This window comes from Francisella frigiditurris, assembly GCF_001880225.1.
GTDB lineage: Bacteria > Pseudomonadota > Gammaproteobacteria > Francisellales > Francisellaceae > Francisella > Francisella frigiditurris.
The window spans coordinates 1,787,133-1,844,803 of sequence record NZ_CP009654.1 but is presented as its reverse complement, the minus strand read 5'-3'; the positions used below and the strand labels follow the sequence as shown (position 1 = coordinate 1,844,803).

Genomic DNA, 57,671 nt, shown 5'->3' with positions numbered 1-57,671 from the left:
GCTTACTTGGAGCAATGAAAGGTGATAAAAAACCTGTTCCATTCATGGAAGACACTGCAGTACCTCCAGAAAAACTAGCAGATTACATAAAGGAACTAACTGTTCTTTTAGATTCATATGGACTAAAGTACGGGATGTTTGGACATGTGGATGTTGGTTGTTTACACGTTCGTCCAGCATTAGATATGAATACTGAAGAAGACATGCAAAAAATAACTAAATTAACTAAAGAGGTTAATGAACTAGTTAAGAAGTATGGTGGCTTATATTGGTCAGAGCATGGAAAAGGCTTTAGAAGTGAGTATGTAAAAGACTATTTTGGTGAAGAGTTATATAAATCATTAGAACATATCAAAAAAACATTTGATCCATATAATCAATTAAATCCAGGCAAAATAGCCGTTCCTTATGGTAGTTCAGATAAACTAGTTAAAGTAGATGGTCCATTTAGGGGATATGGAGATTCTCAAGTTCCTGAAAAAATGAGAGAACAGTTTTCAGGAGCATTTAATTGTAATGGTAATTCTCAGTGTTTAAATTATGATTTAAATACGGTTATATGCCCTTCAGCGAAGGCTAGCCGAAATTGGGTATACTCTCCAAAAGGACGTTCAGCTATATTAAGGGAATGGTTGAAGCAATTATCTGCTGAAGGATATTCGACAGTTGGTAAACTTGATAGTATAGGTGTTGAAACAGCTAAAAATGTATCGAATGATTTTTCTCATCAGGTTTATGATTCTTTAGATGAGTGTTTGGGTTGTAAAGCCTGTGCGACCGCATGTCCAATTAAGGTTGATATTCCGCATATGAAATCAACATTTTTGGCAAATTATCATTCTAAATATCGTCGGCCAAAACTTGACTACGTTGTTAAGTATAGTGAGGCTATGCTAAAAATTAACATGCGCATGCCTAGAATCTTTAATGATTTATTTAATACACAATTATTAAAAAATAGCATACCAAAACTAATAGGAATGGTTGATACACCATCTATCAGTATGCTAAATCTAAGAGCAGAGCTCGAGAAAAGGAAAGCCCCTATTTTTGATTTAAAAACTTTAAAAGCTTTATCTAAAGAGGAAAAGAATAAAACTGTTTGTGTGATTCAGGATGTATTTACAACGGTTTATGATACAGACATAGCTTTGAGCTTGTATGATTTTCTAACATCACTAGGTTATACAGTATACTTTGCTCCATTTAAGATAAATGGTAAGCCAGCACATGTTAAAGGTTTCTTAAAATACTTTAAGAAAAAGGCATTAAAAGCTACTTCTCTGTATAGCCAAATAGCAGAGGCTGGGATAGAGATGATTGGTATAGATCCGGCGATGACATTGGTTTATAGAGATGAATATGTGAAGTTGTTAGGTGATGAAGTTAAATTTAGGGTTAAGATGATTCAGGAGTGGCTACTTTCAAAACTTCCAGAGATTACAATGGCTGAAGAAAATATTGGTGAAGAGTTTACCTTATTTGCACACTGTACTGAAAGATCTTTATCTAGTGTTTCATTAATTCAATGGCAAAAAATATTTAGACACTTTGGCTATAAAATGAAGATGGCAAAAGTTGGGTGTTGTGGAATGTCAGGTAGCTTTGGTCATGAAGCTAAACATTTAGAAACATCTAAGAATATTTATAATTTGAGCTGGAAAGAAGAGATGAGTAAAGTAGGGCTAGCTTCTGCTATGGTAACAGGATTCTCTTGTCGTTCTCAGGTTAAAAGGATAGAGGGGCACAGAGTTAGGCATCCAATAGAAATTCTATATAGAAACAATAAAATGTCACAAAAGTTATTGACTTAAAAGATCACATTAGTATAATAAACAGCATTGAGTTTGGGTTGTTAGCTCAGTCGGTAGAGCAGTTGGCTTTTAACCAATTGGTCACAGGTTCGAATCCTGTACAACCCACCACTTCTTTCAAATAAATTTTTATCTATTAATTGGGTTGTTAGCTCAGTCGGTAGAGCAGCTGGCTTTTAACCAGTTGGTCACAGGTTCGAATCCTGTACAACCCACCATTTACTTTATATTATCTTAATTTATAAATCTGAAGGTAATTCGTATATATAAGGTAGTAATTCTCTTATATTCGTTTCTACAATATCTGATTTTGTTATATTTGTAAGAATTATTGGGCAATCTAATGTAAGGTGTTCAGACATTATTTGTCTACATGCTCCACAAGGAGAAACAGCTTTCTCAGTGTCAGCAAGAACAGCGATTTTAACAATATCATTTTTTCTATATCCCTGAGAGAATGCATAAAAAATAGCTGTTCTTTCAGCACAGTTCGTAAGACCAAATGTACAGTTTTCAACGTTAGCACCATTTATAATATTTCCATCTTTCATTAGAAGAGCTGCTCCAACTTTGAATTTAGAATAAGGAGCATGAGCATTTAGGAAAGCTTCATATGCTTTATCAATTAAAATATTATCTTCATTCGTTATAGTCATTTACGTATTCTCCTAATCTAGATAGAAATTATTTTGGATGCTGTCTTTTATCATAAGCATTATAGTTTTCATAGAATCATTATATTTACTTTTATCAACTTTTTCTGAATTAGTTCTTTTTGCCATTACGCTACATAGGCATGTCGCTTCTAATCCAAATGTAGCACAAATTGTAAGTATAGCTGATGATTCCATTTCTAAGTTTAGCACATTAAGCTTTCGCCATTCGCTAACAGTATTTTTAAATTGATTTCTAACATATCCACTATAGTTATCCTGTCTTTCTTGTCCTGGGTAAAAAGTATCTGAAGAAGCAGTTATCCCAAAGAAAACATTGTGATTAGCTTTTGTAGCAGATCTTTGTAAGGAACTATTTAGTTCAAAACTTGCTACAGCAGGATATTCTATAGGAGCGTAATGATATGAAGTACCATCTAGTCTAACTGAAGCGGTTGTAATAATAATATCACCAATATTAATATGCTCTTGTATAGTCCCACAAGTTCCAACACGTATAAATTTCTTAACACCTATCATAGCTAGTTCTTCTATACATATTCCAGAAGATGGGCCTCCCATGCCTGTAGAAATAACAAGAATATCTTTATTAGCAACTTTGGCAAGGTAAGAAGTATATTCTCTATTATTAGCTAGAAAAACAGCATTCTCATCTAACATTTTGGCTATAAATTCAACTCTTCCAGGATCACCAGGAAGAATAGCAATCTCTGCATTTTTTATAAGCTTTGTGCTTAAAGAAATATGATATAGAACATCATCTTTATTGACACGACGATTATTTATATTTGGATTGGTCATATTTGTCTTTTAACTTTATAACTTATATACATAAATTATATATTATAAAATTGGCATGGTTAAAAGAAGATTCTTTTTATACTTTATTTATAAATCTTTTTTAATATACTAGATAACTAAATTTTAAATAATTTAAGTTTGTAAATGGAATATAAATATGCAAATTTTGAAACTGTAGAAGATTTTCTTCTTTGTGAGACTCCAACTAGTTGGATTAAAAAGGCTCTAGAAAATATAGATCTAATGCTTTTAGATCATGCATATTGTGAAAAGAAAGCAGCTTCTGCAGCTATAAGCTATTTATATAGACATCCAGATAAACCAGATTTAATAATGAGAATGTCAAAGATAGCTAGAGAAGAATTGGTTCATTATGAACAAGTTCAGAGGATTTTGAAAAAAAGAGGTATTAGTTATAAAAATATAAGTGCATCTAGATATGCTGAGGGTTTACAGAAAGTTGTTCGAACTGATAAAGAGGGGCGATTTATAGATGCTTTAATTGTTGGAGCATATATAGAGGCGCGCTCTTGTGAAAGGTTTGCAAAAATAGCTCCGTATTTGGATGATGAGTTAAAAAAGTTTTATAATGGTCTATTAGAATCTGAAAAAAGGCATTTTACAGTTTATTTACACTTTGCAGAGAAATATTCTGATAAAGATATAAGTGAACATATTCAAAGAATTGGAGAGGTTGAAAAAGAATTGATTTTATCCAAAGATAAAGAGTTTCGTTTTCACAGTGGGGCTTAAATTTTAGGAAGTTTCCATTTGTATTGAGTAAGCGATGAATAAAACACATTTAGTATTTATGAATTTTTTTACGTTTAAAATGTATATATATATGTCGACAGCTATTACACCTAAGATGCTTATATCCTGATCCAGTTTTAAAAATATGTTTAAGATCATAAGATCCACACTTTGGGCAGAGATTTCTTTTTATAATAGGAATATCTTTTTTTTCCTTCGCTTTATCTCTTAATATATTAAAAGTATTAGAGAGTTGATGTCTTTCATATAAATTTAATTGGACTTTGTTTTCATTTGGATTATTTCTAGCATAATAAAGAGACTTTGTTCTGTTATTCTTAATATAAAAATAAAGTCCTAAACCACGTAATAAATTATTTTGATTAAAATGGTTTAACTCTGATTCTAGTTTATCGTCATCGTTCAGAAAAGAGTATTTTTCTTTATTTGAGAAGTATTTTTCATCTGGAATAATAATACCTTTTGAAGATTCTATAATACATAGAGATGATTGATTACTTATTTTCTTGAACTGTGAATAATACTGTTGCTTAGACTCATCAATAAAATGGATGTCTTTTTTTTTATTTTTCCCCAAAATAGTTGTTGCTGTTAATAAAATAGCACCTATACAATTAAACGTTTGTACAAGTGAGGCATGAGGTTTATCTTCTTTATAAGAGCTTATAGATGCTAAACTACTCATATAAATCATTTCATTATAGTCAGTTAATTGCACGAATCCACAGATAATAGTTTTAGAAAAATTTAAAGTAGCATAAATTAAATAGCAAACATCCTGATTCTCTTCTTCCATCAGCTTGACACTATCTTGTGAAGAAAGGTCTTTCTCAATTTGTTGAATTGAACAAATTAACTCATCTATCAACAAAATATCACCATCTTTAAAGGATGAAAAATATGTATGTGATAAAAGGTCTTCTTTAAAAGGGATATTAGTAATATATAAAGATATTCCTTTTTGTGCTAATAATTTTAAAAACCATTGATATTCATATTTAAAACTTTCATCTTTATATGTGTCAGCAATATAATCAGTAAACAAATCATTAAAATACAGCATGTTTAATATTAGAGCTAAGAAGTTATATAGTGAATCAGATATTTATTTGTGTTCAGGCAATAGCCTTCCACAGTCATGCAATAAGGTAAAAACTTCATAATATCAACATAATATTGATGTTCTAATCCATTAGCTATAGCTGTCTGTATAATATTAAGATTTATACACAATGCTCTAGTTCCTCTAACTGTATCACAAAATATAAAGTTCTTCCGGTACAAACAATCTCCTAATATCCCTTTCTCTATGGTTATTCTCTTATACTTAATCTACCATCATATAAATATCTTATCAAGCCATCCCAGCTTAAGTGTATAAGCAACTGCTGTAGCTCACATAATGGAGATTTAACAAATAGGTTTGTCATCAATCTTTAGCAGGCATCAAATTAGAAGTTTTCTCATAATGTCTACCTAACTAATCTAGAAGTGTCTGTGTATTGAGATTATTTTTAGCACAATATTCAGCTCTGCTTATACCTGAAGCTAGAAAGTCTTTGATACGCTCATTCCATTCTGTTTCATTTTGCTCTTTGCTTGTATAATAGCTCATGTTTCAAAATTAGAAAGAGTATAAAATGTAAAAACAGCTTTCTTAGATGTTCTAAATTAATCGCTTACAATAAAGAATTTCGTTTTCATAGTGGGGCTTAAATTTTAGGAAGTTTCCATTTATATTGAATGGTCATAACTCTTAATAACATTCCAACACTAATTATAATTGCACTACCAACATAAATATTTACACCATAATGCATAAATATAATATTTGTTAGACCTATTATTCCTGCAACTGAAGCATAAAGCTCATCTTTAAAAGCTACAGGTATATCATTACAAATCATATCTCGCATAATACCACCAGAAATTCCATTAACTATAGCTATTACTGTTCCAACAATTAAAACGTTAATGAAAGGCATATTAAATACATTAGTACATATATGGTAAGCTATGTTACTACCGATATAAGCGAATGCTATTAAGCCTATAGAGTCTAATATAAGAAATACTTTATAAAGGCGAGTTATATATTTTTGTGTGAATAATGCGATAATTGCACCAATTAAACAAATAAGAATATATTCTGAATGTAGGATTATTGTTACAGGTAAGTTTCCAAGTAAAATGTCTCTAACAATCCCGCCTCCTAGTGCTGTCGTAATAGCAATGGCAATTACACCAAAGGCATCCATATTTCTCCGACTAGATGATATTACTCCAGTCATACTTTCAGCAGTTATACCTATTATAAACATAATGCTAAAAATATAAGGTCCACTAATACCGACATGTTCAAAGGTAGTCATATTATGTATTTTTTTGAAGACTTGATTTCAATGAGAGTATTGTAACTATAATTATAATTAATAGTAAATGATTATTTTTTAGTTAAGAGATATGATGTTACATTTCCTGACTTTTTAAATTTGATTATATTAAAAGAATCCTCTAGATTAAGGTGTGCTTCTTTTTCTATCTCAAGGTATATAAGAGTACTATTTGATATTTGCTCATTTATGGTGATAGCGTTTAAAGCTTTCTCAGATAATCCTTTATTAAAAGGAGGATCAAGGAATATTATGTAATTGTTGTTATTAGTATTTAATTCTAAGATTGCTTTAAGAAAATCTATTTTATGAATATCAGCATTTAAAATGTTTAGAGTTTGAAGATTCTCTTTTATTTGATTTAATGCTTTAAAGTTTATTTCATAAAAGATAGCCTTCTTTGCTCCTCGGGATATAGCTTCTATGCCAAGAGAGCCACTGCCGGCAAAAGCATCGATACAAATAGAATCATATATGTATGGTTGTAACCAGTTGAAAATAGTTTCCTTCATTTGGTCAGAAGTAGGGCGTAATCCTTGTGTATCAGGAAACTTAAGTTTTCTTCCTTTAAACTTTCCCGATATGACTCTAACAGTGTTAGTCTTCACTAAAGTCTCCGACCATGACAGTAATCATTTCATTTTCTTGTACTTGTTTAAAAGCATTATAAATATCTTTACTGTTAACGAGATTAACTTTATTAACATATGTTTCGAAAAAGTCTAAAGCTAATTCTTTATTGGCAATAGTTGATAACATATTTAATTTAGAACTATTTTTAACTGATCCAATTAAATGAGTTCCTTCAATATGGTTCTTGGTGTTTTGTAAAGTTTCTTTATCTATTTCATTATTAATAAAGTCTAAATAAACATCATTTATGGTATCTAAAGCTAACTTATAGTTACTAGTTTGTGCAGAAATAATGAAGCTACCATAGTCCGGACTAATATTTAAGCTGCTTCCAACATGATAGACTAGACCGAGCTCTTCTCTTACTTTATTAAAAAGTTTGGAGTTTAGACCACCACCGCCAAGTATTTCATTTCCAACCTTCAATGGAAAATATAAGGAGCTATCAATAGGGATTAGAAGCTGATGACCCATAAGTATAGTAGTCTGTTTACTTTGGAATTGTTTTTTTAAAAGTTCTTTTTTCGCAGGGTTTTGTATAAAAGATTGTGTATTTTTTTGACCCTCAGGCAAAGCAGAAATAATTTCTTCACTAAGTTTATTTGCTTCAGCATCATTTATATTTCCAACTATACAGATATTCATGTTTGATGCACATATATATTTATCAAAAAAGTTTTTTATATCTTTAATAGCTATATTTTCTACAGTTTCTTTATACCCAAGTGTTGGTTGTGCGTAAGGATTATCTTTAAATAATAATTTAGAAAACTCTAAAGATGCTAGATAGTTAGATTGTTGTTGTACATAATTTATGTGTGTAATAGTTTGAGCTTTTTCTCTTTCTAAAATCTTAGTGCTAAATTTAGGTTCTGAAAATATTTCTTTTAGAATATCTATTGTCTTTTGGATGATTTCGGGGTCACTTAGCAATCTAATCTTTATCGAAAAGAATTCTTTGTTAGCATGAGCATCTATGCATATTCCAATGTCTGTAGTTTTATTAATTAATTCTTCTTCAGATGAAATATCAGTCTCTGTTGCAAATAGTCCAACAGCTAAATCAGCTAACCCCATTTTTTCATTATCATAGATAGATCCAGCTTTGAAATTTATTTGGATATCTATTATAGGTAGGCTAGAAGTTTGCTCAAAATAAACAGGAGTTTTATTAATTATCCATTTTTGTAACATAAAAATCTCTTTTAATCTTTTTTAAGGTATAGGCTTGTTAAGTTTTCTTTATTAAAGAATTTATTTAATACACGATTTACGTCAGATATGGTTACATCATAAAGTTTATCTATATATTTGTAGTAATCAACATCTAGCCCAACACAAGCGAGACTACCTATTAGGTTCGCCTGAGTTTCTAGAGAGTCCATAGAAAAAACTTTATCGGATTTAATGGTAACTTTTGCTCTATTTAATTGCTCTAGAGTTATACCTTCTTTTTTTAGTCTATCTAAAATCTCTTCAATTTTGTTTTGAATTAGTTTTAATGAAAAAGTTTCATTAGCTATTGCAGTAATAATAAATATATCTTCACCTCTTATAAAAGGTGAATACTCAGTATCAACATGGCAACAGTAGTTTGTATCTCTAACCATTTCTTTTTGAAGGATAGAGGCATCAGCATCACCTAATATATTGTTTAATATCATTAAGGCAAAAGGATCATTTTCTTCATATTCTGTAGTTAATGATGGTGTAATGTATCCTAATATTAAGTTATCTATATCATTTGGACTTCTTTTAATACTTTTATGTCTATAGCCAATATTTAAAATGCTTTTCTCTTTTTTAGGCTCACTAACTATAGACTCTTTGATATTCTCAAAATTTGCTTTAACTTTTTCATAAGCTTCGTCAGGATCTATGTCTCCAACTAAAACAATAGCTGCGTTATTTGGAGCATAGTTAGCCTGATACCAGTTTTTTAAGTCATTTAGCTTATAATTTTTAATATCATCCATCCAGCCAATTATGGGAATGTGTCTTGAGTTATCTTGATAAGCCAATTTCATAAATTGTTCAAAAGCGTAATTAAAAGGTTTGTCTTCAATACGTAAGCATCTTTCCTCTATAACTACTTTGTTTTCAGGAAAAAATTCATTTTCATCAAATTTAAGATTCGACATTCTAGAAGATTCTATTGATAAACTTAGATCTAGATTTTTTTTATGCCAAAATTGATAATAAGCAGTGAAGTCAAAGCTTGTGAAAGCATTTTGTATACCGCCGTTATTTTCAACAAGACTATTCATATCTTCTTTTGAATATTTATCTGTACCTTTGAACATCATGTGTTCAAGCATATGTGATATTCCTGTTAGGCCTTTAGGTTCATATGTGGAACCAACTTTATACCAAATTTGAGAAAGAACTACGGGAGCGCGATTATCTTGTTTTATATAAATTTCGAGGCCATTTTTTAACTTGTATTTGTGGATTAGCATATCTAATGTTTATTCTTTTGCTTTTATAAATAAAATGATTAAGAGTATTCCGGCTATTATTGTGGGGGCCATGGCTCCAATAATCGGAGGGAGTCTTAACATAAGAGCCATTGGACCAAATATTTGATTAACTATAAAAAACATAAATCCAATAAATGCACCGAATAATAATTTTAATATCATTGATGAAGAGCGAGTAGAGCCTAAGCTTAGAGGAACAGATATTAACATCAATAAAATTAAAGATATCGGCTGAAAAACCTCCTGCCAAAATTTTAAACTTATAGAACCATCATCAGAATTTACTTTTGGTGCGAAAGTATATCTAAATAACTGATTCAGGTTTAAGTATGAATTTTTATCTACAGTAACAATCTTAGCTATAGATAAAGCTAAAGCATCAGACCAGTAATCTTCTTTTATTTGTTTGGTGACTGTAGGGTCCTGTTGCTCCTTATTTGGGAATTGTATTTTGCTTATGTTATAGACAGTGGCCGCTTTATCTGAGCTATAGACTGCTTTCGTAGCAAACCTAACCTCTTCAAGTTTTCCATTTTCAACTAAGAATTTTCTTATTCCTTGAGCTTCACCTTTTTGAGTATCTATATCTGCAATATTAACGAAACCGTTGGGAGTTTTTAACCAAATATTTTTATTATATGAATGCCCTGAACCAATACTCCTTTCTAATGCTGGAGATAAATATCCTCCAAGAGCTATAGTTATAACAGTTGCTAATAGGCCTACTCCAATTACTCCACGAGCAATTTGAAAAGTAGATAATCCTGATGCTCTTAATATAATGATCTCAGAGTTATTAGCTAACATACTTAATCCCATTAGAGCGCCAACCATAGCACAAGCAGGCATAAGAATATATAAAATACCTGGTAGCTGAAATAAAGTATCAAGCAATACATCTAGACTGCTTCCATTACTATTGCTGACTCCAGCTAGATATGTAAATATAAAAAATAGGGCACTAAAGATTGTTACTACTACGAGATAAGAGGTTAGTACAGTTTTAAAAATATAATTATCTATTTTGCTAGTCACAAAATTATTTCCTTTTTATTTTTTTATTTTTCTCTGATCCATTCTGCTTACGAAGGTTATAAATAGCGATGGATCCAAAAATTACGTGACATATCCATGCACCTATCCACACAGGTAGGGTATCTGACTCCATAATAGTGTTTATAAACATTGATAATGATAAATATATTGCTAATACAGCAGCGGAGGGTAGTAGTTTAGCATATTTATTTTGCCTAGGACGTAATCTGCACATTGATAATGCTAATAATCCTGATACTAGCACGGTAAAAAAAGATCCAATTCTTGTGCATAAAGCGACAAGAGCCCCATGGTTACCGTTTATGATTTTGGATATTAATTCATTAGGATAAAGAGTATTGTTTTTATTGGGTGTATAGCCCGAGGAGCTTCTGTGCATTATATCTTCAGCTGTTACTGCAGTGCCATAAGATGATTCTTTAGTTATTGGATTTACTGAATAGAAGCTAGCATTTTTTAAAATAATAGAAGAACTATTTGACTCTGTTGCAATATGTCCAGTTGGAGCGGTTATTACTGTGTATTTTGGTGTGCCTGTTTGGTATAGAAAAACATCTGAGAGGAAGTCTCCATTTTTCTTGCCAATATAAGCTGTGGTTCCATTTGGTATTTTGATAATCTTCTGGTCGGAAACTGATTGTATGACTGTTTGAGCTTGCATGACAGAGTTAAGCATTTCTATTGTTCGAACAGTAAAAGGAGTTACATACATTGATATTATTAGCGCCATGAAAGATATGAAAATTATAGGCTTTAAGACATTTCTTGTTACTTGAGCCCAAGTTACTCCACCAGCTAAAGTTACAAACATTTCATTATTTGAGAAATATTTACCGAAGCATAAAGTAATAGCTAGTGAAGTTGTTACAGGTAAAAGAGTCAAAAAGTTTTCTGGGATTAATAATACGATATATTTAAATACGATATCTACACCAAAACCATTAGAATAGGCATCATTGAAAAATCTAATAAGAAGATTACTTAATATAATTGCTAATATAAAAAGTGTTAAGTTTATAAAAGTATGAACTACGTCACGATTGTAATATCTTTCTAAAATCAATGTTTAAAACTAATGTCATTTAAGGAAATGCTACCTTCGATTCTATATTTTTTCTAATGAAAAGTCAGTAGTTAATGCACTAAATTTAATGTTGCAGAAATGTTTTTTTGCTATTATATATCTTAGATGTTTTTAAAAAACTCAATTTAATATATTCAGAGAGGTTCTATGAAATTGATGATTAATGATCAGAGCACATTAGCGACTGAGATAGTATTAATATTTAATGACGATATAAAAAAGCTAACTGACAATATGAAGTGTCCAACTTCTAAAGCATTGTTAGATCAAAAAGTTTTTAAAGCTAAATTTGGAGAGGTGTTGCCTCTTCTTCATCCAGAAAAAAAAGGCTTATTAGTTGGTTTGGGAGAGAGTAAAAACTTTTTATTCCCAGAGTTTCATAAAGTAGTAGCTAATGTATGTAAACAATTAAGACAATTGGATATTCAAGAGATATCAATCAATATTAATTATTTGGTACCTAGATTTAGTGATGTGAAACAGTTAGCATCAGAAGTTGTAAGAAATTTTGTTTCTGAGAGTTATGGTTTTGATGCTCTTAAATCTGAAAAAGATACGTATTCATTAGAAAGTATTGAAGTTGTTTATGAGGGGTCTGAAGATTTAGAAGAAGCTACTAAAGTTGGATCTGCAATAGCTTTTGGCCAAAATTATGCAAAAGATTTACAAAATTTACCTGCTAATGTTTGTACTACTGACTATTTGTTAAATGAAGCAAGAGAGCTTACATCTAAATATGATAAGTTTAATCTTTCTTACTTAGATCAAAATGCTATGGCTGAGCTAGGTATGGATTGTGCTTTGGCTGTAGGGCGTGGCTCTGATATGTCTAACTATACAGTTTGTATGGAATATAATGGCGGTGGCAAAGAAGATGCTCCAATAGTTTTAGTTGGTAAAGGGTTAGTGTTCGATAATGGTGGTGTTTGTATAAAACCAGCAGTAGGCATGGATTCTATGAAAATGGATATGGGCGGTGCTGCGACTGTTATAGGGACAATGAAAACTTTAGCTATGCTTGATCTACCTATAAATGTGGTGGGAGTTATGGCTTTAGCTGAAAATGCTGTTGATGCTCGTTCTTACCGCCCAGGAGATGTGCTTAAAACAATGAAAGGCATAACAGTTGAAGTTAGTAATACTGATGCAGAAGGTAGATTGGTTTTATGTGACACATTAACTTATGTTGAGAAATATAAGCCTAAAGTTGTTATTAATACGGCTACTCTTACTGGAGCAATGATTATATCTTTAGGAGATGCTTATTCTGGTATGTTTGCTAATAGTGATAATTTAGCGAATAGTTTACAAAATGCTGCACAGATATCTAATGATTTGGTATGGAGACTGCCTTTACATAAGCCTTATTTAGATAAAGTAAAAAGTGATGTTGCAGATATTAATAACTGTGGTAAAGATAGATCAGCTGGCTCTATAGTTGCAGCATTATTTTTATCTAAGTTTACAGAAAACTATGAATGGGCCCATCTTGATATAGCAGGCTCAGCTATGGGAGATTTTTCAAATTGTAAAGCTAGCGGTAGACCAGTGCCATTATTAACACATTATCTTTTGTCACAAGTATCTAAATAATTAATTTTTATATAAATCTCTAGTATATTTCTTCTTATTTGTTAAAATATTGTCGTAATTAAATTCATAATCCTTAATTTAATTACGGAGTCTTTTTATGTTAAGAATCACAGAACAGGCAACTACATTTGATGATGTTTTGCTTTCACCAAGATATTCAAACGTTTTACCTCATGAGGTAGATTTGCAAACTAATATCACTAAAGATATTAAGCTTAATATTCCATTAGTTTCAGCTGCAATGGATACTGTTACAGAGTCTAGATTGGCAATAGCAATTGCTCAAGAAGGTGGTATAGGTATTATTCATAAAAATATGACTATAGCAGCTCAGGCACAAGAGGTTAAAAAAGTTAAACGATTTGAAAATGGAATGGTTATTGATCCAATCACAGTTAAGCCATATAACTCTATCAAGGAGATTATGGCGTTATCACAGGAGCATAATTTTTCAGGCTTTCCTGTCGTGGATGAGGATAACCATTTAGTTGGTATTATTACGAGAAGAGATTTTAGATTTGCTAAAGATTTAGAAGAGCCAATAAGCTCTATTATGACAACCAAAGATAAATTGGTTACAGTTCCAGAAAATGCTTCTCAAGGTTCGATTAAGAAAAAACTTCATGAGAATAAAATTGAAAAAGTTTTAGTAGTTAATGATGATTTTGAGCTTATTGGGCTTATTACTACTAAAGATATAGAGAAATCTCAAAATAAGCCTATGGCATGTAAAGACCATTTGGGTCGTTTAAGAGTAGGCGCTGCTGTTGGAACTGCTTCAGATACAAAGAAAAGAGTTGCAGCTTTAGCAAGAGAAGATGTTGATATAATCGTTGTTGATACTGCGCATGGACATTCTCAAGGTGTACTGGATATGGTTAAGTGGGTTAAGAAGAATTATCCGCATATCCAAGTAATAGGTGGTAATATCGCTACAGCAGAAGCAGCTGAAGATCTAGTAAAAGCTGGAGCAGATGCTGTTAAGGTTGGTATTGGTCCTGGATCTATTTGTACAACAAGAGTTGTCGCAGGTGTTGGTGTTCCTCAACTTACAGCTATTTCAAATGTTGTTAAAGCTCTAGAAGGTACAGGGGTGCCAGTTATAGCTGACGGAGGTATTAGATATTCTGGTGATATTGCAAAAGCTATTGTTGCTGGAGCATCTGTTGTTATGATAGGTGGACTTTTTGCAGGGACAGAAGAATCACCTGGAGAAGTTGAGTTATTTCAGGGGCGTTCATATAAGTCTTATCGTGGTATGGGCTCTCTTGGTGCAATGGAGAAAGGTTCTTCAGATAGATATTTTCAAAGTAATACTGAAGCAAGAAAACTTGTCCCAGAAGGAGTCGAGGGAAGGGTGCCTTATAAGGGACTACTTAACGCTGTAATACATCAATTAATTGGTGGCTTAAGATCAAGTATGGGATATACAGGTTCAAAAGATATACAAACAATGAGGACAGAGCCGACTTTTGTACAAATTACATCGGCTGGATTTAATGAGTCTCATGTTCATAACGTAACAATTACAAAAGAACCGCCAAATTATCAGCTTTAGTATTTCTTATTTTATTTAACTTATCAATAAAGCTTTTTATGGGATATTTAGGTATCCCAAGTTTGCTGTATTCATTGCTAGCTTTTTTATTATATTCATTTTGAATTGTATTAATAATGTTATTTGTACTAAAGGCTCTTTTTGCAACAGCTTTCTGTATAGCAATGTTTTCATAACTACTGTCCGCTATATATATTACATTTTTATCATTACTAAGAGCTTGTATGCCCATTGATGATTTATGGACTATGAAAACTTTACTAAGATTAGTTAAGCAAATTGTAGCAATATCGCTAGGGCTGGCTATAATCATATTATTTATTTGATATTTTTCTTTAATATTTCTTTCTATTTCACCATTTGTTTTGGGATGGGGACTAACTATTGCTTCATAGTTGGGCATTTCTTTTAAAGCTTTAGCAAAATGCTCAACCGCAATAGCATAATCAGGAGTCATATCACCTGCAAATACTACAATCTTTTTATTTTTTGGAATATTTAATTTGGCTTTAATTTCTTCTCTTGTAGAGCATTTTATTAGGTCAGTTTCCCAGCTTATAATGCTTGGGTTTCCTACTGCTAGGAAATTTTCTTTAGTATCTTTTACAAATTTTTTATTATTAAAATTTTTAATGAAAGAAGATTTTATTGTTTCTGATGTAATAAATACACTATCTAACGAATAGTTATTTAGCCGCGTTACAAAGCTATTGGTATAGTAGGTTTTACTATTTTCTGGGTAAGGATCAAAGTTATCATAGTAAGCTATTTTTGCTTGGGAAGAATATGAATTAAGTATGTCTGCCAAAGCTGCACTAGACATACCACTTACTATAATATCTGGTTTGTTAATTAACGTGTTTTTGAGACACTCTATATTTGACTTAGTAATAGTGTTATTTCTATCTTTTATTAAAAAATCATTATCAAAATTACTTAAGCAATTTACTTCATTTACTAAATTATTCTGAAATAGATCCTTAGATTTGCCAAGAGCTATAACTTCATAGTCGAAATTATTTTTTTTAAGGCTTGGAAGAATAGCTTTAAAGGCATTGGTATCACCATAATCATAAGTTAAAAATAGCAAATTTGTAGAATAAGTTTTACTAAAGATAAATAGAGTTAAAACTATTAATATATTTAAGAAAACTAGTTTTTTATACATAGGAAAATAAGAAATATTTTTTGATGATTTTAAATGAAAGAAAAGGTATAGAAAAGAAGATTAAATAGTAGTTGGGTTTTGTTGATAGTTATTTACTTTAGTTTTTAACCAGCCGCCATCATTATTAGGGAAAGTACCAACGCTTAGTTGTATTTCCTTCACTCCATAAGATATGATTATCTTTAGTAAAATTCATATAGTCATTATGCCAATCATTATTACCCATTTTTAGATATGGATTCATATCATATCCTGGATTAAAGCAGTTATATGAATCTGTAGGTATATGGTTTTAGATTTGTTAACTCAACTGCAAGATCATTGTTTCCATACTTATTCTTTTTTGTTTACAAACTATGTATTTGAAATTAAATATTAATGTTATAATTTGGTCTTTATTTTCTCTTTATGGGAGTTTGGTTTATGAAAAGTGTTGTTTTTATTTATCCTGATAATTTAAAACCATATAAAGAAGAATTTTTAAGTAAAATTCAATCAGATTTAGAAGCAAAAAAATATTTGACGCTTGTTATAGATAATATGCAGGAAGTTGTAGAAATTTTGGAAGAAAACTCTAGGGTCTGTTGCATAGTCTTAGATAGATCTACATTCAATTTAGAGGCTTTTCATAATATAGCGCATATAAACTCAAAACTTCCTATATTTGCGGTATCAGATTATGGTCAAAGCATTAAGCTGAATTTAAAAGATTTTAATTTGAATATTAACTTTATACAGTATGATGCTTTAGCTAGTGAAGATTCTGAATTTATACATAAAACTATAGCTACTTATTTTAATGATATATTGCCGCCATTTACTCATAGGCTTATGCAATATTCAAAAGAATTTAATTCTGTTTTTTGTACGCCTGGACATCAGGGGGGGTATGGCTTTCAGCGTTCTCCAGTTGGGACTTTATTTTATGATTTTTTTGGTGAAAATATATTTAAGACTGATGTTTCTATATCAATGCAGGAACTAGGTAGCTTGTTAGATCATAGTGGTGTTCATGAGGATGCTGAGGAATATGTTTCTAAAATTTTTAAATCAGATAGATCTTTAATTGTTACTAATGGGACATCTACAGCAAATAAAATAGTTGGAATGTATAGTGTAGCTGATGGCGATACAGTTTTACTTGATAGGAACTGTCATAAGTCACTTACTCATTTAATGATGATGGTGGATGTAAACCCTGTTTATTTTAGACCTACTAGGAATGCTTATGGAATCATAGGTGGTATTCCTAAAAGTGAATTCAGAAGAGATGTTATAGAGAAAAAAATAGCTGATAGTAATATTGCTACAGAATGGCCTAGTTATGCCGTTGTAACTAACTCAACTTATGATGGTCTTTTATATAATACAGATACTATTCATAGAGATTTAGATGTTAAAAAGTTACATTTTGATAGTGCATGGATTCCTTATGCTATTTTTCATCCAGTTTATAAGCATAAGTCAGGGATGACAATAAAGCCTAAAGAGGGACATACTGTTTTTGAAACGCAATCTACACATAAGCTTCTTTCAGCTTTTAGTCAAGCATCAATGATACATATTAAAGGTGACTATAATGAAGAAGTACTAAATGAATCTTTTATGATGCATACATCGACTTCTCCATTTTATCCATTAGTTGCGAGTACTGAAACAGCAGCAGCAATGATGGAAGGGGAGCAAGGTTTTAATCTTATAGATAAAACTATAAATTTAGCTATAGATTTTAGAAGAGAGCTGTTGAAGCTTAAGAGAGAGTCGGAAACATGGTTTTTCGATGTATGGCAGCCTGAAAATATTGCAAATAAAGAAACATGGGCTTTAAGAAATGCAGATGATTGGCATGGGTTTGAAGAAGTCGATGGTGACTTTTTATTTTTGGATCCAGTGAAAGTAACTATTCTAACGCCAGGTATTGAAGATAATAATATTCAGAAAAATGGTATTCCTGCGGATGTGGTAGCTAAGTTTTTAGAGGAACATGATATCGTGGTTGAAAAGTCAGGACCATATTCTTTGCTATTTATATTTAGTATAGGTACTACAAAAGCTAAGTCTATGAGGCTTTTATCTGTATTAAATAAATTTAAACAAATGTATGATGAAAATGCTTTAGTAGAGAAAATGCTGCCGTCTTTATATGCAATAGATCCTAGGTTTTATGAAAAAATGAGAATAAAAGATATTAGTGATACATTGCATAGTTTTATGTATGAGTCAAAGTTACCAAACCTTATGTATCATGCTTTTGATGTATTGCCAGAACAAGAGATGAATCCGCATAGAGCCTTTCAAAAGCTTTTAAAAGGCAAGGTAAAGAAGGTTCCATTAACAGAGTTGTATGGAAATACTTCAGCTGTCATGATCCTACCATATCCACCAGGTATTCCATTAGTTTTGCCGGGTGAAAAAATAACAGAAGATTCTAAAATAATACTAGAATTCTTATTAATGCTAGAAAAGATTGGGTCTAGATTGCCAGGATTTGGTACTGATATTCATGGCCCTGAAAGAGCTAGAGATGGGACTCTATATATTAAGGTAATAGATCCTGATATTGAATAATTATTATTTTTCTATTTTTTATAAATAGGTTATGATTGCATCTGTTATTTTGTGAATTGGTTGTTTAGCATTGTATAAAACGCTCTTATTTTTGAATGGTAATATAAATCTAGATTTTTGTCGTGATTATTTAAAGAAGTTTAGTGACTTCAATATTGTATGTACTGATGGCGCATATGAAAAAATACGTAATTGTAATTTCTTATATTCTAAAATAGATAAAGTTATAGGTGATTTTGATTCAGCTACTTATATTGAATCCCCTATTTTTTTAAGAGATGAAGATCAATATAAAACAGATTTTGAAAAAGCTTTAGATTTTTTGATAAAGAGAGAAGTTTTAGATGTTATGGCTTTTGGAGGAAGTGGTGGAGAGATGGACCATTTTCTTTCAAATATGTCGATAGCTAAAAAATATAAAGAAAAACTAAATTTGAGGTTTGTAGATGAATTCTCGGAGTATTATTTTATTCCAAATGAATTTAAAATAAGTAATGTTAATAATAAAATGTTTTCTATAGTTCCGTTTCCTTTTGCTAATAAAATATATTACAAAGGATTAAAATATGGCTTATCGGGGGAAAACTTGACTCTAGGTGAGAGTACTGGTGTTAGGAATCATGCGATAGAGAATTTTGTAGAAATTAACTATAGTGAAGGTGATATTCTATTATTTATATCACATGGTTTTTACAGACAAGCAAGAAAGTAAGAGAGATTCAGATATGAAAGAGCTGGCGTGTCAAAAATTAGAACATTTAGTAAAAGAAAAGTATAAAGATTTAAAAATATCTGAAGAGTTTAAAGATGATTCTAGTAGGGTAGAAAAATATTCATTAGAGCATGAGGGGATTTATTTTGATTTTTCAAAAAACCTTGTGAATGATGAGATTATGCAAGGATTGTATCAGTTAGCTAAGCAAGTAAATATTGATGCAAAAATTAAAAGTATGTTTAATGGAGAGAAGATAAATATTACAGAAGATAGAGCTGTTTTACATACTGCATTAAGAGATTTTTCTAATGAGCCATTAGTTATAGATGGGCAAGACATTCGTAAAGAAGTATCTGAAGAAAAACAAAGAGTTAGAAGTTTAGTAGAAAGTGTTTCTTCAGGAGAATGGAAAGGCTTCTCTGGTAAAAAAATCACAGATGTTGTAAATATTGGTATTGGAGGTTCTGACCTTGGACCAAGAATGATTGTTGAGGCTTTGAGACCTTATCATTGTACTGGGCTGAAGGTTCATTTTGTATCTAACGTAGATGCAGATTCTTTGTTAAAAGCATTAAGCGTAGTTAATCCTGAGACAACTTTATTTATTGTGGCCTCTAAATCTTTTTCAACAGAAGAAACTTTACTTAATTCTATATCAGCAAGAAACTGGTTGGTTGACTTTTATGGTGATGAGAGTTCAGTATCAAATCATTTTGTAGCAATTTCTAGTAAGCTAGATAAAGTAAAAGAGTTTGGAATAGACCTAAAACATTGCTATAAAATGTGGGATTGGGTTGGGGGTAGATATTCATTATGGTCATCTATAGGAATGAGCATAGCTTTCGCAATTGGGTATGATAATTTTGAAAAACTTTTACAAGGTGCATATTCTATGGATAAACACTTTAAAGAGACTCAAATAGAAAAAAATATACCAATAGTAGCAGCTCTTTTAGGCACACTTTATACAAATTATCACAATGCCCAGACTCAAGCACTATTACCATATGATAATAGACTTTGTTATTTAGTTGACTATTTACAGCAAGCAGATATGGAAAGTAATGGTAAATCGGTTAATTTAGAAGGTCAGCATATAAATAATTATCAAACTGGAGCAGTTTTATGGGGTGGTGTTGGTACGAATGGTCAACATGCTTTTCATCAATTGTTGCATCAAGGTGAGGTTTTTATACCAGTTGATTTTGTAGCTGTAGCTAAGAGCTATCATAATTATGGAAATCATCAACAAGCTTTATTGGCGAATTGTTTTGCACAATCTCAAGCTCTCATGGATGGATTATCTTATGATAAAATAGTAGAAGAACTTGAACAAGTAGGTTTATCTAATGGTCAAGTAGATTTTCTGGCACCTCACAAAGTTATTAAAGGAAATAAGCCAAGTAATATATTCTTACTTAAGGAACTAACCCCTTATAATCTAGGAATGTTAATAGCGCTATATGAGCATAAAATTTTTGTACAAGGAGTTTTATGGAACATTAATAGTTATGATCAATGGGGTGTTGAGCTTGGCAAGAAGTTAGGCAAAAATATTATAAAAGCTATAGAGAATAGAGATTCAAAAGAGTATTCTTCTTTAGATGCTTCTACAAAGGCTTTGTTAAATAGGATTTAAATATAGAATGTTTTGTGTAAAAAGGAATAAGGGTTTTTCACTTGTTGAAGTAATGGTTGTAATAACTATTATGACTATTTTGATGATGGGTGCTATAAGCTCTTTTTCTTTTTATCAAAGAAACTTTGCTGAAACTAGATTAACAAGTTTGCAGAATATTATAGGATATGCGCAGGTTGTAGCGAGATCTCAAAGAACAAGCGTTGTTATTTGTCCAGTAACTCCAGATAGTTATATAGGAACAACAGATGAGCTAAATGAAGATAGTTTAAGATGTTCGGGATCATCTAATTGGGGAAATGCTGAAATAGTGGCATTTACTAATCAGAGTGCTAATGGCGTTTTTGATAGAAATAATGATGAAATAATATCTACACTTCCTACTGGCAGGGGAAATATTTCGACAACTTTTAATACGGATTTTATTTTAATATCTCCAGTTGGCTTTTTAAATACTACAAATGCTAGTATAATTTACTGTCTTAACGGAGACTATCTTGCGGCTTTGCAAGTTAATATGGTTGGCAGAGTAGTTTATACTACGGAAAATAATAATTTTAATTGTAACTAATATTGGTTCGTAATAAGGGAGACCATAATGAGTGAAAGAGTGCCTATGACACCTGCGGGTGAATTAGCTTTAAGAGAAGAGTTAGATAATTTAAAAAAGGTTCAAAGACCTCAAATTATTGAAGCTATTGCAGAAGCCCGCGAACATGGTGATTTAAAAGAAAATGCTGAGTATCATGCAGCTAGAGAAAAGCAAGGATTTATCGAAGGAAGAATTAAAGACATAGAGTCAAAACTTTCGAATGCTCAAGTAATTGATGTCACAACTATTCCAAATAATGGAATGGTTATATTTGGCGCTACTGTAACTCTTTTGAATACTGATACTGATGAAGAGGTTGTTTATAGAATAGTTGGTGAAGATGAAGCTGATATAGACGATCACAAAATATCTGTTTCAGCACCTTTAGCTAGAGCTCTTATCAAAAAAGAAGAAGGAGATGAGTTTAGTTTAAACACTCCTAAAGGCAAAGCAAATTATGAAATCTTAGAGGTTAAGTATATCTAACCCTCAAATATATGGATAAAATTATAATAAGAGGGGCAAAAACCCATAATCTAAAAAATATCAACGTAGAAATTCCTAGAGACAAGTTAACAGTCATTACAGGTTTAAGTGGCTCTGGAAAATCTTCGTTAGCATTTGATACTTTATATGCTGAAGGTCAAAGAAGGTATGTTGAGTCTTTGTCTTCATATGCAAGACAATTTTTATCCTTAATGGATAAGCCTGATGTTGAGCATATTGAAGGACTTTCGCCTGCTATATCAATTGATCAAAAAACAACTTCTCATAATCCTCGCTCTACAGTTGGTACAGTTACAGAAATTTATGATTATTTAAGAGTTTTTTTTGCTAGGGTAGGACAGCCGAAATGTCCAACACACAATATTGAATTAAAAGCCCAGACTGTTAGCCAAATGGTAGATCGTATTTTAGAGTTTGATGAAGAAGCTCGACTTATGATTTTAGCTCCTATAGTGTCTGAGAAAAAGGGAACGCATCATACGCTTTTAGATAAAATTTTATCTTTAGGATATATTAGAGTTAGAATAAATGGAGAGTTCTTTAATTTAGATGAAGACTATCCTGAGTTAGACAGATATAAAAAGCATAATATAGAAGTAGTTGTTGATAGATTTAAACCAAAAAAAGAAAATTCTCAAAGAATAGCCGAATCTTTAGAAATAGCCTTAGACTTAGGTAATGGTATTATAAGATTGGCTAATACATCTGAAGAAATGGAAGATATTTTATTCTCCTCAAAACACGCTTGTCCACTATGTAATTTTGCTCTAAAAGAGTTGTCACCAAGAATTTTTTCCTTCAATAGTCCTTTAGGAGCTTGTCCTAGTTGTGATGGTTTAGGCGTAAAAGAGTTTTTTGATGAGAACAAAATTATTATAGATGGATCTCTTTCGTTAAAGGCAGGAGCTTTAGCTAAGTGGAATAAAGCAAATCAATATTACTACAGTCAATTGGAATCTTTATCTAAACATTATAAATTTTCCTTAGATACTCCTTTTAATAAGATACCTCAAGAAATCCAGCAAATTATTTTGTATGGATCTGGAGATGAGTTAATAAAAATGACTATTGACTCTATTCGTGGCGGTAAGCAAACACGCGAAAAAACTTTTGAAGGTATAATTCCTCATTTCGAAAGAAGATACTATGAATCAGATTCTGAAATGGTGAAAAAAGATCTTTATGAACTGATGAGTAACCTTACGTGTAAGACTTGTAATGGGGCAAGAGTTGGAGAATACGCACGAAATATTTTCATAGATGATAAAAATATTGCCAATGTTTGCGCATTGTCAATAGAAGATTTGCTTATATGGCTAGATGAACTTACCTTTGATGGTCAAAGGAAATTTATAGCTGAAAATTTGCTTAGAGAAATAAAATTAAGGGTAAAATTTTTAGAGAATGTAGGTTTAGAATATTTAAGTTTATCAAGACAAGCAGATACTTTATCAGGTGGTGAATCTCAAAGAATAAGACTAGCTAGCCAAATAGGCGCTGGACTTGTTGGAGTTATGTATATATTAGATGAACCTTCAATTGGTTTACATCAGCGAGATAATCAGAGACTCCTAGATGCACTGCATAACTTAAAGAATCTTGGTAATACAGTTATAGTCGTAGAGCATGATGAGGATGCAATTCGCCAAGCTGATTATATTATTGACATGGGTCCAAAGGCTGGAGTTCATGGAGGTGAGGTTATAGCTGTTGGTGATTATGACTTGATTATTAATAATGAAAAATCATTAACTGCAGATTATTTAAGTGGTAGGAAAAAAATTGAAACTCCTAAAAATCGATTAAAAGCCTCTAAAAATAGATATATAGAAATTCTAGGTGCGGCAGGAAATAACTTAAAAAATGAACATTTAAAAATTCCTTTTGGTGCTTTGACGTGTGTTACGGGAGTTTCTGGCTCAGGTAAGTCGACTCTTATTAATAGAACCTTGTATCCACTTGCTTCTAGGCTTTTAAATAGAAGTACATTGGTTCCAATGGAATATAAATCACATAAAGGATTTAATCACTTAGATAAAGTTATAGATATAGATCAGTCACCAATAGGTAGAACTCCAAGGTCAAATCCAGCTACTTATACAGGAGTTTTTACTCCTATTAGGGAAATCTTTGCTGCAACAGCAGAATCGAGATCTAGAGGTTATTCGGCGGGTAGATTTAGCTTTAATGTCCGAGGTGGGCGTTGTGAAGCATGCCAAGGCGATGGAGTAATTAAGGTTGAAATGCATTTTCTTGCAGATGTTTATGTTGCGTGTGATGTTTGTGAGGGTAAAAGATATAACAGAGAAACCTTGTCTGTACAGTATAAAGGTAAAAACATCTACGAAGTTTTAGAAATGACTGTAGAAGAGGCTATAGAGTTTTATGATGCTGTGCCAAGCATTAAATCAAAATTAGAAGCTTTAATGAATGTTGGGTTGTCTTATATTAGACTTGGTCAGAGTGCTACTACACTTTCGGGCGGTGAAGCTCAACGAGTTAAGCTTGCAAAAGAGCTTTCTAAGCGCTCTACGGGCAAAACTTTATACATATTAGATGAGCCAACGACGGGTTTACATTTTTATGATATTCATCAGCTTTTGAAAGTAATAATGGATTTAAGAGATAAAGGAAATACAGTTGTTATTATTGAGCATAATCTAGATGTTATAAAAATGGCTGATTGGATTATTGACTTAGGTCCAGAAGGTGGTGCAAAGGGTGGGGAAATAATTTTCGAAGGAACTCCTGAGGAAATAGTTAAGTTTAAAAAGTCTTATACTGGCAAATTTTTAAAAAGTGTTCTCTAGTTTTCTGGCAAATAACTAGAGAATATGGTTTATTTTTACTATAGTATATAGATATTTATTCTTGAGTATTATTTTAGAAAAATTGTAAGGTAATAAAAATTATATGGATCAAAAGAATAACAATAAGAATAATATAATGAAAAGTATTATTTTTTGGGTTCTAATTATTGGTGGAATGCTGCTTCTATTTAATGGTATTAATGAAAACAGTGATTCCTCTAAAAAAATGGATTATTCAACATTTGTATCTCAGTTGAATGATGGTCAAATTTCTTCTGTAAATGTTGATGGTAGGACTATTTCTGGTAAGACTGATTCTGGCCAGAGTTTTGTAACATATGCTCCTTTATTAGATTCTGACTTAGTTAATAAAATGGAAGGCAGTAAAGCTAGTATAACTGCTAAAGCTCCAGAAAAACCAAATTTATTAGTAGCATTTTTATTGAACTGGTTGCCAATGTTGCTTATTTTTGGTTTCTTCATTTATATGATGGTTAAAGCTGGTGGTGGCGGAAAAGGTGGTCCTTTTTCTTATGGTAGAAGCAGAGCTAAGCTACTTGGTGAAGATCAGATAAAAGTTACTCTAGATGACGTTGCTGGCGTTGAAGAAGCTAAAGAAGAAGTTGGAGAAATTGTAGATTTCTTACGTGAGCCTAAAAAATATGAAAAAATTGGTGGGAAGATACCAAAAGGCGTATTAATGGTTGGTCCTCCAGGTACTGGTAAGACGCTATTGGCAAGAGCTATTGCTGGTGAGGCTAAAGTGCCATTTTTCTCAATATCAGGATCTGATTTTGTGGAGATGTTTGTCGGTGTTGGTGCTTCTCGTGTGCGTGACATGTTTGAGCAAGCTAAGAAAAAAGCTCCATGTTTAGTATTTATTGATGAGATAGATGCTGTTGGTCGTCATCGTGGTGCTGGAATGGGCGGTGGTAATGATGAGAGGGAACAAACTCTTAACCAACTTCTAGTTGAGATGGACGGTTTTGCCGATAATGAAGGTGTAATAGTTATTGCTGCAACGAATAGGCCTGATGTTCTTGATAAAGCTTTATTAAGACCAGGTAGATTTGATAGACAAGTTACTGTTAGTTTGCCAACAGTAAAAGGACGTGAAGCGATACTTAAAGTACATATGAAGAAAATTGCTTTAGGCGATGATATTCATCCTGATTGGATTGCTCGAGGCACACCTGGATTTTCTGGTGCAGAGCTTGCTAACTTAGTAAATGAAGCAGCACTTTTTGCGGCAAGAGAGTCTAAAGATAAAGTTTCAATGGGGGACTTTGAAAAAGCTAAAGATAAGATTCTTATGGGATCTGAAAGAAGATCTATGGCGATGACAGAAAAAGAAAAAAGCCTTACTGCCTATCATGAAGCAGGACATGCAATCATTGGTCGCCTAATGCCTGAACATGATCCAGTATATAAAGTTAGTATTATTCCTAGAGGTCGTGCTTTAGGTGTTACTATGTATATGCCAGATGGCGATAAGGTGAGTCAAAGTAGATTAGTTCTACAAGGTCGTCTATGTAGTATTTTTGGTGGTAGATTAGCTGAAGAATTAATATTTGGATATGAGCATGTTACAACTGGTGCTTCTAATGATATTCAGGTAGCTACTGATATAGCTCGAAATATGGTTGCTCGCTGGGGTCTATCTGATGCTATGGGAACAGTGTTGTATGATGTTGAAGATGAGGGACCTTTTGGTGGCTCTGGTGGACGCACATCTAAACTTTCAGATAGTACTATTAGAGAGATTGATGCAGAAGTGCGTAAGCTTATTGATTCTAGTTATGCTAAGGCCAAAAAATTACTAGAAGATAATGTAGATATTCTACACGCTATGGCAGATGCTCTTATCAAGTATGAAACTATTGATGCAATGCAAGTTGATGATTTAATGGCTAGAAGAGCAGTTCGTGAGCCAGGTGATTATGGTGATAGCTATAAGCCAAAAGAAGATGAGCATGGCAAAATAATTGCTCCTGAATACGATGGAGATACTCAATCTCAAGATTTAGAAGATAGAACTTAATATTAATCTTTCCATTTTTCTTTTAAAAAGTGAGCTACTAATTTAGGTTGGCGCTCTCTAGTGAAAACTCCCTTCTTATTTCCATTACAACGAATGTGATTTTGTGACGTTCTAAAGTCTGCAAAATTCCATATGTGCTCACCAAGAACATATGGTTTACTATGCATAACTTCTATCAATTCTAAGATTAAATCTTTTTGATATTCTTCACTCCACATTTCAGCTAGTAGAGAGTGTACACCAGCATATGTATCTGCTCCAAACTCTGTAATTATTATAGGTAAGTTATATTTTTGCCTTTCCAATCATCACTGACTCGGAACTTTCGACTATAAAGTACCTTACCTGAATGGGTTCTAATCTCATCATCTGTATATAAATCATTAAAACTAGCGGGCACAGCCACTTTTTTATTAATTGATTTATCATTTTTTATTAATAATTCTAGATCCCATACACCATTTAGAGATGTTAAATTTCTTTTGCTGTTTTGTTGAGATCTAAGCATTTTTTAAATCTTCCATTGTTGTTGAAAATTATTCAGGTCTTTTTGCTATAAGATCAGTTATCATTTGTTTACGCTTTGCAGAAGTTTGATTATAAACAAAAATAAAAATTAAGAATGCTATAAGCATTCCTATAGCTGGACACTATTTGTTAGAAATTTTATGCCAAACATAGTAGCAACAGAAGCAAATGCTACACCAAGAAAAGGCCTGTTGTGAATTATCGACTTGATAACTATTTTAGCATCTATTTTCTTATCTTCAGATTTGTCATGTTTTATTTGCTCCGTTGTATTTTTATAACAGAATACATAACACATGTATGAAATTACAGCCATAAGAGTAGTTACAGTTATCCAGCCGTATTTTTCATTAGCAAATAGTGAGAGGATTGGTAAAACTAATATCTGAGGAATTATGGCGCCAGTTTTACTACCAATGCTTCTTGTTATTGAAAGAGATGCCCTATCTCTTAGATCATTTGTCATAGCAGCAGCTAAAGATCCATATGGATGTTTACAAAGGTATAAGCCATTCCCCATTCTAGATAAGTAATATAAGCCCATACAATTTTACCAGTATCACCAAAGTTAGGTGCTGTAAAAACTAAAACTGCCATAAAAAGTATTGGCCAGCATCCTTTGAGAATAAAAGGCCTAAATTTTCCGGCAGAATTTTTTTGTTTTCTTTTATCAATGTATATTCCCATGAGAACATCAGCAACTGCGTCATATATTCTAGCAACAAGGAAAAGTATTCCTGCTTGATAAGCGGGTATTTGTAAAACATCAGTGTAGAAAACTAGAAGGAACATCGCAGTTGTCGTATAAGTTATGCTGTTAGCGATATCTCCAGCACCGTACTCTATTTTTTCCCAAGTGGTTAACTTTCTCATCAAAAACTTTTTAAGTCCACATTAGATAAATGTATAACAATTAAATTACTCTTAATCATATAACTGTTTTAGGGATATCTAAAAAATAAGATTTTTATTTTCAAAACAGAAATATATGCTAATATAAATCAAGTTTATAATTTAATAAATTAACCTTGGAGGAAACTTACATGATACCTACTCCTCATATAGAAGCAGAAAGTAAAGAGAAATTTGCTAAAACAGTAATAATGCCAGGTGATCCATTAAGAGCTAGATTTATAGCTGAGAACTATCTGGAAGATAAGATGAGAGTAAATACAGTAAGAGGAATGTTAGCTTATACTGGTACTTATAGAGGCCATAAAGTCTCTGTGATGGGATCGGGCATGGGTGTTCCTAGTATGGGTATTTATTCATATGAGCTATTTAAGTATTATGATGTTGATCGTATCATAAGAGTTGGTTCAGCTGGTTCTTATACAGAAGACTTGAAAGTATATGATGTTGTATTGGTTGAAGAAACATATGCAGAGACTCAATTTGTAGAAATAGTTACTGGTGAAAAAACTCATATAACTGAGCCTTCTAAAGAGTTAAATGAAGAAATTGAAAAATCAGCAAAAAGACAAGAGATAGAACTTAAAAAAGTTAAAGCACATTGTACTGATGTATTTTACAGAAAAAACTTTGATGATTATAAAGCTATTAGAAAGAAATTTGGTTGTGACTGTGTTGAAATGGAAACTGCAGCACTTTTTGCTAATGCTAAGGTAACAGGCAAGCAGGCAGCGTCAGTTTTAACAATATCTGATTGTTTTGTAACTGGGAAATCTACTACATCAAGAGAAAGACAAGCGTCTTTTACAAAGATGATGGAAGTAGCACTAGGGATACTAGAGAATAAATAGTTTATTTAAATTCTTCCTTTAATTTCTCAATAATATCTTTTGCCTTTTTATTTATTATCTTTTTATTATCTTTTTGAGTTTGGTATTTTATATCTAATTCAAGCTCTTCAAGCTTTGAAAAAAAAGTTCTCTTTTTTAGAATCTCAAGATATTGATCATGAAGTTCCTTAACCTTGGTTTTTATGAATGAGTTATTACCTTGAATAACTAACTTAGTAGGTGAATAAAATACAACATTTGTATTTTCTAAGTATGGTAGTTTAATTTTCTTAAATTCTTTATTGGCGACCTCTACACTAGATAATATATGAGATGCTTGTTTGATTAATTTTTTGCTATCTAAAGTATGATCTTTCAGTTTTGCTCTAGTTTTATGTTTCTTAATGTTAGAAACCTTTTCTGGAAATATTCTTATGCTCATATAACTCCATTATTTACTAGATTTATATAAAATTGTTCTTTTAGGATCTCTATGGTTTCTTGTCTGCCATTATTAGAACTTGCTTCTAAATTAAAAAATTTTGTTGTTATGTTATTAGTATAGTTTTCTTGAGTAATAACTTCTATTTCAGAACTTATATAATATTCATCTTTATCTGAAGTGGTTAGAAATTTTTTATTTTTACATATAAAAATAATATTAGCATCTTCTATGTTGGGAACAATATTATAACCCTTACTCAATAGATATTTTCTTAGAGGAGCATAAAAATATCCGGAATTTTTGTTTATGTATAATTTTAAATTTGGTTTTATATCATAAAATTTGTTTGTGTAGTTCGCTAGATCCCTTAAAAAAGGTTGAATATTAATAGAGGGATCTAATAAAAGCAATGTAATAGAGGCATTCTTTATATAAGATATATTTTTAGATATATTTTCGGTAGCTTTAAATTTTATAAGAGAGTCTTTATTTGCACTAATTTTATAATTATGTTCAATCTCAAAGCCTTTATTCTTTATATTTTGTTTAATTTCGTTTATAGCAGAAAGCTTATTAACTTTTAATTGAACATAAAATCTATCATTTATTTGTTGTTGGTTTTGTATTTGATAATTCTGAATTATCACACTTGAGGTTTGAGTCTTTGTCTTAAGTGATAGTTGTTGCGATATGGAATTATTATTTGATGAAGTTTCAAGAGAGGAGTTTGTTGATACAGAAACCTGTAATCTTTCTATCATATTTGCAAGGGCGTTATTAGTGGCTTCTGCTAGGCTTTTGCCTTCTCCAATACCATATATATATTCATCATTATTGTTTATTTCATTTATGTACCATTCTGGTATATAAATGGGATGATTTTCTTTAATAGGATTATTTATTTTGATGCTCTCAAAAGCTGTATTATCTATGTTAGCAGTATTAGTAGTACAACCAAAGCAAAAAAAGCATAACAATATTATCAGTTGGTTTTTTAGCTCTTTCATAATAAATATAGGCAATTGAGGATTATTTTTAGAGGTTTACGAATATAAACTAAACATATCATAATTTAATTTTTTTCTAAACTCTATATAATTAACATAGGTTTATATTACTTATTAAAATTTGATTTATAAAATGTTTGGTCCAATAGTAAGAAAGATTCTAGGAAGTCGTAACGATAGACTTATAAAAAAGATTAGCAAAACAGTTGAAAAAATAAATGAATTAGAACAATCATTTGAGGCTTTGTCTGATGAAGAATTAAGAAATAAAACTTTAGAGTTTAAAAAAAGGTTATCAGAAGGTGAAACTCTAGATCAAATTCTACCTGAAGCTTTTGCTATAGTTAGAGAGGCATCTAAAAGAACTAAAGGCATGAGGCATTATGATGTTCAAATGATCGGTGGTATTGTTCTTCATATGGGCAAGGTTGCTGAAATGAGAACAGGTGAAGGTAAAACTTTAGTAGCGACATTACCAGTCTATTTAAATGCGTTAACAGAGAAAGGTGTTCATGTAATCACAGTTAATGATTATCTTGCAAAGCGTGATGCTGAGTTGATGGGAGAAATTTATAATTTTTTAGGGCTATCTGTTGGAGTAATAGTTGCTGATTTAAACCAAAGACAAAGAAAAGAAGCGTATGCCTGTGATATTACTTATGGAACCAATAATGAGTTTGGTTTTGATTATTTAAGAGATAATATGGCTTTTGATAAGGAAGGCCAAGTTCAAAGAAGTCGTAATTTTGTGGTAATAGATGAAGTTGACTCTATTTTGATCGATGAAGCTAGAACACCATTAATTATTTCTGGTGCTTCTGATGATAGCTCTGAAATGTACAGACTTTTTAATAGGCTTGTACCATTTTTACAAAAACAAGAAAAAGAAGAGTTAGAAGAAGATCAAGAGGAAAAAGATTTCTATGTTGATGAGAAATCTAAAAGTGCATATTTAACAGAAAAAGGTCATATAAAGATAGAAGACATGCTTAAAAAAGAAGGTGTCTTAGAGGAAAATGATAATTTATATAGTCCTAAAAATATTACTAAGATGCATTACCTAAATGCATGTCTTAGAGCGCACTCTCTTTATCAATTAAATGTTGATTATATTGTTAGAGATCAAGAAATTATAATTATTGATGAAAGTACTGGTAGGGCAATGCCAGGACGTCGTTGGTCAGATGGTTTACATCAAGCTATAGAGGCAAAAGAAGATGTAAAGGTTAATGCAGAGAATCAGACTTTAGCATCTATTACTTTCCAAAACTTCTTTAAATTGTACAATAAAATGTCAGGTATGACTGGTACAGCTGATACAGAAGCTTTTGAGCTACATTCAATATATGGTTTAGAGGTTGTGGTAATTCCAACAAACAAACCAATTATCAGAAAAGATCATAATGATATGATTTTTGGAAGTATGAAAGAGAAATTTCATGCGATTGTTGAAGATATAAAAGAGAGATCTTCAAATGGTCAACCAATACTTGTAGGAACAGCTTCTATTGAAACTTCAGAATATTTATCTACTTTATTGAAGAAAAAGAAAGTAAAACATAATGTATTAAATGCTAAACAGCATGAAAGAGAAGCTGGCATTATCGCAATGGCAGGCTATCCTGGGGCAGTAACTATTGCAACAAATATGGCTGGTCGTGGTACAGACATTATATTAGGTGGAAACTGGGAAGTTGAAATTGATGAGTTAGAAGAGCCAACTCAAGAGCAAATTGAATCAATAAAGTCAGAATGGACAGAAAGAAATGAAGCTGTTAAGAAGGCTGGAGGGCTTTGCATAATAGGTTCAGAAAGACACGATTCTAGAAGAGTTGATAATCAGTTAAGGGGAAGAGCTGCTCGTCAAGGGGATCCTGGAGAAAGCAAGTTTTATTTGTCTATGGATGATAACTTATTAAGAATATTTGCATCACCAGCTTTAGCTGAGAGAGTTAAAAGAGGGCTTTCGGGTGGAGAATCTTTAGCTTTTGGATTTATGTCTAAGTTTATTTCAAAGGCTCAAAGTAAGGTGGAAAATTATCATTTTGATATTAGAAAAAATCTTCTTGATTATGATAACGTTGTTAATGAACAACGTAAGGTTATTTATAAGCAAAGACAAGAGTTGTTAGATAGAGAAGATGTAAGCGATATCTTAGAGGCAATAAGAGAGGACGTTGCTGAACAGGTTTTCTATGAATATGTTCCAAAAGGAAGTATGCCAGAACTTTGGGATGTGGAAGGTTTAGAGGCAGTTTTAAAAACTGACTTTATGATTGAAATAGATCTTCAAAAAAGAATAGATGAAGATGATAATTTAGATGAAGATGAATTAAGAAAAATAGTTATTGAAGCTATAACTCTGGAGTATGCTGAAAAAGTTAAAGGTCTAGATGTTTCAGCTATAAAACATTTTGAAAAGGTTTCTATTTTACAAGCTTTAGATAGCCATTGGAGAGAGCATTTAAGCTCAATAGATCATTTAAGAAATAGTATAAATCTAAGAGGCTATGCTCAAAAAGATCCTAAGAATGAGTATAAGAAAGAATCATTTGAATTATTCTCTAGTATGTTAGATAACTTTAAATATGAAGTTATAACTTCTTTAGCTAAGATAAGAATAAATACTGAAGAAGAAACGCAACAAGCAGAGCAACAATGGAAGAACTCTGTAGGTGAAATAAAAGCTGAGCATGAGAGTGTGCTTGATAATCCATCAAAACATGGTGATGAGGAAGAACAGCAAGAAGCTCCCAAAGTTCAAACTGTTAAAAGAGAGGGAGCTAAAATTAAACGTAATGATCCTTGCCCATGTGGTTCTGGGAAAAAGTATAAACAATGCCATGGTAAAGTTGACTAAATACTAATTGAAAAAAAGATATTTAGAAGGTATAATCCATACCTGCACATTAATATGTGTATGAATTAAAAATAACTACAAAAAGTCAGAAATCAGTATTGATAGTTCTGGGGTGTTAAAAAAATCTAAATTGAATAATGGAGTTTGTCCGTATGTACGCAATCATAAAAAGTGGCGGGAAGCAATATAAAGTAAAACAAGGTGAAGTTGTTAAATTAGAAAAACTTAATCTTGGTATAGGCGATACAGTTGAGTTTGATACAGTTTTAATTGGTCAAACAGCTGAAGGAGAAGTGAAAGTTGGAGCTCCTGTAGTGGCTGGAGCTAAAGTAGTAGCTGAAGTAGTTGAGCAAGGTCGTCATCAAAAAGTTAAAATAATTAAATTCCGTCGTCGTAAGCATAGTATGAAGCAACAAGGACATCGTCAGTATTATACTGCGGTAAAAGTTTCATCAATTCAGTTATAATTTTTTAAAATTTAAAGGAGTATAAAAATGGCTCACAAGAAAGCTGGTGGTAGTACTAGAAACGGTAGAGATTCTAACCCTAAGTATTTAGGTGTTAAGAGATATGGTGGTGAATTTGTAAAAGCGGGTACTATTATTATTCGTCAAAGAGGTACTAAAGTTCATCCTGGTAATAATGTTGGTTGTGGTAAAGATCATACATTATTCGCTTTACAAGATGGACATGTTAAGTTCCACACAGGTGGTGCTTTAAATCGTAAATTAGTTTCTGTAGAAGCTTAATTCAATAATCTTATTCATTTATCCTTTCTTTATTCGATAGATTCTCAATATTTAAAACTATAAAATAGCTATAAGCATTATATTTAAATATAGTCTGTTATTATGGCTGAACAAAAATCAATTAATTATTTCAAAGCACTTGAGGCAGCCGTTCACTCTATTGTTATTATAGACGATAGAGGCACAATCTTAATGGCAAATAAAGCTACTTGTAAGTTATTTGGTTATGAACCTGAAGAACTTGTGAGTGAGAATGTAAAGATATTAATGCCACCGAAGATAGCAGGAGAACATGATGGCTATTTAGATAAATATTCCAAAACTCATAAAGCATCTATTATAGGAACGGGTAGAGAAGTAGAGGCGATTAAGAAAAATGGTCAAAAATTTAAAATACTTCTTTCAGTTAGTGAAATTAAAGATAAAGATAAAATAACTTTCCTAGGGATTATACAAGATTTATCAGCACAATATGCTCTAGAAAATAGGCTTAAAGTAGCATATAAAGCACTTGAGACAGCCGTTCATTCTATTGTTATTATAGACGATAGAGGCACAATCTTAATGGCAAATAAAGCTACTTGTAAACTATTTGGCTATGAGCCTGAAGAACTTGTGAGTGAGAATGTAAAGATATTAATGCCATCGAAGATAGCAGGAGAACATGATGGCTATTTAGATAAATATTCGAAAACTCATAAAGCATCTATTATAGGAACAGGTAGAGAAGTAGAGGCAATTAAGAAAAATGGTCAAAAATTTAAAATACTTCTCTCAGTTAGTGAAATTAAAGATAAAGATAAAATAACTTTCTTAGGGATTATACAAGACTTATCAGCACAGTATGTATTAGAAAATAAAATGCAAATAGCTCTACAAGCTATAGAATTTGGTATATGGGAATGGGATGCTGAATCTGATAGGGTGGTGTGGGATAGAGGTATGCTTTCTCTATATGGTATAAAATTTAGAGAAGAGTTTAATAATCGATATAATACGTGGTTAGAGAAGATACATCCTGATGATAGAGAAGAGTTTGATCAGGATATGAAATTAGCATATAAAGAAAAACACTCTTTTGAAAAAGTTTTTAGAATCATAACTCCAGAAAAAACTAAATCAATACAGTCCTTTGTTAACTATTTACATGATGGAAATAATAATGTTTCAAAATTAGTTGGTATTAATTGGGATATTACCGAAAAGACTAGGCTTGAAGACTATATATTAAAAATATCAGAAATACAAAATAAGTATTTAGTAGGGAAAAGCTTAAAAGAGATATTTCAAGAAGCTTTAGAGCATACCTTAATTTTTTCTAATAGTGAGTATGGATTTATAGCTGTTTATGAAGAGGGAAATAAAGAAAAATTAAATCTATTCCTATCAAATATAAAAAATAAGAGAGTTCAAGAGAAAAGTATAGTCTTTAAGAATGTGCCAGAGATACTAAGAAAAACACTAGAAGAAGGAATTGATATAGAGACTGATATTCTTCCTAAAGCTTCTTTAAATAATCTTTCTACAGAATATACAAATATTAAGAATTATATTGGAATTACAATATTTGATAATGATAAGAAAGTAGTTGGAGCATTGGGTTTAGTTAATTGTAGTAGTTATTATATGAAACGAATGACAGAGTTTTTGCAACCTGTAGTTAGTTCCGTTGGAGCTATTATGTCATCAAATAAGCAATATAAAGAAATAGAAAAGCTTGCAAGTAGAGATAGTTTGACAGGATGTTATAATAGACACTTTTTTGAAAAAGAGTTAAATAAAGAGTTTGAAAATTATATAAAAGCAGAAAAGACTTTTGCTGTGCTTATTATAGACATTGATAACTTTAAAAAAGTTAATGATATTTATGGTCATAAAATAGGAGATACAGTTTTAAGAGAGTTTGCTAATAGGATACACAGAAATAGTAGAGCTCAAGAAAAAGACTTACTTGCTCGACTAGGAGGAGATGAGTTTGTTCTTTTATGTAAAGATGTAAATGTAAATGAAGTTAAAAAGATTTCCCAGAGGATAATTCAGATATCTGAATTATCTTATTTAATAGAAAACTTAAGTCTAGACTGTACGGTTTGTGTTGGAGCGGCTGTATATGATACTAAAGAGACTCTGAGTGATTTAATGAAATATGCTGATTTTGCACTTTATGAAGCAAAAAAAGAAAAGCCATCAATTTGTATTTTTACTGAGAAAACTAAAGAAAAATATATTCAAAGCAATAATTTAGATAATTTAGTTAATAAGATTTTAAAAGAAAAAAGTTTAAATATTTATTATCAGCCAATAATAAATATAGAAGATAATAGTTGTTCAAAGATTGAGGCTTTAATAAGACCGTCAGCTCCATTAAATGGTATTGATGTTCTTGAGATAATACATTTAATAGAAAAAAATGGATTAGCAGAAAAATTGAATTCTATAGTTTTTGATAAAGTTTTTGATGATTTAGAAAAAATAGAAAGTTTAAAAGAAAAAATTATTGTATCTGTAAATGTATCTCCTGTAGTTAAAAATCTCCCTAGCTATTTATCTAATCTTTGTGATTTTATTCATATAAATAATAATAGACTATCTAATAATATTCAATTTGAGCTAGAGATAACAGAATCTGCTTTTATGAAATTCTCTGAAAAAGAGTTGGAAGATGCTGTAAATAAATTACATGAATATAATATACGATTAGCAATAGATGATTTTGGAATAGAATATTCATCATTAAATAGAGTAGTTGCTTATAGTTTTGATACATTAAAGATAGATAAATCATTGGCAGATAAGTTAAAAGATAGAGATAATATTGCTGCAAAGAGTGTTTTTAAAGCTATTTTTTATATTGCCAAGCAGATAGATCTAGATGTCGTTATTGAAGGAGTTGAAACTGAAGAGCAGGTTGATAAACTATATAAATTAGGTGGAAGATATATTCAGGGTTATTATTTTTCAAAGCCAAAACCGCTTTCTGAAATAATAAAAAAATTTTAACTTAATGGAAAGAGTTATTATTGATTAATTAACTTTTCAATAATATTCTTAGCATTTTCAATTTTACCTAAGTCTTCAGAGAAAAATAATCTTATATTTGCGATATCCTCCACATTGACATTTTCTGATAACATAGTTTTCTTTAATCTATCCAAAACTATTAAACCACCATCTTTAAGAGTATTTGGTAACCATATCCATATGTTTCTTTCAGATATGCGAGTCAGCATATCTGTTTTACGTAGAATACTCTTTACACCTTTAGCAAAATTATCTACTTGCTCAATATCTAATTTTTCTATTACACTTATTTTTACTAAAGAAAATACATATTCTTTATTTCTGTATTGCATATTAGAGTTCCACTCAAGCATGCTATAAAAAAAATCTGGAGAAACATAATTTATATTATCAAAAACACATAAAGCATGATCAATATCTATTCTTATATAGTTCTCAGCTTTGTCAGTTATCTCATAGTTATAAACCTTTAGTTTTGCTAAGTTATGTATATCAGAAACTGCTTTACACTCTAAACATGAAGAAATTATGTTTGTCTCTTTAAAGCTATTGTTACACTTATTGCATAGATGATTAGAAGTATTATCATTAGATAAGCTTTCATTTTTACAATAGGGGCAGCATTCTGAAAAAATTAAATGAGCCGATGAGCATTTATTACAACATAAATATGATTTAACTATATTTTTAACTTTAATAAATTCACTAGACTCTAACTCTGATAACCATTCCTGATAGCTATTCTTTTTATTGCTAAAAATCTCTATTAGTGGATAACTAAATAAAGAATCAGACTCTTCATTAAGGTAAGCATCTAAGCTTTTATCATATACTTTTCTTGTATATAAATAGGTTATTAATCTAAATTGCCAGTCTCTCTTAGCTCTATCAACTATATGTTTTCTATTGCCTAAACTAGAGCGTTCTTGTCCTATTACATTGATATATTCTTTAAATGTTTCAAAATCAGAATATTGTTTGTCGACAAACTTTTCGTCTTCAGAGTTGATGCAGAAAATAGGTATTAAATATGTGTTAACATGTGATCTGATATCATATATTGTATTAAGTAATGAAGATTGATCTCTTATATTAACAATGACAGCATCAACAGCATTATAAGCTAAAGATAAATGAAATTGATCTTCTTTAGCTTCTGGAAAATCTTTGATTTCACATTTCAGTTCTTGTCTTATATCTTCTCCAATATCACCAAATATAGCTACTTTAGATTTGTCAGAAAACATTACTTATACCTTTTTTGATGTTCTATAAAAATTATACATTTAGTATGCTAGATAATGCAAAGATATAATTTTAGAGACTAAGAAATAGTTATTAGAAAAGATTATTATTTTTTTCCAGATGTATTTTTATTTAGTTTTGAAAGGATTATCATACCAGTTACTACAGCTATTATTATTATAGCTATCATAATAGTTGCTAAAGCATTTATTTCAGGCGTTGGTCCATTTTTTACTGTTGAATAGATATACATTGGTAAAGTAGGGTTATCACTTCCTGCCACGAACTCTGTAATTACAAGGTCATCTATTGATAGCGTAAAAGTAAGTAAAGCTGAGGTGATTAACGAAGGCATTAATTGAGGTAGCATTACAAAGAAAAAGGTCTTAGTAGGGCCTGCACCTAAATCAAGAGCTGCTTCTTCAAGAGATATATCTAAGCTTGCTATCCTAGATTGCATAACAATTGCTACATAAGCTGTACACATTGTTACATGTGCAATAACAACGGTTGTTGTACCTCTCTCATGAGGCCAGCCGATAAGTTGTTGGAAGCTAGAGAAAGTAAGTAATAGTGCCACACCAAGAATAATATCTGGTAGTACTAGAGGCGTTGCTACTAGTCCATATAAAAAGTTTCTTGTACGAAAAAATGTAAATCTAGTAATAGCATAAGCAACAATGGTTCCTAGTATAGTAGATATTATTGATGCAAGAATAGCAATTTTCAAACTAACTAAAGCAGCATTTATAATGTCTAAATCGTCAGCCAACTCTCTATACCAGTCAAGAGTAAAGCCTCCCCATAGGTTAATAATGGCTGAATCACTGAATGAAAAGACAACCAGAATTATTAAAGGAACATAGAGAAAAATAATTCCTAGAATTAAGACGATATTGCTAAAATTAAGTTTCTTCATAATTTCAACTCCTTCTAAACAAAAGTTTGTTTAGACTGTATTCTTTGCATCCATAAGATAGGAATTGCAAGAATTATAATTAGTAGCATAGAGATTGCAGCAGAAATTCCCCAATTATTAGATGTGAAGAACTCTTCCCAAATGATGTTACCTATCATTAGCGTATTTTTTCCACCCATGATTTGAGGTACTACTACTTCTCCAACTGCTGGAACAAAAATTAATAAACTTCCAGAAATAAGACCAGGCATAGATAAGGGAAGAGTTATTTTAAAGAAAGAGTTTATTGGTTTTGAACCAAGATCTTCAGCAGCATCATAAAGGATTGGGTCAATTTTAATTAATGTGCTATAAAGTGGTAATACTAAAAATGGTAAGTAACAATACACCATACCTAAATACATTGAAAAATCATTATACAACAATGCCATACTAGGAAGTCCTAGACTCATTAGAAATTGATTTAGTTTATGGTTGCCTAATAAAGTTACCCATGCATATGTTCTAAGTAAGAATGAAGTCCAGTAAGGAATAATTATAAGTACTAAGAAGAATATTTGAGTGTTTTGCTTTGCTCTAGATAAAGCTAAAGCCATAGGATAACCTATTAGAATACATAATATAGTAGTGATTAAAGCTACTTTTATTGAGTCATAGAGTGCTGTAAAAATTAAGTTATAGTGTAGTAGCTCTAAATAGTTCTTTAAATAAAGTGTGAAATGTAGCGTATCATCTTTAAATAGTATAATAGGAGTAACTGGAGGAGTTCCGTTAGCAGGAAGTGTAAAGCTTATACCTAGTACAAATATGAATGGTACAAGTAAAAATATAATAAACCATGAAAATGGTAACAAATAAACCAAAGTATTTCTTAAGTTTCTATTTGATTTATCCATTATGAATATAGCACCATTATATTTTGTGATTCCCAAGTCAGATATACTTCATCACCCCATGAAGGATGGTCAGCATTTCTTTCTATATTAAAGTCCGTAGATTTAACTATTTTGCCACCTTCAGTTCTTACGTGATATGTAGATAGTCCACCTAAGTAAGCAATATCTTCGACTACTCCTTTGATACAGTTTACAGGTTTTTTGGGATCATAATCTTCTGGTTTTTCTTTATCAATGAATATCTTTTCAGGTCTTAATCCTACCCATATTTCTTGGTCTTCTACGCCATCTATATTTCTTTCTAATATGAATGAGGTTTTAGCTTCATCTGATTCAATTACGCTCTTATTTTTTGAGGTTTTGCTAATTCTGCCTTCAAAGATAGCACTTTTACCAATGAAGTTAGCTACAAATTTACTTTTAGGGAATTCATAAATCTCTGATGGAGGACTTACTTGTTCTAGCCAACCATCAGACATGATTCCTATTCTAGTTGACATTGTCATAGCTTCTTCTTGATCATGAGTTACCATGATAAATGTGCTACCTGTTTGTTCTTGGATATCAACAAGTTCAAACTGCATTTGATCTCTTAGGTTTTTATCTAAAGCAGATAGAGGCTCATCTAGTAATATTAGTTTAGGCCTTTTTGCAAGACATCTTGCTAATGCAACTCTTTGTCTTTGACCACCAGAAAGTTGATGAGGCTTTCTTTTTGCAAGATGCTCCATTTTAATAATTTTAAGAGCAGCATTTGTTCTTTTTTCTATATCTTCTTTTGGTAATCTGTCTTGCTTTAAGCCAAACATAATATTTTGTTTAATTGTCATATGAGGGAATAGTGCATATGATTGAAACATCATGTTTACAGGTCTTTTATACGGCGGGATATTTGACATATCAACACCATCAATAATGATTTTACCATCAGTAGGTTTTTCAAATCCGGCAAGCATTCGTAATAAGGTACTTTTACCACTACCAGACCCTCCAAGTAGTGAAAAAAATTCTTTAGGATAAACATCTAAGTTGATGCTATCTACTGCCAAATGACCGTCGTCAAACTGTTTTGATAGGTTCTTTATAGTAACCAAGGGTTTTTTAGGAGTTTTAGACATCTTCAAACCTTCAGCAAATAAGATTTAGTGACGTTAATAATAAGTAATTTTTTTTAAAAGATAAAGCAATATTTAGGTAAATCAAAATAGTTAAAAAAACGTAGCTTAAATGTTACTATGTTTTTGAGGAAAAAAGTGAATGAGGAGATTAGATGAATCAGTTTTATTTGAAAGGTTTAGACAACGTAACTCAAGAGTGTAAAGATATTTCATTAAATCCAGAAGTTGATAATTTACCAAATTGGTTTGATGGGAAAATCTTAAGAATAGGCCCAGCAAAATTTAATATAGGAAATCAAAAGTTAAATCATTGGTTTGATGGCTTAGCAATGGTTTATAAATTTGAAAAGATAGATAAAGATATTGTTTTTAGTAATTCATTTTTAAAATCACCACAATATAGGGCTAATCTTAAAAATAAGATGTTATTCGATGAATTTGCTACATTATCTCCAAAGAATAAGTTCCAAAAAATACTTACATCAATTAAGCGTATACTAAAGATAAGTAAAGAAAGACCTAGCTGCAATGTTAACTTTATGAAAGCAGGGAAAAATTTACTTGCTATAACAGAAGTAACCAATACCATAAAACTTGATAATGACGGTATTTCAACTTCGGGGGAATATAGCTTTAATGATGATATAAAAGGTCAAATCACTTGTGCTCATCCTCAATATGATCCAGATACAAAAGAACAGTTTAATTTTGCTGTAAGTATTGGAAAGGACTTTGAGTATAGTATTTTCAGAATGAAAAACGAAGAAGAAAAGAGAGACATTATTTGTAAGTTTAAAAGCAAAGATTTCTTTTATTCTCATAGTTTGTTTTTGACTAAAAATTATATTATTTTATATGCTGGTCCACTACGAGCAAGAGCAACTTCTTTTTTAACAAAAACATTTAATGAAAGTTTATATTATAAAAAAGATGCTAGATGTGAGTTTATTTTTATTGATAGAAGTAGTGGAGAGATTTCTAAAATTGATTCAGAACGAATGCTGTTTTTACATTCAGTTAATGCATATGAAAAAGATGGCTTCGTTAACTTAGATATAGTTGCTTATTTAGATGAGCTAAATCCTTATGATAATTTATATCTGGATAAAATAAAAACAGGCTCTTTTATGATGAGAACTGAATTAAGAAGATATGAAGTAGATATTTTAACTAAAAAAAGTGAATGTATTTTTTTAAATAAACAAAATCTTGAATTTCCAAGAATTAATCCAGAATTTTTAACAAAAGAATATAAATACGTTTATGCTGCTGTGCAAAATAAGAATACTCCAGAAGAATTCTTTAATGGAATAGTAAAAATTGACTTAGAAAATAATCAAGAAGATATATGCTTCTTTAAAAAGGGAGAGTATGTTTCAGAACCAATCTTCATTAAAAAGCCTGAAGTTATTGATGAAGATGATGGTGTGATTTTTATTAATGTTTTGGATGCTAAAAAAGATTTATCTTATATTAGTATTTTGAATGCAAAAGATTTAACACTTTTATATAAAGCATATTTACCAATAAAGATACCTTTTTCTTTACATGGTATTTATTTGAAATAAAAAGAAAGAATTAGAAAGAAATTTATTGGGAGTTGATTAACTCCCTTTATTATTTATACATCCTTTGTAGGGTTAAGTTTTGCGTAAGTTAATAAAACTTTATTGAATAATTAATCCGTATGGATATATTTATAAAAGAAATTGATATGATCTAATAAATAAAATGTATAAGCTTTATTTTAAAATATTAAATTAGATTTACTATAAGTGCAGAAGTTAAATGAAAAATATTATTTTTGATTTTGATTCTACTTTGATAAAAGGAGAGTCGTTAGAAATTCTTTTAGAACCAATTTTAGCTCAAGAGCCACAAAAGCTTATTGAAATTGAGAAAATTACAAACATGGGTATGAGTGGTGATATTGACTTTAAAACCTCTTTGGAGAAAAGGTTGGCTATAGCGAAGCCCACTAAAAAGGCAATAGATAATTTTGTTAAATCTTATTGTCCTAATATTTTTTCTAAAGGTATGGTAGAGCTAATAAATAAAATGCACAAATATAAATATAATGTTTGGATATTTAGTGGGGGATTAGCTGATTCTATTAGGCCATTCGCTGAACATTTGAATATACCTAAAGAAAATATCTATGCTGTTGAAGTTGAGTGGGACGGTAAAGGAGAATTTATTAAATTAAATTCAAGTAATGGTGCGGCAGAATCAAAAACTACTGCTATGGATAAAATTAAAGACAAGTTTAAAAATATCGAAAGTATAGTTGTTGGGGATGGCTATACTGATTATCAGCTTTATGAAAAAGGGTATGTAGACAAATTTGTAGCTTATGCAGAACATGCTCAAAGAGAAAATGTTTTAGCTAAGGCAAAATATATAGCAAAAGATTCTAAAGAGCTTGAAGCTTTATTGTTTTAATTTTTTATTTGTTATTACTGAATGTAGGAAAGCCAAGGTTAAAATAAGTACTCCAATACTTCCACTAAACCATTCTGGAATGTGCATAAATATTTTTAAAATCAAAACAATTGCCAAAAAACCAATAGCGTAATGTGCACCATGTTCTATATATATATATTTTGAAAGAGTTTCTTTTTCAACAAATAATATAGTTAATGATCTAACAAACATGGCACCAATACCTAGGCCAATCATTATAATTATAATATTTGTTGTAATAGCGAATGCTCCTATAACCCCGTCGAAACTGAAAGAAGCATCAATTATTTCTAAATAAATAAATCCCATAAGACCATTCTTTGCTATTTCAGTAGTATTAAGCTGAGGTTTGTTAAAGATTGAAGTTAATATTCCTAAAACTTCATGAGTTATTACACCTAACAAAAATGCTAAAGCAACTTTTCCTTGAGACTGTACTGGTGTGTATAGAACTAAGAGAAAACCTATAATTATAGCAAAAACTATATACCCTCCATCATAAGCTTTGATTTTTCTTACTAAAATGTTGTTTTCTATAATAGCTATCCATTTGTGTTCATTGTTTTCGCTTAGGAAAAAGTTTAAAAATACCATAAGCAAGAAAGCACCACCAAACCCACATATTAAAGGCATAGATTGCTCTAATATTTCTTGGTATAAGAGAGGGTTGTTGGTTGCAAGCTTAACAACCTCAAGAAAACTAAATTGACTAGTTACACTAACTAAAAGAATTGGAAAAACAAGCCTCATTCCAAATACGGCAATTGGTAGACCTACAACTAGAAACATTTTTTGCCAAAACTTAGACATTCCATTTAGTATTTTTGCATTAATAACAGCATTATCAAAGCTTAACGACACTTCTAAAACAGCTAGCAATAATATGGTATATATTGTTGCAGCTATATTGTCTGGGAATAGATAGACGCCAATGATTACACCCAATATTGTAATAGCTATAGAGCCATAAAAATATTTTAAAATCTTCACCTAATTTAAGAGTATGTAATTTATTTTATAATAGTCAGATTTTAACATATAATGTAATCCAATCAGTAATTTAATAAGCCTCTTAGTTATGTCGATAGCTTTGTATACATTGATACTATTAGCAATTGCTTTTTTTCTTTGGAGAAATTTTCTTAAGAATAAAGAATTTGCTATAGATGTGGCACATAATGTGGCAAAGAAAAATGATATTTCTTTACTTGATGAGACAGTTTGCTTAAGAAAGATAAGTTTTAAGTTTGAAGATAAAAGGTTATGTTTCTATAGAGTATATTCATTTGACTATAATATTATGGAAAGCTTTGAAAGATATAGAGCATATATAGTATTGAGAAATGGTATATTAGATGATGTTATAATCTCAAAAACTGAATCTGTTTCTGCTCATGAGGATACAAATATTTCTAATACTAACCATGAGAAAAATGTTATTAATTTTGATGAATAAGGATAGATTATGATTCATTTATACCAGTTACCTAAATTTAAAGATAAAGAATATAGCATGAGTCCTTTTTGTCTTAAACTAGAGTTGTATTTTAAAGCTATGGGCATAGATTATGTAAATCAGTTTAGTCTTGAGTTAAGTAAGTCACCTACAGGAAAAATGCCATATATAGAAACTCAAGGTAAGAAATACGCAGATTCCGGACTTATTATAGATATGTTAGAATCAGAGTCTGGTAACTATTTAGATAGTCATCTTTCAAAAGAGCAAAAAGCACAAGCTTGGGCTTTTATTAGAATGTGTGAAGATAATATATATTGGGTTGGTGCATATGGCAGATGGATAGATTCAGATAATGTGCCAAATTGGAAAAGTATTCTCCAAGAAACTGTTGGTATGCCAAAAATAATGTTGAATTTATTATTCCCTGCGATGAAGAGAGGTGTTGCTAAGCAACTAAAAGGACAGGGATTGTTATTGTTGTCTAAAAAAGAGATTTATCAAAAAGCCACCAAAGATATAGAATCAATCGCTAATTTTCTTAATGGAAGAAAGTATTTCTTTAATGGGAAATTATCATTGGTTGATATCGTCGTATTCAGTATGTTGGTAATGTCAGCAAATGGAAGTTGTGGCAAAAGGCTTTTAAATATTGTTAAAGAAAATAATTTAGAGAATTTTATAGAAAATATTAATACAAAATATTTCGCTTAGTTTTCAGAATCCCCTTGTAGGTAATTTATCAAGTTTATATAATCAAAAGATATGCTTATAAAACTTATATGTTTTATCTAAGTATAATTCGCTTAAATTCTTTTTATAAAGAATATCTATTTAATCAAAATTCGGGGGGAGAAAAATTGGTTATAGTTGATGAAAAAAAAAGAGCTAGATATTTTGTTTCTTTATTTTTCTTGCAATTGTTCGAAAGGTTTAGTTTTTTTGGTTTTTTTTATATTTTAATATTTTTTTGTATTAATAAACTCAGCTTGACAGAATCTCAAGCATCTATTTTTGCAGGATCATTTACTGCATTATGTTATGTACTTAGCTCATTAGGAGGATATGTTGCAGATAAGGTTCTAGGTGTTAGAAGAGCATTATTTACAGGTGGTATTTGTTTGCTCTTAGGCTATTCTATTTTAGCTAGTGGAGATTTATTTACTGATGCAGCGGTTTATTTTGGGCTAGCTATGGTGATTACTGGTGCATGCATGTTTGTACCTATGACATTAAATAGTGTGTCAAGATTGTATGCTGGAGATCCTGCAAAACTAGATTCAATATATGCATACTTTAATATGGCTAATAATATAGGGGCTTTATCTGGAGCTATTTTGATTCCTTATCTTAGTAGTGCTGACTCATATGGACTAGAAAATAGGCATTATGGACTTGCTTTAGGTGTTTGCGCTTTTGGAGTATTACTAGCTTTATTAAATGTATTTCTAAATAAGCAGTTGTTTTTATCAATCGCCGCTCCAATAGGTAAAAAGGCATTAGGCTTTAAGAAGTTGGTGACTGTTATCTTTGGGGTTATGATTTTTATTTCTCTAATAGCAACTTTATTATATTTTAACAGGGTTATTAGTTTGGTTCTTGTGGCTGCTGTCATCGTGATTGTTGGATACTTTATTTATATGACTTTTCAACAAGATAAAGAATATCGATTAAAGATGTTGTTATTACTAGTATTTATATTCTATGCGACCATATTTTTTATGACATATGCTCAAAAAACAACATCTTTCTTTCTATTCAATGTGCATCATGTTGACTTGAATGTGCTGGGGATGAGGTTGAACTCACAAACAGTGCCCGGTTTGTTAAATACTTCAGGGATACTTATATTTTCACCACTTTTGGCTATGTATTTTAATAAGATGGGTGATAGACTTCGCTCAACTAGTAAGTTTGCTCTTTGCTTAATGTTTGCTGGTTTATGCTACGGTTTTTTGTTTCTAGTCTGTTTATTTAATGATCCAACATCTAAAGTTTCTTTTTGGTGGGAAGTTTTTGCTGTGGGAGTCTTCTTTTCTTGGGCAGAGATTATGGCAACAGCAGTTGGACTTTCTTTAATTACACAGCTTGTGCCTACAAGAGTTAGAGGCTTCTGTATGGGTATGTGGTTCTTGACATGGGCTGTCGGTATAAAGATGGGTGCATTTATTGCATCGTTGTTTGCAAGTAGTAACTTGGAAAGCTCTAAAAGTTCAAAATTATTAGGTCAAGCTAAGATTGATAGTTACTTAGGATATCAAGAATTATTTATGTGGATTATGATAGTTACTTTAGTAGCAGCATTTTCCCTATTCATAATAAAGAGATGGATTAATAGGGTCATTTATAATAACTAGGTGTTTTTATGGCAATAAACGTTTTGGAAATAAATAAGGATAAGTTAAGAACTAATATAGAAATAATCAAAAAATATATTGGAAATACAAAGCTATGTTTTCCTGTTAAAGCCAATGCATATGGGCATGGTTTAGAACTTGTTGTAAGTAGCTCTTGTGATTTGGTTGATTATTTTGCTACGGCTAATGTATTAGAAGCATTGAGAGTAGTTAAGATAACGGATAAGCCAGTAATTGTTTTTGGTGTTGCTGAATTTGAATATATTGAGGATATTGTGAAATATGATTTACGCATAAGTGTCCAGAATTATAATGATATTGCTATTTTAGAAAAACTTGCAAAAAAATATAAAAAAATAATAAAAGTTCATATAAATGTTAATACAGGTATGAACAGAATGGGAGTCGATTATGCTGATGCAAAAAGAACTATAAAAAGAATTTATGAATCAGACTATATAGATTTAGAGGGTATTTATAGTCATTTGGCTTGTGCAGATAATAGAGATCATCCTACTAATAAAAAACAAATATTAAGATTTGAAGAGCTTAAGCAATATACAAAATCAATTGATCAGAATATCCTTTGTCACCTCTCTAATTCTTATGGATTTTTAGGTCAGAGAAATATCTCTTATGACATGATTAGACCCGGTATATTGACTTATGGCTTCTTACCATATTTTTATCTTGATAGAGAGATTAGAGAAATTAAACCAATAGCACGACTTTTATCTAAAGTTGTTAAAATTATAACGCTAAATGAAGATGAAGGTGTTGGTTATTCGGTAATATATCGTGGTTTTGAAGGCGAGCAGATAGCTGTTGTTCCAATAGGGTATGGTGATGGATTTCCTAGAGAACTTGGAGATAGAGGGGTAGTTAATATAAATGGTCATATATATCAAATGGCTGGAAAAATGAGTATGGATGCTTTAACTATTTCTCTTGGTAGGAACGAGTATGGAGTTAAAGTTGGAGATGAAGTTGAGTTGATATCAGATATTCCTAGAAATAGGAATAGTGCATTTTCATTGGCTCAGCAAGTTCTTACCATAGAGTACGATATAATGTCAACATTAAATGATAGAATTGTTAGAAGGCTTGTATAAATGAGCTTTCTTTACTTTGTGCTAGAAAAAAAGTAGAATGTAATTTAATGTTTTTCTGAATTAGTTTTTAATTTTCAAGGAGATTTTGTGGAAAGAAGAAGTCTTTCAACCTTTAGTTTAGTGGCTATGGGAGTTGGTGCGATTATGGGATCTGGGTGGATGTTCGCAGCTCAATATACATCTCAAACAGCAGGGCCTGCTTCTTTCTTTTCTTGGATAATTGGTGCTTTATTAATGCTGTTTATAGCTTTGGTTTTTGCCGAAGTTTGTACAATAGTGCCAGTTGAAGGATCGACTTCTAGAATACCTCATATTACACATGGTACGCTTACTAGCTATATTTTTGCATGGATTACTTGGATATCTTATTTAGTATTAGCACCTATTGAAGTACAGGCAGTAATTCAATATTTAGCAGTTTTTTATCCTGATTTAATTAATGCTTCAAAAGAAGGGGCGCTATCTGTAGTTGGTTTCCCTGTTGCAACAATAATGCTTTTGGGCTTTTGTATTATTAATTTCTATTCACTTAAATGGTTAGCTAAAATAAATAATGTTATTACATTATTTAAAGTACTAGTTCCAGTTTTTATATCTATAGTTTTTATAGTTTTTTGTTTTACACTTCCAGCGTTAAAAGATCTTAAAGCAGAGCCAATAGAGATGATACCATTTGGTTTTGACGGTGTTTTGGCAGCTGTTTCTGTTGGAGGTATTGCATACGCTTTTACGGGATTTAAAACTATAGTTGAGTTAGCAGGAAGTACTAAGAACCCTAGAAAATCTATACCTTTTGCAACTATTGGAGCTATATTAATTTGTCTAGTAGTTTTTTTGTTTTTACAGTTTGCATATTTGTTGGTAATGTCTAAATATGTTCATGGGAATAATTGGGATACTATAACAATATCTGGTGAAGCAACTTCAAGCTTTGGACCGTTTGCTGTAATGGCCCAGCATTTTGGAGAGAAGTGGGTTATGTATCCTTTGTATTTTGGAGCTATAGTATTTCCACTTATGGCTGGTTTGATATATTTCAGTATTGCTCAAAAATCTTTAGGAGCAATGGTTGCTAATGGCTACTTGCCTAATATATTAGGTAAACTAACTCCAATTACTAAAAAGCCAGTGTATGCTATAGGTTTTAACTTTCTGATTGCTTTAGTAATGTTTGCACCATTTCCAGGGTGGCAAGAAATGGCAACTTTTTTAACCTCTCTTATTGCCTTAACATATGTTACTGGATCGACATCTACAATGGCATTAAGACATCATCTACCTGATATACATAGGCCTTTTAGACTTAAATTTGCTTATTTAATATGTACTTTAGGTATATTTGCTGCAAGTTTGGTATTTTTGTGGAGTGGTTGGGTTATAATATCTAAAGCAGGTGTTGCATTAATTATTGCTATAGTAATGTTAGGAGCATATAGAATATTTAGACATGATAAATCAGAAGATATCCATTGGAATTTTAGAGAGTCTATATGGTTCTGGTTTTATATTGTAGCTGTTACATTAGTATCATATTTCAGTACATTTGGTGGGACGGGACTACTTAATTTTTATTATTCAACATTAGCTTTATTGGTAATAAGTTTTATAACGATAACCATAGCTAAATATCTTTGTTTACCAGGAGATGAAATGCTTGAAGGTATAAAGCAAGCTATATCTAATGATAATTACGTATAATAAGTTCGAAAAACTTTTCATTTTATTGTCTACTATTTTATAAACCTGTATTATTAGTTCAGAATTTAAAAATATTATTTTTTATGATAAAAATTTCTTTTCAAGGTGAACATGGAGCTTATTCTGAGCAGGCTATAATAAGTTTTTTCAAATCTCAAGGCATAGATAATATTGAAACAAAACCGTGTTTATCTTTTTATGATGCAATAGAAGAGGTTATTAAAGGTGGCGCTGACTTTGTAATGTTACCAGTTGAAAACTCTCTAGCAGGATCAGTTATTCCAGCATATGATGAACTGATAAAAAGTAATCTTAAAATAAAATCTGAAATTGTGTTAAGAGTAGAACATTGTTTAATGGGCTTGAAAGATAGTAATCTTTCAAAGATTGAAGGTGTAATATCTCATCCTCAAGCATTGTCACAATGCTCAAACAGCCTTAAAAAAATGGGATTATCTCCACAAGTGTTCGGTGACACAGCAGGTGCGGCCAAATATATTTCAGAGAGAAAGAAAAAGAATCTTCTAGCTATAGCTAGTAAGCTAGCAGCAGAAACTTATAATTTAGAGATTATACAAAGTCAATTTGAGGATGAAAGTTTTAATTTTACAAGATTTTTCCTAATGGGATACTTAAATTTAGATAAAATAAATAGTTCAAATAAGTATAAAACATCAATTATATTTTCAGTTGAAGATAAGGCAAATGCACTTGTTGAGATATTAAATATTTTTGGTAAATATAAAGTCAATTTAACGAAAATTGAATCTAGGCCTTCACGTGATAGAGCATGGGATTATTTATTTTTTATTGATTTTGAAGGAAGTGAGGATGATGAGAATGTCCAAAAAGCTTTATTAGAAACTCTAAAAAATAGCACTTTTTTAAAAGTTCTTGGGTCTTATCAGTCAAATCAATATTAGGTGTTAAATGAAGAAAATATTTTTTGTTATAGCTTTGTGTTTTAGTTCATCTATAGTATTTGCTTATGATGATATGACAGTATTATCATTGAATGATTTTCATGGACAAATGCAACCTAATGGTAATATGGTCGGAGCAGCAAAAATCGCTACTTTTATCCAAGACTATAAAAAAACTCATCCAAATCTAATAGTGGTATCGGCAGGAGATAATTATCAAGGAACAGCTATTTCAAATATATCTCATGGAAAAGTAGTAAATGAGTTTTTTAATTATATTGATTTGAAATTTTCTGCAGTAGGTAATCATGAGTTTGACTATGGTCAGGAGTGGTTTAAAGTTTGGTCGAATAATGATTTTGAATATTTAGCTTCAAATATATTTTATGAAGGAACAGAAAAGTCGCTTGATTATACACAACCTTATGGATATCAAACATTTGATAATGGTAAGACTATATATTTTATAGGCCTGGCTACTTTAGAGACTCCAGAAACAACAGCAGAAAAAAATATAAGTAATCTTGAATTCACTAATCCAGTAGAAAGTTCTAATAAGTGGATTGAATATATTAATAATTATCAAAAAAATGGTTTACTAAAGCCAGATGCTATAGTTCTTTTAACGCATATTCCTACAGAGCAAGATGCAAGTGGAAAAATTTTCTATTTATCTCCGAGAAAAGAGCTTAATAATGAAACAGAAATAGATTATGTAACTAAAAATGTAAAAGGAGTTTCGGCATTAATTTCTGGACATAGTCATAAACTTGTAAATGGGTTTCTCAATGGAGAGGCTATTATACAAGGAGCTAGCCAAGGTAAGGATATTGGAGTTTTACACTATGATTGTCATACTAAGAAAGATTTATGCACAGTTACACCTGAGGTTATTAATTTAGCATTAGCAACAGAAAATCTAAAAAATGATCTAAAAGTTTTAGAGATTATTGATAAATATTATAATCAGACGAAAGAGAAGCTTAATGAGGTTATTGCAACATCAGCAGAAGCGTTATCAAATGAGCCAGCAGATAATGGATTTTATAACATTCAACTTACATATTTGATAGCTAAGATTATGAAAGAATCTACTAATAGTGATATAGCTTTGCAAAATACATATGGTGTTAGAAGGTCTCTACCAGCAGGTCAAATTACATATGGAATGATTTATGAAGCTCTACCTTTTGATAATATGGTAGTGACTCTAAAATTAAAAGGTAGTGATGTTAGAAAAATAGTGGAGCATAGTCTTCCTAAAGGCAAGGAAGAGCTTGGTGTAATTGCGGGAACTCAAGTATTTCTTAGTTCTAATGGAGATATCCAGAAGATTCTTATAGATGGCAAATCTATAGAAGATGATTGCATATATAAAGTAGCAACAGTTGATTTCTTAGCAACAGGTGGCGATGGTTTTGATTTTTCAAATATGAAAGATTATAAGGATACTGGAGAACCATCTAGGTATTTTGTTATGAGCTATTGGAAACAAAATGGTGTGCATTTACCAGGAAGTTGGAAAAATATAACTATTACGAAGTAAAGAATGTTTGATAATATAGAAATAACTTATAAAAGAGTCAAAAATTTAAAAATATCTGTAAAAGCTTCAGGTGTAAATGTTATAGCTCCAATAGGTATTTCTCAAACGAAAATCTTAGATATATTAAAAGAGAAAGCTAAATGGATAGAAAAACAGCAAAATAGAATTAGTTTAAATAACAAGTTTGACTATTCTCAAATAACATTCTCTAATATGGATGAAGTATATTTTCTTGGTGAAAGATATAGTGTTCAGATAATAGATTCAGTAAATAATCTAATTTTAGAGAAAGGTGATGTTTTAGAATTCTACCTAAATAGTAGTGTTATAAATAATATTAAATTTAAACAAAAGTTATTTCATGAATTTATCTTTGATAGAGCTGATATTATTTTAAATAATTTAGTAGCAAAATATTTAAAAATTACTGGTCAAGAAATAGAGCGAGTATCGATAAAAAAGATGAGAACACGTTGGGGTTCTTGTAATCATGTAAAGCGAACTATTAATTTAAATGTTGACTTAATTTTAAGAAATATAAAGTCCGTTGAGTATGTGGTTTTGCATGAGATCGCTCATTTAACTCATCCAAATCATAGTAAAGAATTTTATAAATATATAGAGCAATATATGCCTGATTGGAAGGCTAGAGAACGCGCTATTAAATAAAATTACATTATTGCTAAACTGTGATATTATGATTTTGTCTAAAGGATAGTTTTATATGTTATGGTTAGCCATCCAAGATGTGTTATTTTTGTAAAAAATGCTGGTGATGAAAGAAATATCATTGAAGATTAAAACAGTTATTTTTAAATAAAAAAGGAGTGTTTTATGGAAAGCACTTTTGAACTTTTTTCAATAGGCGTAGGTCCATCATCTTCTCATACAATTGGTCCAATGAGAGCAGGTTGTGATTTTGTTTCTATAAATGAAAATTTTCTAAAGGATACTACTAGAATAAAAATTGATTTATATGGCTCTCTTGCTTTAACTGGTAAGGGCCATAAAACTGATTATGCTTCTATTTTAGGGATTATGGGTTTTCTGCCAGAATCGATTGATATTGAGCTGGCTAAAAAGTTATATGAGGAGTGTCTCATAAATAAAAAAATCAATATAAAAAATCAATATATATTAGATTTTGATTATGATAGGGATTTGGAGTTTCACTTTAAAGAGTTCTTACCTGAACATGCGAATGGCATGAGATTTTCTCTTTTTAATAATGATGAACTTCTCACATCAAAAGAATATTTTTCTATAGGTGGTGGTTTTATCGTTGATAAAAAGCAAATAAAGAAAGATGAAATTCCTACAGAAATAACTTGTAATAAGCCATATCGTTTTGCAACCATGAAGGAATTAGCTAAACTTTGTGAGTCAACTAATAAGAGTATTGCTCAATTAATGTTTGATAATGAAATAGCAGTTTTTGGTCAAGAGGTTGCTATAGAAAAGCTAAATGCTATTTGGAATGTGATGGAGCTTTCTATAGAGAAAGGTCTAACCTCTAAAGAAGCAATTCTACCTGGAGGATTAAAAGTAAGAAGACGAGCTCCAAGTTTATATAAAAAACTTAGAGATTCAAATATTGAAATAACAGACTTTAATTATCTAAATGCTTATGCAATAGCTGTAAATGAGCAAAATGCTTGTGGTGAAAGAGTTGTTACTGCACCAACAAATGGTGCTGCTGGAGTGATACCAGCTGTTTTGAAGTATTATTTAGAAGTTAATAATATCACTGATGAGTCAAAGAGGCTGAAAGTAATTAAAGAGTATTTATTTACTTGTGCAGCAGTAGGTATTTTATATAAAACTGGTGCTTCAATTTCCGCAGCTGAGGTTGGATGTCAAGGAGAAGTTGGAGTTGCTTGCTCCATGGCAGCGGCAGGATACTGTGTTTTGCTTGGCGGTGATGTTAATTCCATCGAATCAGCAGCTGAAATAGCTATGGAACATAATCTTGGACTTACTTGTGATCCTATTGGTGGATTGGTGCAAATACCTTGTATAGAAAGAAATGCAATGGGAGCTGTTCAGGCCATAAATGCTGCAAAACTTGCTCATCTAGATAGTGGAGAAAAACATTTTGTTGGTTTAGATTATGCTATTAAGGTTATGTTTGAGACAGGTTTAGACATGAATACTAAGTATAAAGAAACCTCTCTAGGCGGCTTAGCTGTCAATGTTCCTATTTGTTAAATTTCAATAGTGGTAAAATTATACTAATCTAGTATAATTGTTTCGTTCCTTATTTTAGAATAATTTAAGTATTTAAAATAATATGTATGATGTTGCAAAAGTAAGAAAAGATTTTCCTTTTCTTAGTCAAACAATAAATGATAAGCCCGTTATCTTTTTTGATACTGGAGCTTCTGCACAAAAGCCTAAGGCTGTTATTGACGCTATAGCTGACGCCTATGCTTTTAGCTATGCTAATGTCCATAGAGGCGTATATTTTCTAAGCCAAGAAGCAAGTGGCAAGTATGAAAGAGTCAGAGGATTAGTTAAAGAATTTATTAACGCACCTAGAGAAGAAGAGATTGTTTTAACAAAAGGAACTACTGATTCAATAAATATATTAGCTTCTTCACTAGGGGAATGGTATTTAACCAAAGGCGATGAAATTATTGTTACTGAGATGGAGCATCATGCAAACTTTGTACCATGGCAAATGTTGTGTTACAAAAATGAGCTAGAATTTAAAGTTGCAAAAGTAAAAGATAATGGTGATTTAGATATAGAACAACTTCTATCTTTGGTCACCAATAAAACGAAGGTTTTAGCTATCACACAGTGTTCGAATGTATTAGGAACTATTAATCCAATAAAAGAGATTGTTAAAGAAGTTAAGAAAATTAATCCAGAAATTTTAGTTGTTGTTGATGGTGCGCAAGCTATAATACATCAATCTGTGAATGTGCAAGATTTAGGTTGTGATTTTTTTGTTTTCTCAGGACATAAGCTATATGGAGCTACTGGAGCAGGAGCTTTATATGGTAGATATGAGCTTTTAGATCAGATGCCCCCAGCTAGATATGGTGGTGATATGGTTGATATGGTTAGCATTGAAAAAACTACTTTTGCTAAGGCGCCACTTAAGTTTGAAGCAGGAACACCAGATATAATAGGTACTATTGGGCTTGGGGAAGCGATTAAGTATATAAATTCCATAGGGATGAAAAATATAGAAGAGCATGAGCAAAAGCTTCTGAAATATGCGACTGAGTTATTAAAAGAGATTGAAGGCTTAAAAATCATTGGTGAGTCTGAACACAAAGCTGGTGTGATCACTTTTATTGTTGATGGTTGTCATGCTAGTGATATAGGCGAATTATTAGCTATTAAAGGCATTTGCGTTAGGACTGGGCAACATTGTGCACATCCGCTTATGCAAAGATTTGGTTTAACTTCTACAGTTAGAATGTCTTTTGGAATGTATAATACTTTTGATGAGATTGATACATTTGTGATAGCTTTAAAAAGAGTGATAAAACAATTAAAATAACATTTATATTTTAAAGAGGATTTATGGTTGAGGTATTTGACCCTAATAATAATATTTTAAATATTACAGAAGCAGCAGCTAAGCATTTTAGAAAACATCTTGAAAAAGAGAGAGGAAGTGTAGGTGTTTATATAGGCACTAAACTTATGGGATGTTCTGGACTTGCTTATGATGTTGAGTTTGTTAAAGAAAAACCAAATGATGTCACAGAAACAAGTTTATTTGATATAAGGTTTTTTATTTCAAATAAATCTAGAGATTTTTTAAATGGTTTAAAAATAGACTATGTTAAGCATGATTTTGGCTTATATAAATTAGAATACACAAATCCAAATGAGTCTGCTCGTTGTGGTTGTGGTGAAAGTTTTACTGTATAGAGAGTGATTTGATGAAACCAACAGATGTTACTATTATAAGACGAGAGGTTGTAGCTGTTGCAGTTCCTTTCGGTAATGAAATTACATTAATGCCAGGGCAAGAGGCACTAGTTACTCAAGATAAAGGGGGAAGTTTTACTTTAAATGTAAATGGTAATCTTCTTCATTTGGATGGTAAAGACGCTGATGCTATCGGTAAAGCGATAGTTAAGTATCCAGTAGAAAAGTATGATATTAAGCCTGGCGATCCAATAAATATGGATGCTATTTGGGACCAGATGAGAACAGTATATGACCCAGAAATTCCTGTTAATATTGTTGATTTAGGTTTGGTTTACAATGTTTCTACTAGAGAATTAGAAAATGGTAATTTCCATGTTATTGTTGATATGACATTAACGGCCCCTGGATGTGGAATGGGACCTATTCTTATGAAAGATGTAGAAACTAGAGTGGCTATGCTACCAAATGTTGATAAAGTTGATGTTATTATGGTGTTTGATCCGCCTTGGAATTCTGAATTAATGACAGAAGAAGCTAAGCTAGAGCTGGGGTTATTTTAGACTGTATGAAGCAAAAAATAGCAATCTATCCTGGAACTTTCGATCCTATTACAAATGGACATTTTGATTTAATCAAAAGAGGTTTGTGTATTTTTGACAAGATCGTTGTAGCTATATCTACAGGTTATGGAAAAAATACTTTATTTGACTTAGAGGATAGAAAGAAACTAGTAGAAACTGTTTTTAAAAATGAAAGTAGAGTTGAAGTTATAAGTTTTACAGGACTTTTGGT

General features: G+C 31.0%; 51 protein-coding genes, 2 tRNA genes and 1 pseudogene (2 of these 54 cut by a window edge). 33 read left to right on the top strand and 21 right to left on the bottom strand.

What is annotated here, in order from left to right; translation table 11 throughout:
* From KX01_RS09160 to KX01_RS09150, 3 genes are all read left to right on the top strand, one after another.
* Positions 1 to 1,814: the 3' portion of an FAD-binding and (Fe-S)-binding domain-containing protein gene (locus tag KX01_RS09160; RefSeq protein WP_071664694.1), read on the top strand. It extends 1,204 nt beyond the left edge of the window; 1,814 of the gene's 3,018 nt are visible here — the last part of the coding sequence; the start codon falls outside the window, past its left edge; its stop codon occupies positions 1,812 to 1,814.
* Between the two features lie 35 nt (positions 1,815 to 1,849).
* A tRNA-Lys gene (locus KX01_RS09155) sits at positions 1,850 to 1,925 on the top strand.
* Between the two features lie 31 nt (positions 1,926 to 1,956).
* A tRNA-Lys gene (locus KX01_RS09150) sits at positions 1,957 to 2,032 on the top strand.
* Positions 2,033 to 2,053: 21 nt separating this feature from the next.
* Here the strand turns inward: KX01_RS09150 and cdd are convergent.
* Positions 2,054 to 2,470 carry a cytidine deaminase gene (gene cdd / locus KX01_RS09145; RefSeq protein WP_071664693.1) on the bottom strand — a complete coding sequence of 139 codons (417 nt, stop codon included), beginning with the start codon at positions 2,468 to 2,470 and terminating at the stop codon, positions 2,054 to 2,056.
* Positions 2,471 to 2,482: 12 nt separating this feature from the next.
* Positions 2,483 to 3,289, bottom strand: a complete 807-nt coding sequence (udp, locus tag KX01_RS09140) for a uridine phosphorylase (RefSeq protein ID WP_071664692.1) — start codon at positions 3,287 to 3,289, stop codon at positions 2,483 to 2,485.
* Positions 3,290 to 3,433: 144 nt separating this feature from the next.
* Between udp and miaE the strand changes: the two genes are divergently transcribed.
* Positions 3,434 to 4,042, top strand: a complete 609-nt coding sequence (gene miaE / locus KX01_RS09135) for a tRNA-(ms[2]io[6]A)-hydroxylase (RefSeq protein ID WP_071664691.1) — start codon at positions 3,434 to 3,436, stop codon at positions 4,040 to 4,042.
* A gap of 49 nt (positions 4,043 to 4,091) precedes the next feature.
* On the opposite strand, the gene KX01_RS09130 is transcribed toward miaE, so the two are convergent.
* The 8 genes from KX01_RS09130 to KX01_RS09100 form a co-directional block, all read right to left on the bottom strand.
* On the bottom strand, positions 4,092 to 5,126 hold the full coding sequence (locus tag KX01_RS09130; RefSeq protein WP_071664690.1) for a hypothetical protein: 1,035 nt from the start codon (positions 5,124 to 5,126) through the stop codon (positions 4,092 to 4,094).
* A gap of 417 nt (positions 5,127 to 5,543) precedes the next feature.
* The gene (tnpA, locus tag KX01_RS09640; RefSeq protein WP_408606606.1) at positions 5,544 to 5,678 is read right to left on the bottom strand and encodes an IS66 family insertion sequence element accessory protein TnpA; all 135 of its coding nucleotides are present in this window, start codon (positions 5,676 to 5,678) and stop codon (positions 5,544 to 5,546) included.
* 97 nt (positions 5,679 to 5,775) lie between these two features.
* Complete coding sequence (locus tag KX01_RS09125; RefSeq protein WP_071664689.1) at positions 5,776 to 6,435, bottom strand: trimeric intracellular cation channel family protein; 660 nt, start codon at positions 6,433 to 6,435, stop codon at positions 5,776 to 5,778.
* Positions 6,436 to 6,506: 71 nt separating this feature from the next.
* Positions 6,507 to 7,064 carry a 16S rRNA (guanine(966)-N(2))-methyltransferase RsmD gene (gene rsmD / locus KX01_RS09120; protein WP_071664688.1) on the bottom strand — a complete coding sequence of 186 codons (558 nt, stop codon included), beginning with the start codon at positions 7,062 to 7,064 and terminating at the stop codon, positions 6,507 to 6,509.
* Positions 7,054 to 8,283 (bottom strand): M16 family metallopeptidase, encoded by a 1,230-nt coding sequence (locus KX01_RS09115; RefSeq protein ID WP_071664687.1) that lies wholly within the window; start codon positions 8,281 to 8,283, stop codon positions 7,054 to 7,056. The genes rsmD and KX01_RS09115 overlap by 11 nt, the downstream gene beginning before the upstream one ends.
* Positions 8,284 to 8,294: 11 nt before the next feature.
* Complete coding sequence (locus KX01_RS09110) at positions 8,295 to 9,548, bottom strand: M16 family metallopeptidase (protein ID WP_071664686.1); 1,254 nt, start codon at positions 9,546 to 9,548, stop codon at positions 8,295 to 8,297.
* Between the two features lie 9 nt (positions 9,549 to 9,557).
* Positions 9,558 to 10,604, bottom strand: a complete 1,047-nt coding sequence (locus KX01_RS09105) for an LptF/LptG family permease (RefSeq protein ID WP_071664685.1) — start codon at positions 10,602 to 10,604, stop codon at positions 9,558 to 9,560.
* Positions 10,605 to 10,608: 4 nt separating this feature from the next.
* Entirely contained in the window at positions 10,609 to 11,688 is a 1,080-nt protein-coding gene (locus KX01_RS09100; protein ID WP_071664684.1) for an LptF/LptG family permease, read from the bottom strand.
* A gap of 168 nt (positions 11,689 to 11,856) precedes the next feature.
* Between KX01_RS09100 and KX01_RS09095 the strand changes: the two genes are divergently transcribed.
* On the top strand, positions 11,857 to 13,302 hold the full coding sequence (locus KX01_RS09095) for a leucyl aminopeptidase (protein ID WP_071664683.1): 1,446 nt from the start codon (positions 11,857 to 11,859) through the stop codon (positions 13,300 to 13,302).
* Between the two features lie 97 nt (positions 13,303 to 13,399).
* Complete coding sequence (guaB, locus tag KX01_RS09090; protein WP_071664682.1) at positions 13,400 to 14,860, top strand: IMP dehydrogenase; 1,461 nt, start codon at positions 13,400 to 13,402, stop codon at positions 14,858 to 14,860.
* Here guaB and KX01_RS09085 read toward each other — a convergent pair.
* The gene (locus KX01_RS09085; protein ID WP_071664681.1) at positions 14,829 to 16,028 is read right to left on the bottom strand and encodes a capsular polysaccharide export protein, LipB/KpsS family; all 1,200 of its coding nucleotides are present in this window, start codon (positions 16,026 to 16,028) and stop codon (positions 14,829 to 14,831) included. The genes guaB and KX01_RS09085 overlap by 32 nt on opposite strands.
* 423 nt (positions 16,029 to 16,451) lie before the next feature.
* On the opposite strand from KX01_RS09085, the gene ldcC reads away from it, so the two are divergent.
* From ldcC to ftsH, 7 genes are all read left to right on the top strand, one after another.
* Positions 16,452 to 18,596 (top strand): lysine decarboxylase LdcC, encoded by a 2,145-nt coding sequence (gene ldcC / locus KX01_RS09080; RefSeq protein ID WP_071664680.1) that lies wholly within the window; start codon positions 16,452 to 16,454, stop codon positions 18,594 to 18,596.
* Positions 18,597 to 18,666: 70 nt separating this feature from the next.
* Complete coding sequence (locus KX01_RS09075) at positions 18,667 to 19,308, top strand: thiamine diphosphokinase (RefSeq protein ID WP_071664679.1); 642 nt, start codon at positions 18,667 to 18,669, stop codon at positions 19,306 to 19,308.
* Between the two features lie 13 nt (positions 19,309 to 19,321).
* On the top strand, positions 19,322 to 20,950 hold the full coding sequence (pgi, locus tag KX01_RS09070; RefSeq protein ID WP_071664805.1) for a glucose-6-phosphate isomerase: 1,629 nt from the start codon (positions 19,322 to 19,324) through the stop codon (positions 20,948 to 20,950).
* Positions 20,951 to 20,957: 7 nt separating this feature from the next.
* On the top strand, positions 20,958 to 21,521 hold the full coding sequence (locus KX01_RS09065) for a GspH/FimT family pseudopilin (protein WP_071664678.1): 564 nt from the start codon (positions 20,958 to 20,960) through the stop codon (positions 21,519 to 21,521).
* 27 nt (positions 21,522 to 21,548) lie between these two features.
* Positions 21,549 to 22,028, top strand: a complete 480-nt coding sequence (gene greA, locus KX01_RS09060; protein WP_408606605.1) for a transcription elongation factor GreA — start codon at positions 21,549 to 21,551, stop codon at positions 22,026 to 22,028.
* An 11-nt stretch (positions 22,029 to 22,039) separates the two neighbouring features.
* Positions 22,040 to 24,859 (top strand): excinuclease ABC subunit UvrA, encoded by a 2,820-nt coding sequence (gene uvrA, locus KX01_RS09055; RefSeq protein ID WP_071664676.1) that lies wholly within the window; start codon positions 22,040 to 22,042, stop codon positions 24,857 to 24,859.
* 103 nt (positions 24,860 to 24,962) lie between these two features.
* Positions 24,963 to 26,900: an ATP-dependent zinc metalloprotease FtsH gene (ftsH, locus tag KX01_RS09050; protein ID WP_071664675.1), complete on the top strand. Its 1,938-nt coding sequence runs from the start codon at positions 24,963 to 24,965 to the stop codon at positions 26,898 to 26,900.
* 2 nt (positions 26,901 to 26,902) lie between these two features.
* Here ftsH and KX01_RS09045 read toward each other — a convergent pair whose 3' ends face one another.
* The 3 genes and pseudogenes from KX01_RS09045 to KX01_RS09635 all read right to left on the bottom strand — a co-directional run bounded on the left by KX01_RS09045 (position 26,903) and on the right by KX01_RS09635 (position 28,220).
* Entirely contained in the window at positions 26,903 to 27,205 is a 303-nt protein-coding gene (locus tag KX01_RS09045; RefSeq protein ID WP_071664674.1) for a glycoside hydrolase family 2 TIM barrel-domain containing protein, read from the bottom strand.
* The gene (locus KX01_RS09400; protein WP_156860400.1) at positions 27,175 to 27,408 is read right to left on the bottom strand and encodes a hypothetical protein; all 234 of its coding nucleotides are present in this window, start codon (positions 27,406 to 27,408) and stop codon (positions 27,175 to 27,177) included. The genes KX01_RS09045 and KX01_RS09400 overlap by 31 nt, the downstream gene beginning before the upstream one ends.
* Positions 27,409 to 27,537: 129 nt before the next feature.
* Positions 27,538 to 28,220, bottom strand: a pseudogene (locus KX01_RS09635) (MFS transporter).
* Positions 28,221 to 28,471: 251 nt separating this feature from the next.
* Between KX01_RS09635 and deoD the strand changes: the two are divergent.
* The gene (deoD, locus tag KX01_RS09030; protein ID WP_071664671.1) at positions 28,472 to 29,191 is read left to right on the top strand and encodes a purine-nucleoside phosphorylase; all 720 of its coding nucleotides are present in this window, start codon (positions 28,472 to 28,474) and stop codon (positions 29,189 to 29,191) included.
* A gap of 1 nt (position 29,192) precedes the next feature.
* Here the strand turns inward: deoD and KX01_RS09025 are convergent, their stop codons facing one another.
* Both KX01_RS09025 and KX01_RS09020 read right to left on the bottom strand, forming a co-directional pair.
* Positions 29,193 to 29,612: a hypothetical protein gene (locus KX01_RS09025; RefSeq protein WP_071664670.1), complete on the bottom strand. Its 420-nt coding sequence runs from the start codon at positions 29,610 to 29,612 to the stop codon at positions 29,193 to 29,195.
* Positions 29,609 to 30,622 (bottom strand): LPP20 family lipoprotein, encoded by a 1,014-nt coding sequence (locus KX01_RS09020; RefSeq protein WP_071664669.1) that lies wholly within the window; start codon positions 30,620 to 30,622, stop codon positions 29,609 to 29,611. Before KX01_RS09020 ends, KX01_RS09025 begins: the two co-directional genes overlap by 4 nt.
* Before the next feature lie 133 nt (positions 30,623 to 30,755).
* Between KX01_RS09020 and secA the strand changes: the two genes are divergently transcribed.
* The 4 genes from secA (at position 30,756) to KX01_RS09000 (ending at position 37,231) form a co-directional block, all read left to right on the top strand.
* A complete protein-coding gene (gene secA / locus KX01_RS09015) occupies positions 30,756 to 33,482 on the top strand; it encodes a preprotein translocase subunit SecA (RefSeq protein WP_071664668.1) in 2,727 nt (908 codons plus the stop codon).
* Positions 33,483 to 33,634: 152 nt separating this feature from the next.
* Positions 33,635 to 33,949, top strand: coding sequence for a 50S ribosomal protein L21 (gene rplU, locus KX01_RS09010; RefSeq protein ID WP_071664667.1), 315 nt, complete (start codon positions 33,635 to 33,637; stop codon positions 33,947 to 33,949).
* A gap of 27 nt (positions 33,950 to 33,976) precedes the next feature.
* Positions 33,977 to 34,231 carry a 50S ribosomal protein L27 gene (gene rpmA, locus KX01_RS09005; protein ID WP_071664666.1) on the top strand — a complete coding sequence of 85 codons (255 nt, stop codon included), beginning with the start codon at positions 33,977 to 33,979 and terminating at the stop codon, positions 34,229 to 34,231.
* A gap of 102 nt (positions 34,232 to 34,333) precedes the next feature.
* A complete protein-coding gene (locus tag KX01_RS09000) occupies positions 34,334 to 37,231 on the top strand; it encodes an EAL domain-containing protein (protein ID WP_071664665.1) in 2,898 nt (965 codons plus the stop codon).
* A gap of 17 nt (positions 37,232 to 37,248) precedes the next feature.
* Here KX01_RS09000 and KX01_RS08995 read toward each other — a convergent pair whose 3' ends face one another.
* The 4 genes from KX01_RS08995 to KX01_RS08980 all read right to left on the bottom strand — a co-directional run bounded on the left by KX01_RS08995 (position 37,249) and on the right by KX01_RS08980 (position 41,430).
* On the bottom strand, positions 37,249 to 38,499 hold the full coding sequence (locus tag KX01_RS08995; RefSeq protein ID WP_071664664.1) for a TackOD1 domain-containing metal-binding protein: 1,251 nt from the start codon (positions 38,497 to 38,499) through the stop codon (positions 37,249 to 37,251).
* A gap of 104 nt (positions 38,500 to 38,603) precedes the next feature.
* Positions 38,604 to 39,416 carry an ABC transporter permease gene (locus tag KX01_RS08990; protein WP_071664663.1) on the bottom strand — a complete coding sequence of 271 codons (813 nt, stop codon included), beginning with the start codon at positions 39,414 to 39,416 and terminating at the stop codon, positions 38,604 to 38,606.
* Between the two features lie 14 nt (positions 39,417 to 39,430).
* Complete coding sequence (locus tag KX01_RS08985; protein ID WP_071664662.1) at positions 39,431 to 40,312, bottom strand: ABC transporter permease; 882 nt, start codon at positions 40,310 to 40,312, stop codon at positions 39,431 to 39,433.
* Positions 40,312 to 41,430: an ABC transporter ATP-binding protein gene (locus KX01_RS08980; protein WP_071664661.1), complete on the bottom strand. Its 1,119-nt coding sequence runs from the start codon at positions 41,428 to 41,430 to the stop codon at positions 40,312 to 40,314. The genes KX01_RS08985 and KX01_RS08980 overlap by 1 nt, the downstream gene beginning before the upstream one ends.
* A 152-nt stretch (positions 41,431 to 41,582) precedes the next feature.
* On the opposite strand from KX01_RS08980, the gene KX01_RS08975 reads away from it, so the two are divergent.
* Positions 41,583 to 42,998: a carotenoid oxygenase family protein gene (locus KX01_RS08975; protein WP_071664660.1), complete on the top strand. Its 1,416-nt coding sequence runs from the start codon at positions 41,583 to 41,585 to the stop codon at positions 42,996 to 42,998.
* 220 nt (positions 42,999 to 43,218) lie between these two features.
* Positions 43,219 to 43,872, top strand: coding sequence for an HAD-IB family phosphatase (locus tag KX01_RS08970; RefSeq protein WP_071664659.1), 654 nt, complete (start codon positions 43,219 to 43,221; stop codon positions 43,870 to 43,872).
* Here KX01_RS08970 and KX01_RS08965 read toward each other — a convergent pair.
* Complete coding sequence (locus tag KX01_RS08965) at positions 43,861 to 44,883, bottom strand: DUF475 domain-containing protein (protein WP_071664658.1); 1,023 nt, start codon at positions 44,881 to 44,883, stop codon at positions 43,861 to 43,863. The two genes, KX01_RS08970 and KX01_RS08965, sit on opposite strands and share 12 nt — an antisense overlap.
* Positions 44,884 to 44,971: 88 nt before the next feature.
* Here KX01_RS08965 and KX01_RS08960 point away from each other — a divergent pair, with 88 nt between their 5' ends.
* From KX01_RS08960 to coaD, 13 genes are all read left to right on the top strand, one after another.
* A complete protein-coding gene (locus KX01_RS08960) occupies positions 44,972 to 45,349 on the top strand; it encodes a DUF3301 domain-containing protein (RefSeq protein ID WP_071664657.1) in 378 nt (125 codons plus the stop codon).
* Positions 45,350 to 45,358: 9 nt separating this feature from the next.
* Positions 45,359 to 46,063, top strand: a complete 705-nt coding sequence (locus KX01_RS08955; protein WP_156860398.1) for a glutathione S-transferase family protein — start codon at positions 45,359 to 45,361, stop codon at positions 46,061 to 46,063.
* Between the two features lie 146 nt (positions 46,064 to 46,209).
* Complete coding sequence (locus KX01_RS08950) at positions 46,210 to 47,706, top strand: peptide MFS transporter (RefSeq protein WP_156860397.1); 1,497 nt, start codon at positions 46,210 to 46,212, stop codon at positions 47,704 to 47,706.
* Between the two features lie 14 nt (positions 47,707 to 47,720).
* Complete coding sequence (gene alr, locus KX01_RS08945) at positions 47,721 to 48,818, top strand: alanine racemase (RefSeq protein WP_071664803.1); 1,098 nt, start codon at positions 47,721 to 47,723, stop codon at positions 48,816 to 48,818.
* A gap of 87 nt (positions 48,819 to 48,905) precedes the next feature.
* Complete coding sequence (locus KX01_RS08940) at positions 48,906 to 50,516, top strand: APC family permease (RefSeq protein ID WP_071664655.1); 1,611 nt, start codon at positions 48,906 to 48,908, stop codon at positions 50,514 to 50,516.
* Positions 50,517 to 50,599: 83 nt separating this feature from the next.
* Positions 50,600 to 51,439, top strand: a complete 840-nt coding sequence (pheA, locus tag KX01_RS08935; RefSeq protein WP_071664654.1) for a prephenate dehydratase — start codon at positions 50,600 to 50,602, stop codon at positions 51,437 to 51,439.
* A gap of 7 nt (positions 51,440 to 51,446) precedes the next feature.
* Entirely contained in the window at positions 51,447 to 52,985 is a 1,539-nt protein-coding gene (locus tag KX01_RS08930) for a bifunctional metallophosphatase/5'-nucleotidase (RefSeq protein WP_071664653.1), read from the top strand.
* A gap of 3 nt (positions 52,986 to 52,988) precedes the next feature.
* Positions 52,989 to 53,654 (top strand): M48 family metallopeptidase, encoded by a 666-nt coding sequence (locus KX01_RS08925; RefSeq protein WP_071664652.1) that lies wholly within the window; start codon positions 52,989 to 52,991, stop codon positions 53,652 to 53,654.
* A 165-nt stretch (positions 53,655 to 53,819) separates the two neighbouring features.
* Positions 53,820 to 55,193, top strand: a complete 1,374-nt coding sequence (locus KX01_RS08920) for an L-serine ammonia-lyase (RefSeq protein ID WP_071664651.1) — start codon at positions 53,820 to 53,822, stop codon at positions 55,191 to 55,193.
* Between the two features lie 82 nt (positions 55,194 to 55,275).
* On the top strand, positions 55,276 to 56,499 hold the full coding sequence (locus tag KX01_RS08915) for an aminotransferase class V-fold PLP-dependent enzyme (protein WP_071664650.1): 1,224 nt from the start codon (positions 55,276 to 55,278) through the stop codon (positions 56,497 to 56,499).
* Between the two features lie 23 nt (positions 56,500 to 56,522).
* Positions 56,523 to 56,876 carry a HesB/IscA family protein gene (locus KX01_RS08910; protein WP_071664649.1) on the top strand — a complete coding sequence of 118 codons (354 nt, stop codon included), beginning with the start codon at positions 56,523 to 56,525 and terminating at the stop codon, positions 56,874 to 56,876.
* An 11-nt stretch (positions 56,877 to 56,887) separates the two neighbouring features.
* Entirely contained in the window at positions 56,888 to 57,439 is a 552-nt protein-coding gene (gene sufT, locus KX01_RS08905) for a putative Fe-S cluster assembly protein SufT (protein WP_071664648.1), read from the top strand.
* Positions 57,440 to 57,444: 5 nt separating this feature from the next.
* Positions 57,445 to 57,671: the 5' portion of a pantetheine-phosphate adenylyltransferase gene (gene coaD / locus KX01_RS08900; RefSeq protein ID WP_071664647.1), read on the top strand. The gene runs 265 nt beyond the window's last position; only the first 227 of its 492 coding nucleotides appear in the window; its start codon is at positions 57,445 to 57,447; its stop codon lies off the right edge, out of view.

Coding starts and splice junctions, on each gene's coding strand:
- cdd (WP_071664693.1), bottom strand. CDS start 2,470: ATGACTATAACGAATGAAGATAATATTTTAATTGATAAAGCATATGAA.
- udp (WP_071664692.1), bottom strand. CDS start 3,289: ATGACCAATCCAAATATAAATAATCGTCGTGTCAATAAAGATGATGTT.
- miaE (WP_071664691.1), top strand. CDS start 3,434: ATGGAATATAAATATGCAAATTTTGAAACTGTAGAAGATTTTCTTCTT.
- KX01_RS09130 (WP_071664690.1), bottom strand. CDS start 5,126: ATGCTGTATTTTAATGATTTGTTTACTGATTATATTGCTGACACATAT.
- tnpA (WP_408606606.1), bottom strand. CDS start 5,678: ATGAGCTATTATACAAGCAAAGAGCAAAATGAAACAGAATGGAATGAG.
- KX01_RS09125 (WP_071664689.1), bottom strand. CDS start 6,435: ATGACTACCTTTGAACATGTCGGTATTAGTGGACCTTATATTTTTAGC.
- KX01_RS09115 (WP_071664687.1), bottom strand. CDS start 8,283: ATGTTACAAAAATGGATAATTAATAAAACTCCTGTTTATTTTGAGCAA.
- KX01_RS09110 (WP_071664686.1), bottom strand. CDS start 9,548: ATGCTAATCCACAAATACAAGTTAAAAAATGGCCTCGAAATTTATATA.
- KX01_RS09095 (WP_071664683.1), top strand. CDS start 11,857: ATGAAATTGATGATTAATGATCAGAGCACATTAGCGACTGAGATAGTA.
- guaB (WP_071664682.1), top strand. CDS start 13,400: ATGTTAAGAATCACAGAACAGGCAACTACATTTGATGATGTTTTGCTT.
- KX01_RS09085 (WP_071664681.1), bottom strand. CDS start 16,028: ATGTATAAAAAACTAGTTTTCTTAAATATATTAATAGTTTTAACTCTA.
- ldcC (WP_071664680.1), top strand. CDS start 16,452: ATGAAAAGTGTTGTTTTTATTTATCCTGATAATTTAAAACCATATAAA.
- pgi (WP_071664805.1), top strand. CDS start 19,322: ATGAAAGAGCTGGCGTGTCAAAAATTAGAACATTTAGTAAAAGAAAAG.
- KX01_RS09065 (WP_071664678.1), top strand. CDS start 20,958: ATGTTTTGTGTAAAAAGGAATAAGGGTTTTTCACTTGTTGAAGTAATG.
- greA (WP_408606605.1), top strand. CDS start 21,549: ATGAGTGAAAGAGTGCCTATGACACCTGCGGGTGAATTAGCTTTAAGA.
- uvrA (WP_071664676.1), top strand. CDS start 22,040: ATGGATAAAATTATAATAAGAGGGGCAAAAACCCATAATCTAAAAAAT.
- ftsH (WP_071664675.1), top strand. CDS start 24,963: ATGGATCAAAAGAATAACAATAAGAATAATATAATGAAAAGTATTATT.
- KX01_RS09400 (WP_156860400.1), bottom strand. CDS start 27,408: ATGCTTAGATCTCAACAAAACAGCAAAAGAAATTTAACATCTCTAAAT.
- deoD (WP_071664671.1), top strand. CDS start 28,472: ATGATACCTACTCCTCATATAGAAGCAGAAAGTAAAGAGAAATTTGCT.
- KX01_RS09025 (WP_071664670.1), bottom strand. CDS start 29,612: ATGAGCATAAGAATATTTCCAGAAAAGGTTTCTAACATTAAGAAACAT.
- KX01_RS09020 (WP_071664669.1), bottom strand. CDS start 30,622: ATGAAAGAGCTAAAAAACCAACTGATAATATTGTTATGCTTTTTTTGC.
- secA (WP_071664668.1), top strand. CDS start 30,756: ATGTTTGGTCCAATAGTAAGAAAGATTCTAGGAAGTCGTAACGATAGA.
- rplU (WP_071664667.1), top strand. CDS start 33,635: ATGTACGCAATCATAAAAAGTGGCGGGAAGCAATATAAAGTAAAACAA.
- rpmA (WP_071664666.1), top strand. CDS start 33,977: ATGGCTCACAAGAAAGCTGGTGGTAGTACTAGAAACGGTAGAGATTCT.
- KX01_RS09000 (WP_071664665.1), top strand. CDS start 34,334: ATGGCTGAACAAAAATCAATTAATTATTTCAAAGCACTTGAGGCAGCC.
- KX01_RS08995 (WP_071664664.1), bottom strand. CDS start 38,499: ATGTTTTCTGACAAATCTAAAGTAGCTATATTTGGTGATATTGGAGAA.
- KX01_RS08990 (WP_071664663.1), bottom strand. CDS start 39,416: ATGAAGAAACTTAATTTTAGCAATATCGTCTTAATTCTAGGAATTATT.
- KX01_RS08985 (WP_071664662.1), bottom strand. CDS start 40,312: ATGGATAAATCAAATAGAAACTTAAGAAATACTTTGGTTTATTTGTTA.
- KX01_RS08980 (WP_071664661.1), bottom strand. CDS start 41,430: ATGTCTAAAACTCCTAAAAAACCCTTGGTTACTATAAAGAACCTATCA.
- KX01_RS08975 (WP_071664660.1), top strand. CDS start 41,583: ATGAATCAGTTTTATTTGAAAGGTTTAGACAACGTAACTCAAGAGTGT.
- KX01_RS08970 (WP_071664659.1), top strand. CDS start 43,219: ATGAAAAATATTATTTTTGATTTTGATTCTACTTTGATAAAAGGAGAG.
- KX01_RS08960 (WP_071664657.1), top strand. CDS start 44,972: ATGTCGATAGCTTTGTATACATTGATACTATTAGCAATTGCTTTTTTT.
- KX01_RS08955 (WP_156860398.1), top strand. CDS start 45,359: ATGATTCATTTATACCAGTTACCTAAATTTAAAGATAAAGAATATAGC.
- pheA (WP_071664654.1), top strand. CDS start 50,600: ATGATAAAAATTTCTTTTCAAGGTGAACATGGAGCTTATTCTGAGCAG.
- KX01_RS08930 (WP_071664653.1), top strand. CDS start 51,447: ATGAAGAAAATATTTTTTGTTATAGCTTTGTGTTTTAGTTCATCTATA.
- KX01_RS08925 (WP_071664652.1), top strand. CDS start 52,989: ATGTTTGATAATATAGAAATAACTTATAAAAGAGTCAAAAATTTAAAA.
- KX01_RS08920 (WP_071664651.1), top strand. CDS start 53,820: ATGGAAAGCACTTTTGAACTTTTTTCAATAGGCGTAGGTCCATCATCT.
- KX01_RS08915 (WP_071664650.1), top strand. CDS start 55,276: ATGTATGATGTTGCAAAAGTAAGAAAAGATTTTCCTTTTCTTAGTCAA.
- KX01_RS08910 (WP_071664649.1), top strand. CDS start 56,523: ATGGTTGAGGTATTTGACCCTAATAATAATATTTTAAATATTACAGAA.
- sufT (WP_071664648.1), top strand. CDS start 56,888: ATGAAACCAACAGATGTTACTATTATAAGACGAGAGGTTGTAGCTGTT.